General features: G+C 55.6%; 55 protein-coding genes and 1 tRNA gene (2 of these 56 only partly in view). 35 read left to right on the top strand and 21 right to left on the bottom strand.

Annotated features, from left to right (window positions below; genetic code table 11):
• From ACR0KG_RS03415 to ACR0KG_RS03405, 3 genes are all read left to right on the top strand, one after another.
• Positions 1–623 carry the 3' portion of an arylsulfatase gene (locus ACR0KG_RS03415; protein ID WP_475158131.1) on the top strand. The gene continues 952 nt to the left of window position 1, outside the view, so only the last 623 of its 1575 coding nucleotides appear in the window; the start codon falls outside the window, past its left edge; the stop codon is at positions 621–623.
• A gap of 76 nt (positions 624–699) precedes the next feature.
• Positions 700–1677, top strand: a complete 978-nt coding sequence (locus ACR0KG_RS03410) for an HAD family hydrolase (protein WP_480826478.1) — start codon at positions 700–702, stop codon at positions 1675–1677.
• A gap of 10 nt (positions 1678–1687) precedes the next feature.
• Positions 1688–3637, top strand: coding sequence for a multiheme c-type cytochrome (locus tag ACR0KG_RS03405; protein ID WP_480827325.1), 1950 nt, complete (start codon positions 1688–1690; stop codon positions 3635–3637).
• 212 nt (positions 3638–3849) lie between these two features.
• Here ACR0KG_RS03405 and ACR0KG_RS03400 read toward each other — a convergent pair whose 3' ends face one another.
• Together ACR0KG_RS03400 and ACR0KG_RS03395 are read right to left on the bottom strand one after the other, a co-directional pair.
• A complete protein-coding gene (locus ACR0KG_RS03400; protein ID WP_480826477.1) occupies positions 3850–4482 on the bottom strand; it encodes a tyrosine-type recombinase/integrase in 633 nt (210 codons plus the stop codon).
• A 648-nt stretch (positions 4483–5130) separates the two neighbouring features.
• On the bottom strand, positions 5131–5730 hold the full coding sequence (locus ACR0KG_RS03395) for a TetR/AcrR family transcriptional regulator (protein WP_480550235.1): 600 nt from the start codon (positions 5728–5730) through the stop codon (positions 5131–5133).
• 303 nt (positions 5731–6033) lie between these two features.
• Here ACR0KG_RS03395 and ACR0KG_RS03390 point away from each other — a divergent pair, with 303 nt between their 5' ends.
• The 5 genes from ACR0KG_RS03390 (at position 6034) to ACR0KG_RS03370 (ending at position 9512) form a co-directional block, all read left to right on the top strand.
• Positions 6034–6795 carry an alpha/beta fold hydrolase gene (locus ACR0KG_RS03390; RefSeq protein WP_480550233.1) on the top strand — a complete coding sequence of 254 codons (762 nt, stop codon included), beginning with the start codon at positions 6034–6036 and terminating at the stop codon, positions 6793–6795.
• 194 nt (positions 6796–6989) lie between these two features.
• On the top strand, positions 6990–7739 hold the full coding sequence (locus tag ACR0KG_RS03385) for an alpha/beta hydrolase family protein (protein ID WP_480826476.1): 750 nt from the start codon (positions 6990–6992) through the stop codon (positions 7737–7739).
• Positions 7740–7758: 19 nt separating this feature from the next.
• Positions 7759–8388, top strand: coding sequence for a histidine phosphatase family protein (locus ACR0KG_RS03380; RefSeq protein WP_480550229.1), 630 nt, complete (start codon positions 7759–7761; stop codon positions 8386–8388).
• Positions 8385–9116: an alpha/beta fold hydrolase gene (locus ACR0KG_RS03375; RefSeq protein ID WP_480550227.1), complete on the top strand. Its 732-nt coding sequence runs from the start codon at positions 8385–8387 to the stop codon at positions 9114–9116. The genes ACR0KG_RS03380 and ACR0KG_RS03375 overlap by 4 nt, the downstream gene beginning before the upstream one ends.
• Positions 9117–9143: 27 nt before the next feature.
• On the top strand, positions 9144–9512 hold the full coding sequence (locus ACR0KG_RS03370; protein WP_480826475.1) for a VOC family protein: 369 nt from the start codon (positions 9144–9146) through the stop codon (positions 9510–9512).
• Positions 9513–9559: 47 nt separating this feature from the next.
• Here the strand turns inward: ACR0KG_RS03370 and ACR0KG_RS03365 are convergent, their stop codons facing one another.
• The 4 genes from ACR0KG_RS03365 to ACR0KG_RS03350 are packed head-to-tail and all read right to left on the bottom strand — an operon-like array spanning position 9560 to position 13020.
• Entirely contained in the window at positions 9560–10963 is a 1404-nt protein-coding gene (locus ACR0KG_RS03365) for an amidase family protein (protein WP_480550224.1), read from the bottom strand.
• A gap of 42 nt (positions 10964–11005) precedes the next feature.
• A complete protein-coding gene (locus ACR0KG_RS03360) occupies positions 11006–11902 on the bottom strand; it encodes a helix-turn-helix domain-containing protein (RefSeq protein ID WP_480826474.1) in 897 nt (298 codons plus the stop codon).
• Positions 11903–11905: 3 nt separating this feature from the next.
• The gene (locus tag ACR0KG_RS03355) at positions 11906–12568 is read right to left on the bottom strand and encodes a CatB-related O-acetyltransferase (RefSeq protein ID WP_480550220.1); all 663 of its coding nucleotides are present in this window, start codon (positions 12566–12568) and stop codon (positions 11906–11908) included.
• A gap of 50 nt (positions 12569–12618) precedes the next feature.
• Complete coding sequence (locus tag ACR0KG_RS03350) at positions 12619–13020, bottom strand: nuclear transport factor 2 family protein (protein WP_480826473.1); 402 nt, start codon at positions 13018–13020, stop codon at positions 12619–12621.
• An 871-nt stretch (positions 13021–13891) separates the two neighbouring features.
• On the opposite strand from ACR0KG_RS03350, the gene ACR0KG_RS03345 reads away from it, so the two are divergent.
• The gene (locus tag ACR0KG_RS03345) at positions 13892–15781 is read left to right on the top strand and encodes an SLC13 family permease (protein ID WP_480550159.1); all 1890 of its coding nucleotides are present in this window, start codon (positions 13892–13894) and stop codon (positions 15779–15781) included.
• A 244-nt stretch (positions 15782–16025) separates the two neighbouring features.
• On the opposite strand, the gene ACR0KG_RS03340 is transcribed toward ACR0KG_RS03345, so the two are convergent.
• Positions 16026–17054, bottom strand: coding sequence for a LysR family transcriptional regulator (locus ACR0KG_RS03340; RefSeq protein WP_480826472.1), 1029 nt, complete (start codon positions 17052–17054; stop codon positions 16026–16028).
• Between the two features lie 68 nt (positions 17055–17122).
• On the opposite strand from ACR0KG_RS03340, the gene cuyA reads away from it, so the two are divergent.
• The 5 genes from cuyA (at position 17123) to ACR0KG_RS03315 (ending at position 22513) form a co-directional block, all read left to right on the top strand.
• Positions 17123–18136 carry a D-cysteate sulfo-lyase gene (gene cuyA, locus ACR0KG_RS03335; RefSeq protein WP_480827324.1) on the top strand — a complete coding sequence of 338 codons (1014 nt, stop codon included), beginning with the start codon at positions 17123–17125 and terminating at the stop codon, positions 18134–18136.
• A gap of 32 nt (positions 18137–18168) precedes the next feature.
• On the top strand, positions 18169–19128 hold the full coding sequence (locus tag ACR0KG_RS03330; protein WP_480550163.1) for an ABC transporter substrate-binding protein: 960 nt from the start codon (positions 18169–18171) through the stop codon (positions 19126–19128).
• A gap of 69 nt (positions 19129–19197) precedes the next feature.
• The gene (locus tag ACR0KG_RS03325) at positions 19198–20253 is read left to right on the top strand and encodes a quaternary amine ABC transporter ATP-binding protein (protein WP_480550165.1); all 1056 of its coding nucleotides are present in this window, start codon (positions 19198–19200) and stop codon (positions 20251–20253) included.
• Positions 20250–21794: an ABC transporter permease subunit gene (locus tag ACR0KG_RS03320; protein ID WP_480550167.1), complete on the top strand. Its 1545-nt coding sequence runs from the start codon at positions 20250–20252 to the stop codon at positions 21792–21794. The genes ACR0KG_RS03325 and ACR0KG_RS03320 overlap by 4 nt, the downstream gene beginning before the upstream one ends.
• Positions 21791–22513 carry an alpha/beta fold hydrolase gene (locus tag ACR0KG_RS03315; RefSeq protein WP_480550169.1) on the top strand — a complete coding sequence of 241 codons (723 nt, stop codon included), beginning with the start codon at positions 21791–21793 and terminating at the stop codon, positions 22511–22513. The genes ACR0KG_RS03320 and ACR0KG_RS03315 overlap by 4 nt, the downstream gene beginning before the upstream one ends.
• Positions 22514–22731: 218 nt before the next feature.
• On the opposite strand, the gene ACR0KG_RS03310 is transcribed toward ACR0KG_RS03315, so the two are convergent.
• Positions 22732–23325 carry a TetR/AcrR family transcriptional regulator gene (locus ACR0KG_RS03310; RefSeq protein WP_480544835.1) on the bottom strand — a complete coding sequence of 198 codons (594 nt, stop codon included), beginning with the start codon at positions 23323–23325 and terminating at the stop codon, positions 22732–22734.
• Positions 23326–23428: 103 nt separating this feature from the next.
• Between ACR0KG_RS03310 and ACR0KG_RS03305 the strand changes: the two genes are divergently transcribed.
• Positions 23429–23854 carry a VOC family protein gene (locus tag ACR0KG_RS03305; RefSeq protein WP_480826471.1) on the top strand — a complete coding sequence of 142 codons (426 nt, stop codon included), beginning with the start codon at positions 23429–23431 and terminating at the stop codon, positions 23852–23854.
• Between the two features lie 195 nt (positions 23855–24049).
• Here the strand turns inward: ACR0KG_RS03305 and ACR0KG_RS03300 are convergent, their stop codons facing one another.
• Both ACR0KG_RS03300 and ACR0KG_RS03295 read right to left on the bottom strand, forming a co-directional pair.
• On the bottom strand, positions 24050–24484 hold the full coding sequence (locus ACR0KG_RS03300; protein WP_480544837.1) for a DUF4275 family protein: 435 nt from the start codon (positions 24482–24484) through the stop codon (positions 24050–24052).
• A 209-nt stretch (positions 24485–24693) separates the two neighbouring features.
• A complete protein-coding gene (locus tag ACR0KG_RS03295; RefSeq protein ID WP_480544838.1) occupies positions 24694–25551 on the bottom strand; it encodes a LysR substrate-binding domain-containing protein in 858 nt (285 codons plus the stop codon).
• 85 nt (positions 25552–25636) lie between these two features.
• On the opposite strand from ACR0KG_RS03295, the gene ACR0KG_RS03290 reads away from it, so the two are divergent.
• From ACR0KG_RS03290 to ACR0KG_RS03245, 10 genes are all read left to right on the top strand, one after another.
• On the top strand, positions 25637–26659 hold the full coding sequence (locus ACR0KG_RS03290; protein WP_480826469.1) for a permease: 1023 nt from the start codon (positions 25637–25639) through the stop codon (positions 26657–26659).
• Between the two features lie 27 nt (positions 26660–26686).
• On the top strand, positions 26687–26932 hold the full coding sequence (locus tag ACR0KG_RS03285; protein ID WP_480826468.1) for a hypothetical protein: 246 nt from the start codon (positions 26687–26689) through the stop codon (positions 26930–26932).
• Positions 26929–27555, top strand: a complete 627-nt coding sequence (locus tag ACR0KG_RS03280) for a LysE family translocator (protein ID WP_480826467.1) — start codon at positions 26929–26931, stop codon at positions 27553–27555. The genes ACR0KG_RS03285 and ACR0KG_RS03280 overlap by 4 nt, the downstream gene beginning before the upstream one ends.
• 233 nt (positions 27556–27788) lie before the next feature.
• Positions 27789–28661 carry a prephenate dehydrogenase/arogenate dehydrogenase family protein gene (locus ACR0KG_RS03275; RefSeq protein WP_480826466.1) on the top strand — a complete coding sequence of 291 codons (873 nt, stop codon included), beginning with the start codon at positions 27789–27791 and terminating at the stop codon, positions 28659–28661.
• Between the two features lie 248 nt (positions 28662–28909).
• Positions 28910–29539 (top strand): glutathione S-transferase family protein, encoded by a 630-nt coding sequence (locus tag ACR0KG_RS03270; protein WP_480826465.1) that lies wholly within the window; start codon positions 28910–28912, stop codon positions 29537–29539.
• A gap of 277 nt (positions 29540–29816) precedes the next feature.
• On the top strand, positions 29817–30371 hold the full coding sequence (locus ACR0KG_RS03265; RefSeq protein ID WP_480826464.1) for a helix-turn-helix domain-containing protein: 555 nt from the start codon (positions 29817–29819) through the stop codon (positions 30369–30371).
• Between the two features lie 55 nt (positions 30372–30426).
• Complete coding sequence (locus ACR0KG_RS03260; protein ID WP_480826463.1) at positions 30427–31596, top strand: MFS transporter; 1170 nt, start codon at positions 30427–30429, stop codon at positions 31594–31596.
• 480 nt (positions 31597–32076) lie between these two features.
• Positions 32077–33957 carry an adenylate/guanylate cyclase domain-containing protein gene (locus ACR0KG_RS03255; protein ID WP_480826462.1) on the top strand — a complete coding sequence of 627 codons (1881 nt, stop codon included), beginning with the start codon at positions 32077–32079 and terminating at the stop codon, positions 33955–33957.
• 1948 nt (positions 33958–35905) lie between these two features.
• Positions 35906–36595, top strand: a complete 690-nt coding sequence (locus ACR0KG_RS03250; RefSeq protein ID WP_480550237.1) for a hypothetical protein — start codon at positions 35906–35908, stop codon at positions 36593–36595.
• 74 nt (positions 36596–36669) lie between these two features.
• Positions 36670–36918: a ParB N-terminal domain-containing protein gene (locus ACR0KG_RS03245; RefSeq protein ID WP_480550239.1), complete on the top strand. Its 249-nt coding sequence runs from the start codon at positions 36670–36672 to the stop codon at positions 36916–36918.
• Positions 36919–37056: 138 nt separating this feature from the next.
• On the opposite strand, the gene ACR0KG_RS03240 is transcribed toward ACR0KG_RS03245, so the two are convergent.
• The 3 genes from ACR0KG_RS03240 to ACR0KG_RS03230 form a co-directional block, all read right to left on the bottom strand.
• Complete coding sequence (locus ACR0KG_RS03240) at positions 37057–37281, bottom strand: DinB family protein (protein ID WP_480826461.1); 225 nt, start codon at positions 37279–37281, stop codon at positions 37057–37059.
• Positions 37282–37320: 39 nt separating this feature from the next.
• On the bottom strand, positions 37321–37611 hold the full coding sequence (locus ACR0KG_RS03235) for a DinB family protein (RefSeq protein WP_480826460.1): 291 nt from the start codon (positions 37609–37611) through the stop codon (positions 37321–37323).
• A 161-nt stretch (positions 37612–37772) separates the two neighbouring features.
• Complete coding sequence (locus ACR0KG_RS03230; RefSeq protein ID WP_480545325.1) at positions 37773–38672, bottom strand: histone deacetylase family protein; 900 nt, start codon at positions 38670–38672, stop codon at positions 37773–37775.
• Between the two features lie 1296 nt (positions 38673–39968).
• Between ACR0KG_RS03230 and ACR0KG_RS03225 the strand changes: the two genes are divergently transcribed.
• On the top strand, positions 39969–40157 hold the full coding sequence (locus ACR0KG_RS03225) for a hypothetical protein (protein WP_480826459.1): 189 nt from the start codon (positions 39969–39971) through the stop codon (positions 40155–40157).
• Positions 40158–40378: 221 nt separating this feature from the next.
• On the opposite strand, the gene ACR0KG_RS03220 is transcribed toward ACR0KG_RS03225, so the two are convergent.
• Positions 40379–41479, bottom strand: coding sequence for a hypothetical protein (locus ACR0KG_RS03220; protein ID WP_480826458.1), 1101 nt, complete (start codon positions 41477–41479; stop codon positions 40379–40381).
• A 199-nt stretch (positions 41480–41678) separates the two neighbouring features.
• Here ACR0KG_RS03220 and ACR0KG_RS03215 point away from each other — a divergent pair, with 199 nt between their 5' ends.
• The 4 genes from ACR0KG_RS03215 (at position 41679) to ACR0KG_RS03200 (ending at position 46157) form a co-directional block, all read left to right on the top strand.
• Positions 41679–42266, top strand: coding sequence for a PepSY domain-containing protein (locus ACR0KG_RS03215; RefSeq protein WP_480826457.1), 588 nt, complete (start codon positions 41679–41681; stop codon positions 42264–42266).
• A 37-nt stretch (positions 42267–42303) separates the two neighbouring features.
• Complete coding sequence (locus tag ACR0KG_RS03210) at positions 42304–42963, top strand: response regulator transcription factor (protein ID WP_480545333.1); 660 nt, start codon at positions 42304–42306, stop codon at positions 42961–42963.
• 77 nt (positions 42964–43040) lie between these two features.
• The gene (locus ACR0KG_RS03205; protein WP_480551569.1) at positions 43041–44291 is read left to right on the top strand and encodes a sensor histidine kinase; all 1251 of its coding nucleotides are present in this window, start codon (positions 43041–43043) and stop codon (positions 44289–44291) included.
• A gap of 321 nt (positions 44292–44612) precedes the next feature.
• Positions 44613–46157 (top strand): ShlB/FhaC/HecB family hemolysin secretion/activation protein, encoded by a 1545-nt coding sequence (locus ACR0KG_RS03200; RefSeq protein ID WP_480826456.1) that lies wholly within the window; start codon positions 44613–44615, stop codon positions 46155–46157.
• A gap of 1472 nt (positions 46158–47629) precedes the next feature.
• Here ACR0KG_RS03200 and ACR0KG_RS03195 read toward each other — a convergent pair.
• Complete coding sequence (locus ACR0KG_RS03195; protein ID WP_480826455.1) at positions 47630–48265, bottom strand: hypothetical protein; 636 nt, start codon at positions 48263–48265, stop codon at positions 47630–47632.
• A 31-nt stretch (positions 48266–48296) separates the two neighbouring features.
• On the bottom strand, positions 48297–48824 hold the full coding sequence (locus tag ACR0KG_RS03190) for a helix-turn-helix domain-containing protein (RefSeq protein ID WP_480826454.1): 528 nt from the start codon (positions 48822–48824) through the stop codon (positions 48297–48299).
• A 169-nt stretch (positions 48825–48993) separates the two neighbouring features.
• Between ACR0KG_RS03190 and ACR0KG_RS03185 the strand changes: the two genes are divergently transcribed.
• Positions 48994–49557: a hypothetical protein gene (locus ACR0KG_RS03185; protein ID WP_480826453.1), complete on the top strand. Its 564-nt coding sequence runs from the start codon at positions 48994–48996 to the stop codon at positions 49555–49557.
• Positions 49558–50462: 905 nt separating this feature from the next.
• On the opposite strand, the gene ACR0KG_RS03180 is transcribed toward ACR0KG_RS03185, so the two are convergent.
• From ACR0KG_RS03180 to ACR0KG_RS03160, 5 genes are all read right to left on the bottom strand, one after another.
• The gene (locus ACR0KG_RS03180) at positions 50463–51653 is read right to left on the bottom strand and encodes a tyrosine-type recombinase/integrase (protein ID WP_480551579.1); all 1191 of its coding nucleotides are present in this window, start codon (positions 51651–51653) and stop codon (positions 50463–50465) included.
• A gap of 148 nt (positions 51654–51801) precedes the next feature.
• Positions 51802–51878: transfer RNA gene (locus ACR0KG_RS03175), tRNA-Arg, on the bottom strand.
• Positions 51879–51942: 64 nt separating this feature from the next.
• A complete protein-coding gene (locus ACR0KG_RS03170; RefSeq protein ID WP_480551581.1) occupies positions 51943–53325 on the bottom strand; it encodes an ATP-binding protein in 1383 nt (460 codons plus the stop codon).
• 19 nt (positions 53326–53344) lie between these two features.
• Complete coding sequence (locus ACR0KG_RS03165; protein ID WP_480826452.1) at positions 53345–54763, bottom strand: dihydrolipoyl dehydrogenase family protein; 1419 nt, start codon at positions 54761–54763, stop codon at positions 53345–53347.
• Between the two features lie 4 nt (positions 54764–54767).
• On the bottom strand, positions 54768–55499 hold the full coding sequence (locus tag ACR0KG_RS03160; RefSeq protein ID WP_480827323.1) for a TVP38/TMEM64 family protein: 732 nt from the start codon (positions 55497–55499) through the stop codon (positions 54768–54770).
• 295 nt (positions 55500–55794) lie between these two features.
• Between ACR0KG_RS03160 and rpmH the strand changes: the two genes are divergently transcribed.
• The 4 genes in view from rpmH to ttcA are tightly spaced (at most 57 nt apart) and all read left to right on the top strand, a layout consistent with a single transcriptional unit that may run on beyond the window.
• Positions 55795–55929, top strand: coding sequence for a 50S ribosomal protein L34 (gene rpmH / locus ACR0KG_RS03155; RefSeq protein WP_005980833.1), 135 nt, complete (start codon positions 55795–55797; stop codon positions 55927–55929).
• 26 nt (positions 55930–55955) lie between these two features.
• A complete protein-coding gene (rnpA, locus tag ACR0KG_RS03150; protein ID WP_480545353.1) occupies positions 55956–56381 on the top strand; it encodes a ribonuclease P protein component in 426 nt (141 codons plus the stop codon).
• Positions 56378–56623, top strand: coding sequence for a membrane protein insertion efficiency factor YidD (yidD, locus tag ACR0KG_RS03145; RefSeq protein ID WP_480826451.1), 246 nt, complete (start codon positions 56378–56380; stop codon positions 56621–56623). Before rnpA ends, yidD begins: the two co-directional genes overlap by 4 nt.
• 57 nt (positions 56624–56680) lie before the next feature.
• Positions 56681–57294 carry the 5' portion of a tRNA 2-thiocytidine(32) synthetase TtcA gene (ttcA, locus tag ACR0KG_RS03140; protein ID WP_480501777.1) on the top strand. The gene runs 280 nt beyond the window's last position, so only the first 614 of its 894 coding nucleotides appear in the window; it begins with the start codon at positions 56681–56683; its stop codon lies beyond the right edge, outside the window.

Raw genomic sequence — 57294 nt, 5'->3', positions numbered from 1 at the left:
GTGAAAAGAACACCAACTGGGAAGGTGGCTGGCGGGTGCCCTCGATGGTGCGCTGGCCTGGTTTGATTGAGCCTGGCTCAGTCTCGAACGAAATTATGCACCATATGGACTGGCTGCCGACTTATCTGGCCGCTGCGGGTCGTGACAATATCAAGGAGGAGCTGATTCAGGGCGGTGTTCAAGCCATCGGACGTGAATACAAGGTGCATCTGGATGGTTATAACTTCCTGCCCTATTTCAAGGGCGAGGTGGAAGAGGGACCGCGCAAAGAGATTTTCTATTTCTCGGATGACGGTGATCTAACGGCGCTGCGGTACGACGACTGGAAGCTCATTTTCCTTGAGCAGAAAGCATGGGGCACTCTGCGCGCCTGGATGGAACCATGGACCGAGCTGCGCATCCCCCTGATCATCAATCTGCGCCGTGACCCCTATGAGCGCGCCTACCGGACTTCGAACACCTATTATGACTGGTTGCTTAATAGGGCCTATTTCCTTGTCCCAGCACAGCAATATGTGGGCAATTTCCTGGCGACATTCCAGGAATTCCCACCACGCCAGAAAGCCGCCAGCTTCAATCTGGAACAGGTGATGGAAAAGATGACCGCGCCTGTGGGCGATTGATCCTGAATAATGAACCGATCCGGGCCGCCACAATCGTGGCGGCCTGTCTTCTTTGACCCTGCTAAGGTGCCAATTCATGCTCAGGTATTTTCTATTCCTTTCGCTGTTTTCCATCACTTCGGTTGTATTTGCAGACCCTTTGCCATCCTGGAATGAAACAGACAGCAAGGCGCGGATCATCTCGTTTGTTGAAAGCGTCACCGACCCCAAATCCGATGGTTATGTTACGCCGACCGACCGTATTGCGGTCTTTGACAATGACGGCACGCTATGGGGTGAGCAGCCGGTATATTTCCAACTGATCTATGCGGTCGAAGCGTTTCAGAAAATGGCGCAGGATGACCCTGAAGTGGTCAAGTCTGATGCGCTCAAGGCTGCTGCTGCAGGTGATTACAAGGCTCTGGCTGAGGGTGGCGAAAAAGCCGTGATCGAAGTTCTAGAGGCGACCCATAGTGGTCTGAGTGTAGACGATTTTCAGGCAAGTGTGAGCGACTGGGTTGCCACCGCAACTCACCCGGTTACGGGTCTGCGTTATGACCAGATGACTTACCAGCCGATGGTGGAGTTGTTGCGTTATCTGCGTGACGAAGGGTTCAAGACATATATCGTCTCTGGTGGTGGGATTCATTTCATGCGGGTCTTTGCCGAGGCCGCCTATGGCATCCCGACCGAACAGGTCATCGGCACCTATACCGAAACCACCTATGAGGTGATCGACGGTGTTCCTACCATCATCAAACAACCGGCGATCGGTTTTGTTGACGATAAAGAAGGTAAGCCAATCAATATCGACCGGATCATCGGGAAACGACCGATCATTGCTGGTGGAAACTCGGACGGCGACTATGCGATGATTGAATGGACCACCGCGGGCGACGGACTTCGGCTGGGCCTGATCGTGCATCATACGGATGGTGAACGCGAAGTGGCCTATGCTTGCGACAGCCATATTGGTCGGCTGTGCGATGGGCTGGAAAGCGGTCCTGATCTGGGCTGGCTCATCGTCGATATGGCCAGCGATTGGTCGCGCATCTACACCGGTGTGAACCAGTAGCGGGAAGGATATAAAGATAGCCATTCGTTTATCAGCGCCCCTGATCAGATGGGTTGCCATTGCTGGAACAACCGTTCTGGGGCTTCCCACCGGATCATCCGCTCAAGAGCTTGAATATGTAGGCTCTACGCAATGCACCAAGTGCCATACCGAAGCCGCCGCTGCGTGGAGCGGTTCGCATCACGCGCTGGCATGGAGCGCTCCGGAGCCGAATACGGTGATTGCAGATTTCGATGGCACCTCCTTCAGCCATGATGGCATGAACGTCCGTTTCAGTACCGACGGAGTGCAGTATCGCGCCACCGTCACCGAAAAAGACGGTCTCACAACTGAATACCCGGTGCATTCCGTCGTGGGCATCGCTCCGCTTCAGCAATACCTGTTCGAAACTGAGCCAGGCCGGCTGCAAAGCTTCGACGTGGTCTGGGACGTGGAAAACGAACGCTGGTATCACCTCTATCCCAATCAGGACCTGCCGCCGGATGACGGATTGCATTGGACCGGGCCTTACAAAAACTGGAACGCTCGATGCGCCGAATGTCATGCTACCGGGTTTGAGAAGAACTATGATCCGAACACGCGTACTTACGCATCAACCCACGCTGAAATCGGTGTTGGTTGCGAAGCCTGCCATGGTCCCGGCTCAGCTCATCTCGACTGGGCCAAAGGAAGCGAACTTACCAATAGCAACGGGCAATTGAACACGCTCGGACTGACTATGGATTTCAACGCGGGCGCGGAGGCGACGATCCAGCAATGCGCCACGTGCCATTCTCGTCGTGAGGCGTTTGGAGACGGTAATCCGCTGCCTGGATCATCGTATCACGACAACTACAACCTCGCGCTACTGCGACCTGGTCTTTATCATTCGGACGGCCAAATATTGGACGAAGTCTATGTCTACGGTTCTTTTCTGCAGTCTAAAATGTATGCCAGCGGCGTCAGCTGCACCAATTGCCATAACGCACACTCTGCAACGCTCATCGCCGAAGGAAATGATGTATGCACCCAGTGTCATTCGCCAGCAGGGCGGGAAGAGTTTCCTGGCTTAACACGCGCGCTCTATGACGATCCGGGCCACCACTTTCATCCTATGGGTTCGGAAGGTGCAGAGTGCAAAAGCTGCCATATGCCAGAGCAGATTTACATGGGCGTTGACGGGCGCCGGGATCACGGATTTCGCATCCCACGACCAGATCTTACGGTAGAGACAGGGGCTCCGGATACTTGCACCGATTGCCATACGGATCAAACCTCCGAATGGGCCGCAAAGACTGTAGAGGCTTGGTATCCGCAAAGCGTAAATCGTGATGTACATTTCGCGCAGGTGTTCGCTAAGGCGCGCACCAGTTCGGGTGCGGCTAGCAATGATCTTGCCCAGTTAGCACGCGACACCGCCCAGCCTGCGATTGTTCGTGCAACGGCCTTGTGGTTGTTACAGCAGGACATGGCGGAGGATGTGAGAGATTTGGCTCTTGGACAGTTGGATGATTCCGATCCGATGGTTCGCGCCAGTGCGGTGGGCTTGCTAACTGATGCCAACGAAAACGAGATTTCAAGAATTTTGCCTTTGTTGGAGGATCCGTTCCGGAAAGTCAGGATTGCAGCAGCGCGGGCAATGCTGTCAGCGAATGGATTGCAAATGTCTCGCCAGGAACAAGAGCGATTGCATCAGGCCATGACCGAATGGCGAAGCTCGTTGCTCAACCGCGCAGATTTTCCAGAAACTCACTTGGTTCTGGGTGGGATGGCCTTGTCGATGCGCAACTTAGCTGCCGCACAAATGGCTTTTGAAGAAGTAACTCATCTCGATCCACAACGAGTTGATGCGTGGGTGATGCAGGTACGTCTCGCTGCCGCGACAAGCGATTTAAGTGCTGCAAGGCAGGTACTAGACCGCGCGCTTTTGATCAATCCAGATGACCCTTCGCTTTCTGCACTAGCTTCGGGTCTGCGATGAAAAAGAAGGGTGACGTGTATTGATCAGTTGCAGGATAAGCCTGATCCGTTTTGCGAATTATCGGCTCGATTTCAACTTGATACCTTTGGTGAGGTGATATTACCAAAAAAATCGCGCGGTACATCTATGACCGCTTATGAGATGCTATAATGCTAAGTCCAAACTGTAGTTAACGGCTGCTAAGGGCCGCCCTCGAAGACGGCCCGAATTTACTAGATTTCAATGGCCTCGGCGATTGCTAGCGCGTCCTCAAGTTCGACGCCCAGATATCGGACCGTGCTGTTCATTTTTGTGTGACCGAGCAGTAGCTGAACCGCCCGCAAGTTGCCGGTTTTTTTGTAGATCTGGGTCACCTTTGTTCGCCTCATTGAATGCGTGCCATATGCGCTCGCTTCCAGACCGATCGATGTGACCCAATCTCGGACGATCCGTGCATATTGGCGTGTCGAGATATGAAGACGCTCATGGAAGCGACCCGGCCAAAGGTACTCAGAGCCGACCATGAGTTCATCCTCCATCCACTTCTCTACCGAGGTTCTTGTGCCTTCGGACATTTCAAAACGCACCGGTTTGTGCTTTTTGCTTTGCAACACGGAAGCCCGTTCTTTGATCTGGCCAGATGCCATAACGTCGACGACCTTCATCTTCACCAGGTCGCAACCTCTCAGCTTGCTGTCGATCGCCATGTTGAAAAGTGCGAGGTCGCAATGATTTTCTGCCAATTCAAGTCGAACACGGATCGCCCAGACATGCTTTGGCTTCAGCGGCCGTTTCTGGCCAACGATACGTCCTTTGTTCCAGGCTGGACGAAGCGCGCGAATGGCCGGTAAGTTTGGTGTTTCCATGACTGATCCTCCGATCCGCCATGCCCTCCACACCGACAACCCGACGTTGACGAGGTAACATATCACGAGATTGCTGCACCGCCTCCGAGGTTGGCTGTGAGCCCAGAGTACAGAATGCTGCGGTGTGCACCGACGGCTGAGAAGCCGAGCAGAGCTGCCGTTCAAAGCGACAGGTGAGTTTGTCCCGTGATGGATGGAAGCGGTTTGGTTTTAGTTTAAGTGGCTTGCGAGTAGCCGGGTATTGCATATGCTCATGTTTCGATCGCGCGAACTCGCGCATTGTTGGGTGGTCTTCGGTCCTGAACGTCAATCGGCCGGGAAAACGGCCCTTTACGATTGGCGCTCTTGCCGCGACCCATTGCACGCCTGTCTCCAATTCAAGCCGTTTGCAGTGTAAGCTGCTCCACTAAACTGTCCTTGCTTTAACGTTAGCCTATCTTCCGAATGAGGAGACTGACGATGAAGAGCAGCCGTTGTAGCGAAGAAAGGTGCGATCCGGTCAATGCGCGCCCAATACCTGTCGATGGGCCCGCGATCTTCAAGCTGGCTCATTCTGGCAGTTTTGGGGTGCAGCGGCCATTGGCTCACGGTTCGGGGTCTTTGGCTTGCAAAGCCAGCTTGACCAATCCCGAACGACCTCTTCGCGGACTACGATGCGTCCGACCGCTCGCGACGTAGCTCCATGTCGATTTGCTCGGAAACAAGCTCCGTTACAAGCTCTTTGGTCAGAGGCGCGTGGCCAATGGTCATGATCCCCATCAACCCATCGAAAAGGGCCGAGATTCGCCAAGCAGCGTGTTGGGAATTGACACTACCCACTGCCTTAGCTCCGATGGATCGGTCGAGCATTTCCATAATCGCGGCGTGCCATTGAACATGGCCGTCCTGAACAATCGCTGCCAGATCGGGGTCGCGGCGCGCTTCTTCGATGGCGTCCAGCCAAAGTCTCCAGAACCGCAGGTCAGGATCAGAGGTCATCCAGTCGATGAAGCGCTCAAACGCGCGGTCTGTTGGGCAGTCAGACAGGGCCTGGCGCAACGCGGTGATCTCCTGATGGATGAACGTCTTGACGACTTCTGCGCGCAGCTCTCCCCATGTCTTGAAATAATGGTGCAGCAGCCCTGATCCGACGCCCAGATGACGCGTGACATCCCGGGTGGCTGTCCCGGCAAGGCCCTTTTCCAGGATGATGGCGCGCGCGCCTTCGACGATTTGCGACCGCCGTTCCGGCCCTGACAATCGACTCATGTCCGCCCCCCCTTGACATCTATCCGGTTATTGAGCAAGCGCTCAAAACGATGAGAAGCATGATGGCAAATGAAGTCAAGATCGCCGTCGAGTTAGACGGCGCTACCAACTTGGCCGCCGCTGCGGCGGTCCAAGGTCGGGTGGTGCTCCATAGGTTGCCAAAAGCAAACCCAAGATTTGGTGCGCGCGCGCATTGGGCGGGGTCTGTTTTGGCCACAGACGTTGCAGATGACGCACAGAGGGCCAGCCGCAGCGGGCGCCTTGGTGCAAGGCAGGGCGCGCGCGCTGATGCTTGGAGAGACCATGACCAATAGCGAAGATGTTCTTAGGGACGCAAACAGCCTGTGGATACACGGCGCGGGTCTGGCGGGCGAAACCTGGCGTGACCTCACCTCCGATCTTCCGCGCGCGCAAACGCCGGATTTGCCCGGGCATGGCGATGCCGATGCGGTTTCGCCGCCAACGGTCGAACGCTTCGCAGACACGCTATTGCCACGTGTTGAAGACAACATGGTGCTGATCGGGCACTCCCTTGGTGGCATGGTTGCGCTGGAATTGCTCGCGCGGACGGTACTGCGCCCAAGGGCGCTGGTTTTGGTGGAATCGGTGCCGACCGTCACCGACCGCTGGATCGGACGTGCCGGACCTCGTTTGGCGCGCCCCTTTCTGCAACACCTTCCAAGGTCCTGGCTCAATCTGATGAGCGGCGCCGGTCAGTCCCCTCTTGCGGCGAAAGAGGCGCGCCGCTTCCTGTCCCGAATGCCGCGTGATCGTATCCTCGACGCCTTCGATGCGGCCCGGATGTATGACGGGCGCCGCCACCTCGCGCAGGTCAAGGTCCCGACCCTTGTCATCGTCGGCAGCGAGAACAGGGCCACACATCGTGGGGCGCGACTAAGCGCCGACAGGATCGCGGGTGCCGAGTTTGAGATCCTTACCGGCGGACACTTTCTGCATATAGACAACCCTTACGGGCTCCGGCGGTCTATCTCGGCGTTCCTGGCGCGTACTTCGCACAGTGTGGGCCCAACCGACACACCCCCAAATATTCGAGGCCTTCCATGAAACGTAAAGAGCGGTCTGCTCTCGCAATTCTCATTGCTGTGGCCGTCGCCGTCTTCGTCGCGATCACGCAAGGCCATTGACCTTTCGTCGCCCAAACCGTCGCAAAAGCACGAACGGGAAAGCGGCGCTTGCGAAAAGCCCTCATGCGTCGCGCGTGTCGAACACACGAGATTAGAATAAGACAAGGCAACACCATGAATCTCTCTCTTTTCCGTCGCCGAGCGGGCGTCTCGCGGCTGGTTTCCGCTATCGCGCTCTTGCTTGCGGCCCCAAGCGGTCACGCCCTTGCACAAACCGTCTTGCACACCCTGCCCGAACAGATCAGCGCCGATACCCGTTACGTTCTCTATGTCCATGGGCGTATCATCGAAACCGAAGGCCCTGAGGCCGTTTCGGAACGATTCGGGCCTTACGATTTCAGGGGCATCACCGAGGCGCTGGCCGCGCGCGGCCACGTCGTGATCGCGGAGCTGCGCGAACCTGGCGGGTTGGAATATATCGATACAATTGTCGACCATGTGCGCACTTTGCAGGGGTCCGGCGTCCCAAGCGAAAACATCACGGTCGTCGGGTTCAGCAAGGGCGGTTACATGACGCTCAGCGCGGCGCGGGCGTTGCGCGATCCGGAGGTCAACTATGCGATCCTCGCCGGTTGCATCGCCGAGGCGATCGCGGGTGATGACCTGTCCGCCGACGGTCTCGACGGTCGTTTGCTGTCCATGGCCGATAGCGCCGATGACCTCGGCTTCCCCTGCACCCCGATTTTCGATCGCAATACACAGCTTTCCAGTCCGATCTCCATCGTCTTCCACGAAGGCACCGGACACGGGCTCTTCTACGGCGCCGATCCGGTTTGGCTCACGCCGCTCATGGACTGGATCGACGTGGGCACGTCGGTCGGCAGCGCGCCCGACGGGCTGGTGGATGCGGAGCGCACAAACTAAGTGATTGTCGGAACCTGCCATGACGAAATGCGCGAGATATTTGACCCACCCGCAGGTGGTCATTGACCCGAGGGTTCCGATCCCGCGATGGGGTTTGTCGCAGAGCGGCCTTGCCCGTGTGGAACGCCTTGCGCGGGCGCAACCTTGGCCAAACACAACGCGCATCGTCTCAAGCACGGAAAGGAAGGCGATTGAAACCGCAGTGTGTTTGGCCGCGGCTTGGCAGGTTCCGATGGAGGTCAGACCGAAGATGCACGAGAACGACCGCTCAGCGACGGGCCACCTTTCTCCTGCCGCGTTCGAGGCCGCGGCAGACTGCTTCTTTGCCAAACCAGAGGCCAGCGTCTCCGGTTGGGAAACCGCCAAAGCGGCACAGGCGCGGATCCTGAGCGAGGCTTTGGACTACGTTTGGCATCATCTCGACGGGGATGTGCTGTTTGTCGGTCATGGGGCGGTGGGCACGTTGCTCTATTGTGCGTTGGCCGGGCGTCCGATCGACCGGCGATACGACCAGCCCCCAGGCGGCGGAAACTGGTTTTCGTTCGACATCGAGAACCGGCAGGTCAACCACCATTGGCGCGCTATGGAAGACGCCATTGGCACCGAGCATCCGGCGGACCGCACCCTCCAAAAGGCGGTGCACGCATGAGCACGGCGCTTCACTGGACCAAACGCGGAGAGGGTCCGCCGCTTTTGCTTCTGCACGGGTTCACCGGGGTTGGCACCGACTGGGACGCGGTCTTCGGAGACGTGCCCACCGGCTACACCCATCTGATGCCGGATTTGCCGGGCCACGGCGCATCCCCGCCCCTCGACGAGTTCACCTTTCGTGAGGCCGCGCGGATGGTGGCGGACGATCTGCAGGACATGGGAATTGGGACGCTTCCTGCGATGGGCATGAGCGGTGGTGGCCAGGTCTTTCTGCACCTTGCAACAGGGGTGCCGGAACTGATTACTGGCGCCGTCCTCATCAGCACGGCCGCCTACTTTCCTGCAACAGCGCGCGCCCTGATGAAGCAAGCGACAGCTGATGCGCAATCGGATGACGCCTGGGCCGAGATGCGCTCAAAACACCCCGGCGGAGATGCTCAGGTGCGGACCTTGTTCGAAACGGCGCACGGCTTTCACGCAAGCTACGGCGATGTCGCGTTCACGCCTGACCTTCTGGCACGCGTCTCTGGCCCTTGCCTTGTGGTGCACGGGGATGCGGACCCGCTTTATCCCGTGACGAGCGCGATGGAGCTTTACACGGGCTTGACCAATGCCAGCCTGTGGGTCCTGCCCGGAGCCGGGCATTGTCCGGTTTTCGGGGACCAAGCGAAGCCGTTCGCCGAGGTCGCGCTCCAATTTCTGGCGGATGTGGAACACCGCCGATGAGACTCTCCATCCGAAAGGGACTTCACAATGATTGGCTATGTAACACTCGGCACCAACGTCCTTGAAAAGGCTGGTACGTTCTACGACACGCTTTTGGCACTGTTCGGAGCGAAGCGTGCCTACACGCTTGAACGTATGATCGCCTGGAGCAGCGATCCAACCCAACCCATGTTGGTTGTCACGCACCCGAGCGATGGCAATCCAGCACAGCCGGGCAACGGGGTCATGGTCGCGTTGATCTGTCGCGACGCCGATCATGTACGCAGCCTCCACGCGAAGGCGCTGGATCTGGGGGCAGAAAACGCTGGTTCACCGGAGTCTTTTGGCGAACAGTTCTTCGGGGGCTACTTTCGAGACCTTGACGGCAATAAGGTCTGCGTTTTCGTTATGGCCTAGGGCATTGTGGCCTGGCGCATCGCCGGGCCACGCCCCGTTTTCAACGATTACCGTAGTGCGCTTTGGACGCGAGTGGCCAAGTCCAGCAATCTCCGATCTTTGCCGGGTTTGCCGATCAGCTGCGCCCCGATGGGTAGGCCGTTACGATCCCGGCCGACCGGCATTGTGACCACCGGCCAGCCGAGAACGGTGAGTGGCAGGGTAAAATGGGTCAGAGCGTCGAAATAGCCCATCGGCCCGGCTTGCGTGTCGAACACGGTCTCATATGTCCGAACCCCGCCTTGATCTCGGAGCGGCGCGATATGCCTGAACGCGCAGATCGGGGTCACGGGCAAAAGCAATGCGTCGAAGTCCGACCAACGCCGTTCGGCATCAGCGCGCAAGGCGGCAAGCCGATCCAGGTTGTCCCGATACCGCTCTGTGTGGCGGCGGTAGCCCTTGTGGACATGCGAGACAAATCCCGGTGATGCCTCGGCGGCGCGTCGATCCCGCCGCATCAACCAACGGATCAAACCCGGGATCAGCGCCCCGGTCATATGCCCGATCATCTCGCCGCCGAGCTGGTGGACGGACGGGTCCAAGAGGGCCTGCAAGTCGTCGCCGGAGATCTCAATGCCGTCACCGGGCAGGGTTTGGGTCAGGGTCTGCCAGCCATCACGCGTGTCCGCATCGCAGCGGGGTTTTGCCCCGAGCCGCCAAATGGCAATGCGGGCCGCGCCGGTATCGTCGCTTGCGGGGCCAACCTCGGCTTCGAGCTTGTCCCAGACAAAGGCCAGGTCCTGCGCTGACGCCGCGGTCAGGCCAATCCGCGCGAAATGGCTGAGGCGCTGCGCCCCGGGGAGCAGCCCGTCATTTTGCCAGAACCCTTCAGTTGGCACATAGGAGCATACCCCACACCACGCGGCCGGGATGCGGAGCGACCCGGACAGATCCGCGCCAATGTCGAGCGGGCTCATCCCGCTGGCAACCGCTGCCGCGCCGCCGCCTGTGCTGCCGCCGGAGGTGAATTGCAGATCATGCGGGTTGCATGTCGGCCCACGCCGGGCGTTGCCGGTCTGAAAGTCCATGGCATTCGGTGGCAGGGCGGTTTTGCCCGTGACCACCGCGCCAAGATCGGACAGGCGGGCAACCAGCGATGCGGATGTCCCGTCGGGCCGTTTCGAGGGTTTTTCGAGCCCGAAGGATCGCGGCCATCCGGCAACCGCCACCTGGTCCTTCACCGTGACCGGCAATCCATTCAGCGGACCTGTGACGATGGCCGGACAGGTTTCCTTGCGCAGCTCAAAAGCGTTGACCGAAGGCTCGGTACGGTCGCGCCGCTCTTTCAGATCGTCATAGATCCGGCGCCGTTCGACAGGGTCCGCAAGGGCGCGGACGGTGTCTTCAAGCGACGGGCGCGGTGTATTGGCCAGCAAGTCGCTACCAGCGTCGATTTTCTTTTGCGGCGTCATGTGTCTACCCTCAGGATTCGTGGTGTCCCGATGGTATCTGCGTCACGCGGCTTGCGTTTTTCCGATCGTGCCTTTTGCGATGGGCAAATAGATCAGCGCCGACAGTTGGTCTGGCGCGGTCTCCGGGGTGGGGCTCAGATAGGTCTCAAACATCCACCCAGGGCGAAACCTGGCACCCAACTGGTCGAACCCGGCGCACACGCAGCGGTTCCATGTCAGATGCAGCGCGGTGAACGGGCCGTAATGCGGGAACACCGCATAAGACCCGGCCTCCAGCCTGTTCCAGCTCAAGGACCATACCAGATTCGCCCGTTCGGGCAGGATGGCGCCGTAGAAAGCTCTTGCGTTGAGGTCGCGGAAGCCCGTGGGCGCTTTGCGAAACGCAGTCGAGAGCATGGCCTGTCTGCCATCCAGCTCTTCCAGCAAGTCTGCAAACTCCCGGTGGATTTGCGCCGGGTCCTCGAAGAACCGTCCGTCGCGAACGCCTTGTGTCTCCCGAGCGCAGAGCCAACTGCCGGGGATTGTGACCTCGTCCCAATGCACGCGGATGTTGCGGGACGTCAGAGACAGAAGATACGGACGTGCGGGTAGGTCAGAGCGACGCGACAGCTTGCCAGTTGCCCGAAACTGCTGCGGGCTGGTCCCGAAATGACTGCTGAACGCGCGGGTCAGGGCGGCGTGGGTTTGGAACCCGGCGTCAAGCGCAATGTCGATCACCCGTTGCTCGGTGTCTCGCAGAAGTAGGGCCGCGCGTTCCATCCTGCGCGCCCGAATGTAGCCCGCAACGGTCTCTCCGGTTACGGCTGCGAATTGCCGTTGGAAATGGTGCTGCGCCATCCCCGCCATCCGCGCCAGCATCGCAGTGCGCCACGGCGCCGCTAGGTCCGCTTCGATGCGGGTGCACACATCGGAGATGCGCAAAGACGGGGCGCGTGGCATGGGTCAATCCGTTCTCGGAGCGCTTGCAGCAAGCGATGCGACATCACCCGCTTCCAGGGCTGGAAGGGCCGCTTCGATGGCCGCCTTCGGCCAATCCCACCAGCGCAGGTCCAGCAGGGTTTCGATGTCCTTATCGGTGAACCGCATGCGGAAGACCTCGGCGGTGTTGCCCCCGACGACCGCATAATCGGGAACGGTCCCCCGGACAACAGCATTGGCCGCGACAATGACGCCATTGCCCAGTTTGGCTCCAGGCAGCAGAACCGCGCCACGTCCGATCCAGCAATCATGGCCAACACTCGTATCGCGGCCCCGGGGTAGGCTGGAGCGATAGCTGCCAAAGCGGGGCGGATCGAACACTGCGAACGGATAGGTGGAAATCCCGGCCATCGGGTGGTTTGCCGTGGCTGTGATGAACTCCACACCTTCGGCAATCTGGCAGAAGCGCCCGATTTCCAAACGTTCGGGGGCACCGGGAAACAGGTAGGGGGCAAGCGTTTCGGCATAGTTTTCCGGCAACCGTCTGTCGTTGTAATAGGTCCAATCCCCAATCTCGATGTTCGGGTGATCGATGACCTGATTCAGGAACACGGTGGCCGGGTCGTGTGTCCCATCGGGGAGGATGAGCGGGTTGCGCAGCGTTGGATCGGGGAGAGCGAAAGGCATTGTGTGCGTTCCTTTTGGGGTGTTGGCCTCGGTCGGTCAGCCGAGGGGTCTCAAGCGGGTGTTGGCTGGTTCAATAGTGTTGCTGTTTCGACCGCCGGTATGTCCCAAATCTCGGCGATCTTACCGTCGACCACGCGCCAGACCACCACCACGTCGAATTCGATTGCCGACGCCCCGTCGCTAAGCCGATTGCGGCTTTGCACCACGACAAGCTCGTCACCCACGGCCCAGGCGCCTTTGGGGTGGATGGAAAAATGTCCGCCGCCAAAACCGCGCACATTGCTGAAGAACGCCTGGATGCCCGCAATCCCTTCATAGGAGCCCGCCAGGTCCGGCGCTTGGGGGTTGAAGAAGTGCCAGATGACGCCCGGATGAAACGCGTCCGAGTTCAAGACAATGTCTGTCGTGTCGATGCTGGAAATCAGGTCGATGTTGGGGTGTTCGCTTTGCATGTTTGGCCTTTCCCTGCAGCGTCCGCCGAGGAGAAACACATGTATCTTGCCTTCCCCGTTCCTTCGGTCCTGAAAGGTCGTTCTTCCATGTCCCAGTGGCCGGGGTTGGTAGAGAGGCGGACAGTGCCTCGTATCTTGCAGCAACGTGTTGAGCAAGTGCTCAATTGAGCGGGTGTTCAACAATTCTCTTCTGATCGCAGGCCCCCACGGCACCCGTTCTTGAAAGCCGACGGACCCCGACTCTTGAAACGCCCATGCGTCTGGTTTCGTTTTGCCTGGATCTGAGGTTGACTGCACCCCCAGCCGTTGGATGAAGACTGCTTCCTCACTATGCTCGATCCCCTTCTCGCGGCAAATCTACTGGCTCATGATTAGGGGGCCAAGACAGTGTGCAATTCAAAGTGAAGGTCCGGAAAGCGCGCAAAAGCAGCCTCTTACACAGCCGCAGCGAATGAGCCCTTTGTCCCGCGGACTGTGAGTTAGACCACCGCCGAATTGTGCTCTCGCAGCGAAAGTCCGGTTCGGTGAAGCTGCAATGCGGGGATGCGTGACCCGATGAACGGCTGGTAAGGGCCGCTCCTTGTCTTGCTAAGTACCTCAGTCGTTCCTATGTAGCACCGCGTCAGAGGTCCGGTGCGAGCCCGCACATCCCATATGCTGCGCAACACCCGAATGGCTGCTTGCGCTCATCAGACCCTTGCCATTCCGGCAGTGATTGCGCCCAGGGCGACAAGGTGGACAAGCATGAGCGCCTCGTCATTCCATGAACGTGCGGTGAGCATCGGCTTTTTGGGTTTTGGCCATATCTGTCGCGCAGAATTGGTCCTTCGTATTTGTTGGTAGTCAGGTAACGTTAGATTGGGAGTACGATATGGAATTGCCAACACTGACGTACGAAATGATAGCCGTACTGAGTCTATTGTCTTTCACGGTCTTACTTTTTGTGACCGAGATAATACGGATCGATGTCGCAGCAATTCTTGTGATGGTGCTGCTTGGCGCACTGAGTTATCTACCGGGGCTAGGCAATCTTGCCGATGTCTCCAGGCTCTTTGAAGGTTTTTCCTCGAACGCTGTGATGTCCATCATCGCAGTTATGATAATAGGGGCGGGGCTTGATAAGACCGGACTTATGTCAAAGGTTGCGGCCTTGATCCTCAAGAATGGTGGCACGACAGAAGCCCGGATCATCCCAATTATATCAACAACGGTTGGTATCATCAGCTCCTTCATGCAAAACGTCGGAGCTGCAGCGCTTTTTTTGCCTGTTGTTAGCCGCATCTCTGCACGTACAGAAATCCCGATGAGTAGGTTGCTAATGCCCATGGGGTTTTGCGCGATACTGGGTGGTACCATCACATTAGTTGGGTCGTCGCCCCTTATCCTGCTGAATGACCTGATTGTTTCGGCAAACTCATCCCTTCCAGCTGACCAACAAATGGAGACATTTGGGTTGTTTTCAGTCACGCCTATCGGTGTGATGCTGGTGCTGACAGGGGTGCTTTACTTTGTGCTCTTTGGTCGTTGGGTCCTCCCAGCGCAGCGGGAGCGTGGAGAAGACGCAAGCTCAGCTCGGTCCATGCAAACATATGTCGAAAATACCTATCGGCTTCGGGCCGATATGTTCGAGATACGTGTTCCTGAAGGCTCTATAATCATCGGGCAAACGCTTGCGGATCTAATGGTCGCCCATAACATGTACATTCTTGGCACATCCTATCGCGGCCACAAAGTCATCGCACCGATGGCTGATACCAAGATCGAAGCCCCAGCACGGCTTGCAGTGCTTGGCCTGCGCCGTGTGGTTGAGTATCAGTTCGCTGAACCCTACGGTTTAGAGATCCTACCCCAACTAGATGTCTTTGCAGATGATTTCGCCGCGACCCAATCGGGGGTTGCAGAGGTCGTTATTCCGCCCAGTTCTTCGGTGATCGGCCAGACTCCGATTGATTTGCGTCTCCGTCAGACACATGGTTTGTCTCTGTTGGCCATTCAGCGCGGCGAAGAAACACTGAGCCATGTAGAAACCGAAGATCATTCGGCCACGCATATCGGGCAAGTTCCTTTGCAAGCTGGCGATACGTGTGTGGTGCACGTGCAGTGGGACCGTCTGACACTACTGAAGTCAGACAGGGATTTTGTCGTCGTAACTTCGGACTTTCCCCAGGACGAGCTACGGCCACACAAGGTTGGATGGGCCCTCGCCTTCTTCCTGATAGCGTTGAGCTTAATCCTGTTTTCCGATCTGCGCTTGTCATTATGCCTATTGATTGGCGCTATTGGAATGGTGTTGAGCCGGGTGCTCTCGATAGACGAAGCCTACGAGTCGATTAGTTGGAGTACAGTTTTTCTGCTCGCTTCGCTGATCCCGTTGGGCCAGGCAGTTCAGAACACCGGTACTGCGGATTGGATTGCAGCCCACGTGTTGGCGCTCCTAAAGGGTTGGCCGATATGGTCGCTGCAAGCAGGAATAGCCGTTCTGGCAACTGCTTTCACGCTGGTCATGTCCAATGTCGGCGCTACTGTCCTGCTGGTGCCGCTAGCAGTTTCCATCGCCATATCGGCGGGTGGTAACCCGGCTGTGTTTGCTCTCACCGTAGCAATTTCAACGTCCAATTCATTTTTGATCCCGACACACCAGGTGAACGCGTTGATCATGGGCCCAGCAGGCTACCGGGTGGTAGATTTTGTTCGCTCGGGCGGAATCATGACCCTACTTTTCTTGGTTGTCTCAATGATTGGACTTGCGCTTTTCTTCTGAACCTTTTCTCGGTGATCAAAGATGCATCCCTAATAGCCGCTCTCAGGACCCTTGAAGCCGAATGCTCAGCAGGTACGCCATGTCTGCTTTCTGCCCAAAGCGGTCATTGAATATCTAAGATATCCGGACGACTGGGAGATAGGATGCCGCGAGAAACGCTGCAATTTTGTACAGCCTTCGGCAATCAAAACTTGTTGCCGTCAGATGGCTATGGTCTTTGGCGCTGATTGGCACTTTTATCGGCTCAAGACTTTGAAAACAAATTCTTAGTCCAGAAATCAAGCAAAGTTTTCGCTATCTCGGTCTGTTGGTGGACATATACCACCACGTCAAGCTTTTCCTGACCCAATTGGTTGCGTAGGGAGATTAGCTCGCCGCTTTCAATTTCCTTGTGCACCATGCTGAATGGAAGCCAACCAACACCGAGACCGTTCAGGATCATTTCCTTTACCCCACTTGAAAAGGCCGTCTGGCAAACGGGGTTTTTGCTAAAATCGGCGGTTCCGAACGGGAGTTTGCTCTTGTTCAGTGCTTCGCCGAAATAGCTGTTTTCGGGATAGACGATGGCAGGCGTATCCAAAGGCACGTCACCGTTTCCGCGCACTGCGTACCTCAATCCGCCACCGATGACCGGAATGAGGTAGTCGTGCCCCCATGTGCCGCGACAAATGCCCGAGCCGAACGGCATTGGGGCGACGGTTTGCGCCTCATAGCATAGCAGCATGTTGGTATCGCCGCGCAGGAACAGAGTGACACAATCGTTCAGATTGGCCGTTCTGAGACGAAACCGGAGCCCCTTGAACTTGGCATGTGCACGCAGTGCCATATCAGGGAAGGTGGAGACGACCGATGCATGTGTCGCGGCGATCGTTACAATCGAAACGGTTGGGCCATGTTGCGCAATTTTTGTGCGAAGGTCATTTAATCTAGCGATCAAAGAGCGGATTTCGGCCTCGTTAGAGGCCAGTGCTGGACTGATCTCGACCCGGTTCGATTTGCGATCGAGAATTTCAATCCCCAGCCACTCCTCAAAACTGCGAATACGCCTTGAGAACGCGGGTTGCGTGATGTTTCTGCGGGCTGCAGCCCGCGTCATATTCCGCTCCTCCAGAAGGGCCAGAACATCGTCAAACCAAAGCATATTCATGCGCACCTCCATCGCACCCAAAGAAAACGTATGGGCAGCCTGCGAAATATGCACTGTTTTTATTCTTTTTCTTTTGAAAGTGTTTGGCTGTAGGCAAAAGCAGGGAGAGTGTGGTGGCTGAGACAATTCAGATGACCGGCGGTGACGCGATGGTCGCGCCGGAGATGGTTTTGAGTTTGTGCAAGGAGCTATCGCTGACGCTGGCGAAATTTCCCCGGGTATCGTTTGGTCATCTTCCTACGCCTTTAGAACCGATGGATCGCCTGAGCGAGGTTTTGGGTGGTCCGCGTCTGTGGGTCAAACGAGATGATTGCACCGGCCTCTCGTCGGGTGGGAACAAGACCCGTAAGCTGGAATTTCTGATGGCTGACGCAGTCCAGAAAGGCGCAGATACCATCATCACGCAAGGGGCGACGCAATCCAATCACGCGCGTCAAACAGCAGCGGCGGCCGCAAAACTTGGCCTTGCGTGTCACATCCTGCTTGAGGATCGCACGGGTTCCAATGACCCGAACTATATTCTGAATGGAAACGTCCTGTTGGATCGATTGCATGGCGCCAGTGTCTCTAAGCGTCCCGGTGGTGCGGACATGAACGCTGAGATGGAAGCATGCGCTGCGCAGATGAAGACAGAAGGCAAAAACCCTTACATCATCCCGGGCGGTGGGTCGAACCCGATCGGGGCTTTGGGCTACGTAAATTGCGCGCGCGAGCTAAGCGAACAGGCCGCCAATGCCGGGTTGAAAATTGATGCGTTGGTACATGCGACCGGCAGCTCAGGCACGCAAGCCGGATTGGTCGCTGGTCTTGCCGCCCTAGAAAGTGACATTCACCTTCTGGGCATCGGCGTGCGGGCCCCACAAGACAAACAGGAAGGCATGGTCCATGATCTGGCTGTGCGCACTGTCGAATATATGGAGACGGGTACGCCCATTGCGCGAGAAAATGTGCGCGCAAACTGCGACTACGTCGGTGCAGGATATGGTCTTCCGACCAAAGGGATGATTGACGCGCTCAAGCTGTTGGCCCGCACCGAAGGACTTTTGTTCGACCCGGTTTATTCGGGTAAAGGGCTGGATGGCCTCATCGACCAAACCCGCAAAGGCTATTTCGTTGGTATGGACAATGTCGTCTTTCTGCATACCGGCGGAAGCGCAGCCCTGTTTGGCTATCCCGAAACTTTCGAACTTCCTGGCTACGTGGCCTGAAAATAAACAACAAACCAACAAGGAGATATCAAATGAAACTAAAAAAGTACTTGATCAGCGCGGCTTTGCTTTCCGCTCTCGGCGCACCACTCGCCGCTGAAGAGGTTAAGATCGGCGTTCCCACATGGACAGGCGCACAGGCCATTGCCCATGTCTTGGGTGAGATCGTAACCACCCGCATTGGCGGCACGGTGGAGTATGTGCCCGGAAACAATGCCACGATCTTTCAAGCGATGGATCAGGGTAGGGGCGATATCGATGTGCACCCCGATGTATGGCTGCCAAATCAGGAAGCATTCACCAAGCAATATGTTGATGGTGCTGGCACCGTGACGTTGTCATCGAACCCCTATCAGGGCAATCAGGGTTTCTGCGTCTCCAAAGACTTTGCCGCAGAGATGAACATCACCGACATCGCGGATCTTGGACGCCCCGATGTGGCGGCTGCGATGGACAGCGATGGCAATGGTAAGGGTGAGATGTGGATCGGTGCACCCGGCTGGGCCTCGGCTAATGTGAACGAGGTGAAGGTGCGCGACTACGGCCTGTTGGACTTCATTGATCCAATTCGCGCCGAAGAAGCTGTGAAGACCGCGCGCATCAAGGACAGTATCGCCAAAAAGGAAGGATATGCCTTCTACTGCTATGAGCCGCATGCCGTCTGGTACATGTTTGACGTGGTGATGCTGACCGAACCGACTTATGACCCTGAAAAATACGTGATGGTGCAGCCCTCCGACGACCCTGACTGGTACAACAAGTCGATGGTAGCCAGTAAGGACGCTCTGAAGGAAGTTCAGATCGCCTGGTCCAACTCGCTTGGGGATCGCTCGCCGGCGATTGCGGAATTCTTCGCAAACTTCTCCCTGACCGCCGATGACGTGAGTTCGCTGGCCTTCGAGATTAGTGCCAAAGGGCGCGATGCTGAGGAAGTTGCGGCCGAATGGGTTAACGCCAATTCTGAGCGCGTAGACACGATGTTGGGTCTTTGAGCCAGACCAAAAAACAAAGGGCAGCACCTAGCGGTGCCGCCCCACTTGAAGGCACGCACGGGTGGGCGGATGAGCGACGAGACTGTAATCGAAATTTCCAACATCTGGAAAATCTTCGGGGCAAAACCTGAGGCCGCTCTGGAAGCCATTCGTGCGCGGGGGCTGACCAAGGCTGAAGTCCTTGCTGAGTTCAACGCGGTGGTGGGCGTGGCCGATGTCAGCCTCAGCGTCAAACGCGGTGAGATCTTCTGTATCATGGGCCTATCAGGGAGCGGCAAATCCACACTCGTGCGCCACTTCAATCGGTTACTCGAACCAACCGCCGGCAAGATCGAGATCGAGGGCACTGACGTCATGGCACTCGGCACAAAGGAACTACAGGCTTTCCGCAACCGGAAAATCGGCATGGTGTTCCAGAATTTTGCTCTGATGCCCCACCGTTCGGTCCTCGACAACGTGGCAATGCCGCTGGAAATCCGCCAGGTCGCCAAAAACGAGCGTATGCGGCAGGCGGCCGCCATTCTCGACATTGTCGAATTGGGGGCCTGGGGGTCGAAATTCGCGCACGAACTCTCTGGCGGAATGCAGCAACGTGTGGGGCTTGCCCGTGCGCTAGCGGCCAACCCTGATGTTCTGTTGATGGATGAGCCATTCTCCGCGCTTGATCCCCTCATCCGGCGGCAGTTGCAGGATGAGTTCATCCGGCTGTCCAAAATCCTTAAGAAAACCACGATCTTCATCACCCATGACCTTGATGAGGCCGTCCGCATTGGAGACCGGATTGCGATCATGCGTGACGGCAAGATGGTGCAGATTGGCTCGGCTGAGGACATTGTGATGCATCCCGCTGATGACTACGTCGCTGATTTCGTGGCCGGGATCTCGCGCCTGAAGGTGGTGCATGCTCATGCGGCGATGCAGCCCTTGGACAGCTATCTCGCTACGCACGGCCCACTGCCGGCTGACATCGACCGGGTGGACCACAATGAGACGCTTTCCGCATTAATTACGCGTGCCATCGACGACGAACGGCCGGTTCTGGTGTCCGAAGGTGGCGAAGACAAAGGTGTCATCACACGAGCAGATTTGTTGCGCACCGTGATTGAAGGGACGGAAATGTCATGAGCGAAGATCTTGGTGTGAACCCCCTTGAAGACACAGAAAGCGAAGCCGCGCAGGCCTATGCCGAGGAACGCCGCGAGAATATCCGCACTTTTGTGCGCACAAGCCCCGACTATTACATCCGCAACTTCGACAAGATCGGGGCGTCCGCGCGCTTTACGGCAACTTTCAACGCAATGGCCGGGCTCTTCGGTCCGATCTGGTTCGGCGCGCGCGGACTTTGGTCATGGGCGTTGGCCTTTCTTGTCGTCGAAGCAATCGGATTTGTGCAGATCGCGCGGGGCTTATTCGGAGATTTGGGAGCAGACGCGCTGGCCCGTGTGACCTCGATCGAAGGTACCCTCGATTTGCGCTACCAGCAGCTTGCGGCAGCTCAAGAGAGCGGCTCGGATCGAGCCGCAGCCATCCAGCGCCAGATCGAAGGGCTGGAGGCCAATATTGAAGGCTTCCGCGCCGAGGCAGAGTTGCTCGCTGCGCAAGGTCCGTCGATTGCACTCACCGGTGTTGTCATCTTGCTTGTGGCCAAGCTCATACAGGCTGTGGCCGCCAACTGGGCGCTGGAGGCCCGGTTTTCCGACTGGCTATCGGACCGCACCATTCGCTCCGGCATGCCGGTCAGCCAGATTGTTTTCAGCGCGGGTTTCATGATCCTGCTGGTCGCTACTGCAATGGTCCACTACAGCTTCCCTGGCCGTTTTTCATTTCTTAGCGAATTCCCGACAGATAACTCAATTCGCCTGGCCAGTATTGACAGCGTAGAGGCATTTATCGCCTGGTGCGTTGCCAACAGCGTGGCGTTCTTTGATGGGCTCACTGCGGCCATTCGCTGGTTGCTGGATGCCATGGAGGTTGCGTTGGTTCAGACTCCTTGGATCGTGGTGGCGGCGCTGATCGTTCTTTTAACCTGGCTCACGGCTGGCTTGCGTATGGCTATTTGGTCAGGTGCCTTTCTGGCCTATATGGGCCTTCTCGGCTTCTGGGAAAAAGCAATGACCACTTTGGCGCTTCTCGGCACTGCGGCGCTGCTTTCCATCGTGATTGGCATTCCTTTGGGCATGTTCTCTGCGCGTCGACCGCGGTTCTACGCGGTCATCCAACCGATCATGGATTTCATGCAGACAATGCCTGCCTTTGTCTTCATGGTGCCTGTGATTGCCTTTTTTGGGGTCGGCAAGCCAGCGGCAGTCATTGTTACGATGATCTTCGGCGGGACACCCGTGGTACGCCTTACCGTTTTGGGCCTGCGTGGTGTTCCTGAAAGCGTACGTGAAGCCGCGATCAGTTTTGGCGCCAACAAGTGGTACCTTCTCACCAAGGTCGATCTGCCGCTTGCCAGCCCCTCCATTCGCGCCGGTATCAACCAGACAATCATGCTTTCCCTGGCCATGGTCGTCGTGGCCTCGCTTATTGGTGCGAAAGGGCTGGGAGAAGACGTTCTCGAGGCGCTGCAATACGCCAATGTAGGCCAGGGTATCCTCGCAGGCTTTGCCATTCTCTTTTGCGCGATGATCCTTGATCGGATCGTTCAAGGTCAGCGAAAGTGACCCCCCTTGTCCTTGTTCATGGTTTCATGGGGGGCAGCGCACAATGGGATGGGTGTCGCGATACACTGCAGCAGCATGTTGATGTGATTGCAGTCGACCTGCCCGGGTTCGGAGCAAATGCCCATCTGCCGCCAATCGACAGTATTGGCGGTTATGCGGATTGGGTCGTCCGGCACCTCCGCAGCCTTGGGGTGGAGAAATACCATCTGCTTGGTCATTCCATGGGCGGCATGATCACTCAGGAAATTACCTTGCTCGACGAAGAAAGGATTGACCGTTTTGTGCTTTACGCAACTGGCGCCATTGGTGTTTTGCCGGGGCGGTTCGAAACCATTGAACAAAGTAAAAAGCGCGCTGTAGAAGACGGCCCGGTAGCCACCGCGCGTCGGATCGCAGCAACTTGGTTTTTAGATCGCGAAGCTGCAACCGGATATGAACACTGCGCCGCGATTGCCGCTCAAGCCAAGCTGCCGGCCCTGGAGGCCGGCCTTGACGCGATGCAAGCTTGGTCAGGGGAACAGAACCTTAGCCGGATTCGGCAGGAAACACTTGTGCTTTGGGGCGATCGAGATCGGACCTATACGTGGAGCCAAATTCAAGTACTTTGGGAAACAATTCCCAATACATCACTAGCAGTTGTGCCAGGCTGCGCTCATGCTCTACATGCCGAAAGACCCGACTTATTCATACGTTTAGTCTCCGACTTTTTGGACCGCTGAGCAATGCCAACAACTTGGACTTTTGTCGGGCGGCAGCCAAAGTCAGCTTTGTCCCGCAGACTGTGAGTTCGAACCAATCTATTTTTTGGCGTTGCAGCGAACGGCCGGTTTTACGGGCCGCACCGCAGCATCAACAGTAGCGGCTGGAAGGCGGCTTTGGGCCGAGTAGTTCACGGAAGAAGGGGTAGGGACCCATACTGCGGGGCTTCCGAGGTCTGCTAGTTGCCCTTGAGCACTTCACCAATCAAATGGTTCATAACCTCTTTGTAGACGTTCGGATCGCCACCATAGGTGATCTCAAGGGCAGCGCGATCAAACGCGGCCGACAACAGATTGGTCAAAGCATCGACCTGATTTGATGAATGTTCAGGAAGAGCTCGCGAAAGCCCTTCACGAAGTTCTTCTGTTCCATTGGCTCGAGTCAACGCGACAGCAGCGCTATGCCCTAATACCGCTGGTGCCTCTTCCATCAGGAGGCGCACCCGACCTGGAACCAACATCGCTTCAAAAAAGGCATTCGATCCTGTCACCATGGCCTGTTCGGGATCGGCAACATTGCGCGTTTCCTGGTCAATATGGTGTGAGATTGCTTTGGCCTCCTCTTCTGCGACCGTGCGGAAGAGGTCAGCCTTGTCCTTGAAATGATGATACAGCGCGCCGCGAGTTACGCTGGCCTTGCTCACGATGTCTGGAGTTGCAGTATCGGCAAACCCCGAATCCACAAACAGTTCACGGGCAGCCTCTACGAGTTTGGCACGCGTTTTGGCGCGTCGGTCTGCCTGGCTGCGTCGGGCGGGTTTTTCTGGGGGCAAATTTAACGGCTCCGAATATCACCACAAGCATCTTACATACATCTTGCATGTATTTGCAAATCGATGATACATACACAATGCATGTAAGTTAGGGAGATCAAAAATGCGTGTCACTCAATATTACCCAGTCATTCAGTCTGAAACGGTTTCTGAGACGGCAGAGTTCTACAAACGTCACTTTGGCTTCCGCGCAGCGTTCGAGGCGGATTGGTATGTGCATCTACAAAGTGAAGCGGATCCGTCGGTCAATCTAGCGGTCGTCCAGTTCGACCACGAGACGATCCCAGAGGCTTCCCGCGGTGCGTCTAAGGGTATGATCCTCAACTTTGAAGTCGACGATGTCGACAAGGTGGACGAACGACTTAAGTCGGAAGGAGTTCCGGTTGCAAAGTCACTTGTGAGCGAACCGTTTGGCCAACGCCACGCGATTTATCGTGATCCGAACGGGGTACTGATTGATGTTATCACTCAGATCCCACCCTCGGAGGAATTCCTGTCGCAATATGCAGCCGACGCGGTACCGTCGTGATTCAGGGTGTCTCAAGAACCTTCTGATTGATGATTGCGCGGCCGACCTGTGTCGCGCAATCTACGCCAATATTGGTGCATTTGATATTGTTGGCCATACCTTTGATCCTGAATACGCGAAAGGCAGAGCGTGCGGAGATTTAGACTGTTTAACCTGACGCGATACCAATCTCTGTTCAATGCTTGGTAAATTCCATCAATTCACGTTTTCCGACTTAAATGCGAGATAGGGCCCTAAATCCGGCTGTTCATGCGTGAAAACCATTGTCCATTTCATGTTGTGATGGGCCACGTAAATGTCTGCATGGAATGAAGTGAAGTCGGGATACCGATCGGAGGTACATGAGTAAGCCCAGTCATTGTTCTCGTCGAAAACTACGTAAGGGGCTGGCCATTGCTTCTGATACCCAATCAAAGCATCTGAACCTGTGATGGCAGATTGAAGCCCGTAAGTAAAACCGTGCCATCGAAAACCGTTGTGAATCCAGGTGCCCGTGTCTTTCTTTACTCTCAATGCATATGTCGCCAGCCAGTCGGTTTTTACCTGCTCACTCTCGACGGGAGAGAGTGGCACAAAGTCGACTGATTGAGATATGAGGAAATGCTCAATCTGGGTTTTCTTCGGGATCATCCCCATCTAGCCTTGAACCAAGAATTTGTGGAGCGGGCAGATTAGCGAAATTCTAGTCCGCATGAAACTAGTCCGACAATGATCAAGGTCTGCATTGGGTCGTCCCCATCCCTAAGCGGAGGACTTTTCTCGCCTATGCTGCAGTCGTTCCGAGGTGGGTTTAGAGCCCGACCTGCTCATTCGACATAGCGCAGCAAAGGTCGGCTTTTTCATGGCTTGGCCATAAATGCGGCTCGGATCGCGGCCTTCATAGCGTCCTGAGGCCCTTGTACTTTCGGCTTGCTGGATGCCATCACCAGCTTGGAGGCGGGCGTGTTTCCGAGGTCCAATGCATCGTTCACCACCGATAGACCGCCGTGCAGCGAGGAGCGACCGAGCAGACCCACTGCGATCCCGGCTTCTACTGCTGCAATCACACCAGAGACGCTTTGGCTGGAGTAGACAACGCGATATGGCTGTCCACGGGCTTGTAATGAAATGACCGCCGCGTCGCGCCACCAGCACGCATGATCGAACAAGGCCACTGGAAGGCTTTCATCGGCCCGAAAGTGCCGGTGCGCCGACGACACCCAACATGTCGGGTCTTCATAAACAACCTCCTCGTGGCTGGACGGGCTTTCGACCTCATAGACCGCAAGGTCCAGCGACCCCTTATCGAGGGCTTCTGGAAGACTTGTACTCAAGGCGCAGGTGACATCCAGTTCGACTTTCGGATGTTGACGGGCAAAGGTCGCAATGATCGCCGCAAGTCTGGCGCGCCCGTGATCGTCGGGTATGCCCAAACGCAGTTTGCCGCTTACTGTGTTCTGTGAAATCTCTCGTAATGCCGCGTCGAGACGTGCCGTCACCTCCTGCGCGACTGGAAATAGCTTTCGTCCCGTGTCGCTCAGGACCACCCCGCGACCATGCCTGTCAAAGACCGGCTGACCCAGGATCGCTTCGAGGCGCTTGATTTGAAGACTCGTTGCTGACTGCGACCGGTGGATGCGGCCGGCACCGTCTGTGACGCTGCCGGCATCGGCCACGGCGACGAAGGTTCGCAATAGATCGCTATCCAGGTTTTCCATTTGTTTTTTCAATATCGGAAATTGAAACTATGCGTTTCACAGATGCCTTGTGTTGCACTATTTTTCAAGGTCAAAGGAGTATCTGATGTCAAATCAGACAGCTGCCCACCAACCATCTAACCGGAAACCCCTGGTGTGGGGCGTGTCTTTGCTGCTGCTGGCAGGCGTCTGTCTTGCCTGGCCGGAACACGCCGCAAACGCAGTAAAGTTTGTCCTATGGGGCCTGATTGTTGTGGCCCCCATCGTCATTCCGGGCATCGTGCTTGCAGCCTGGATCATCGCAAGCGGCGCGGATGCCCACATCGCTGGTGCCTTCGAGGGCAGGACGCTGAGAGCGGTTTTGGCTGCATCGCTCATCGGAGCCATCACGCCGGTATGCGGTGTGACAGTGCTGCCATTGATGGCCGGGCTGTTGGCGGCGGGTGTGCCACTTGCGCCGATCATGGCATTCTGGCTGTCCTCCCCTATAACGGACCCGGCGATGCTTGCGACAACAGCTGCGACACTGGGTCTGAGCTTTGCTATCGGCAAGACGCTTGCGGCCTTCGGATTGGGCGTGTTCGGGGGCGCGATCACCGGTCTGTTCGCCAAGACGCCCTGGGCCATGAATGCGCTTCGGGACAATGGCCTGGCGCGCCAGCTAAGTGCTGCAAGATGCGGCGAAGATCAGCCCTTTGATCCTTGGGTCTGGCGGTCTGAGGCGCGAATTCAATCTTTCGGCAAACAGGTCTGGGCAACCACTCGGCTTATCCTGATTTGCCTGATCCCGGCATTTGCCGCGGAGTATGCCTTGAATGCGGCCCTTACACCGGGCGTATTGGCAGCATATGTTGGCGAAGACAAATGGTGGGCCATACCCGCCGCTGTCTTCGTCGGTGCCCCGGCCTATATCGACGGTTACGCTGCGCTCCCGCTGACAAGAGGGTTGATCGACAACGGCATGTCCGAAGGCGCAGCGATGGCGTTCCTCGTTTCGGGCGGCGCGGTAAGTATCTGGGGTGCTATGGCCATCGCACCGGTGCTCAAATTGCAACCGTTCATGCTCTATCTGCTGCTTGCAGTTCTGGGGTCGCTTGGCGCGGGGTATGTCTTTGGGTGGATCGTCTGAGATTCAGCGCAGGCAGATGATGGGCATTTGCTGACGGCTGCTATGCCGGCAGCAATTGTCGCATCTTTCCTCTTCGGACTAAGGGCGGTTCGGGCCGTTGTTGCGGAGCAGTTCGCTCAGGCCCAGGCGGATGACGTGCTGCATCTGAAGTTCGCCTTGAGCCCAACTTGCAAATTTGGTCATGGGAAAGCGAACGTCTTGTTCCGAGGCTTGCCATTCTTCGAAGCCTGTGGATTGCTAAAATCTCAAGAGTTTATGGAGAAAACAGAATGATCGACCCCGCCGTACTGCTGACGTATTCTTTGATCGTTCTTGGCTTTGTATTCATTCCAGGACCCGCGACTCTCTTGACGGTTGCGCGAGCCACAACGTCTGGAACGAAAGTCGGTATTGCCACGGGTGCTGGTATCACAGCAGGCGACTTCCTTCACACGATCATGGCAGTAGTAGGTATCTCTGCCGTCATTGCAGCTTCTGCAACACTATTCACCATAGTGAAATACATTGGGGCGGCGTATCTCGTTTACCTTGGATTGAAGGCGATATTTGAGAAGTCTTCGGTTGATCTTGGCCAGGGCCGCGTCCCAATCACGGCACCTCAAGCTTTCAGACAGGCGATCCTCGCCGAAGTACTGAACCCAAAGACCGCGCTGTTTTTCCTTGCTTTTCTGCCTCAGTTCGTCGCGCCAGAGAGAGGTCTTGTGGTCGCGCAACTTACCATTCTTGGGATCGTATTCGCGCTGATCGGCTTCTTGAGTACTATCTTCTATTCCGTTACAGCAGGTGGCCTGGGTAACTTCCTTCGCCGCAATCCGACTGTCCTCAGGTGGCAGGGCAAGGTTGTTGGTAGCATCTACTGCGCATTGGGCGTTCGGCTTGCGCTACAGGAGAGATAAGCGACCTATGCGCTAATGCAGCAGATTCAGTTCGACCACCCTTCGCGCGCCTTCCGGCTGAATTCTTTAAGAGCGCGTGCCTTACGGTTCCTGCACAGTGGTCAATGGGCGCTCGGACGCGCTGTCATTGACTTTGCTCTCTTGGGTGCATTACGTCTTAAAACATGATGAAATCAGTCTTCGCATCGCAGGACTATTATCCTCAGCTTTCATAGCTGCGGGCAATTCATCATTTGTTTTCCGCTGCCCCTGACAGCGGTCAACAGACAATCGACCTCGTGCCGGGCGGCAAATTCAAAGGTCGAGAAATGAACAACAATAAAAGCCAATCTACCTCGCTGGGCATCGTGGGCTTTGGTGCATTCGGACAACTGGCTGCGCTTCATCTCGGTCCGCATTTTGAGATATTGGTTTACGATCCATCCCCGGGCGTCACCAAAGCCGCAAAGCAACTCGGAGTGACGCTCACATCCTTACACGTGGTCTCGCAATCCGACGTGGTCCTTATTGCGGCACCAGTGTCCTCATTCGAACAGGTTATCGGCGAGATCGCTGGAGCATGCAAACCCGGCGCGCTGATTGTCGATGTTGGCTCAGTCAAAGTCGTTCCCTCTGAAATCATGCGGCGACTGCTACCAAACCATGTAGACATCGTCGCTACTCACCCCTTGTTCGGTCCTCAGAGTGCAACGACAGGTATTAAGGGTCTAAAGATTGCGGTCTGCCCCATTCAGGGAATACGATACACAAGGCTGGCTGCGTTTTTACGCAAAGCGCTCGGTCTGACGGTCATCTTGACGACACCGGAAGATCACGACCAGGAAGCTGCCGTTGTCCAAGGCCTCACGCACCTCATCGCCAAAGTGCTACTTGGGATGGGACCGCTGCCGACGCGCATGACAACAAAAAGTTTTGACTTGTTAACCGAGGCTATTTCTATGGTTCAGTACGATGCGCCAGCAGTCTTCGAAGCGATTGAGAAGGCCAATCCTTACGCCGAGACTGTGCGACGACGGTTTTTTGACTTGGCCTCAAGTTTGAGTGACGAACTGGAAACAGCATCGAGGCAACATCCACACAACAAAACCAAACAGTTGATGGAGTAGTATCCATGGGCAGCGACGTCCCATATCAGGGACTTGAACTCTGTTTGCGTTTTGCGCCTGCAGCGAATGGCAGAAATGCGGGCTGCGATGGCAGAAACTCGAAAGTGAGGTGAAGGGCAGGTTTGGGCCGTCCGTGAAACCCAGTCTGGCCGTTCTTCAGGTTCGAGCAACGGGCCGTTTTGGTTATTGCGACCCACTCGTTTGTCCTGCTTTTATGAAGCAGATGGCATCGATGGGGCCAAGCAGTCATGAATGAACGTTTGCAATTCTACTATGCGCAGGACACCTGCTCACTGGCCTCCCACGTCGCTTTGGAAGACGCCGAAGCGTTGTATGACCTGCATCGGCTATCCATCGATCAGGGCGAACATAACTCCGGCGCTTACCTTGAAATCAATCCGAAGGGCCGGGTACCGGCCTTGGTCACGACATCGGGTGTACTGACCGAAACCCCCGCAATCCTCGTCTATGTTTCGCAACTCTTTCCTGATGCACAGCTAGCGCCTGTTGGCGATCCGTATCAGTTTGCGAGACTTCAAGAATTCAACAGTTTCATGGCATCCACATTGCACGTTGCCCATGCCCATCGCATGCGCGGGCATAGGTGGGTCGACGATGAAGCGGCGATCGAAGCGATGCAGCGTAAGGTTCCGGTTACTGTTGCGGCAGCCTACTCACATATCGAGGATCTGTACCTAGACGGACCGTTCGTGCTCGGCCAACGCTACTCTGTGGCCGATCCGTATCTTTTTACCTTTGCTCAGTGGATGGAACCGGACGGTGTCGATCCTCTTCAGTTTCCCAAGGTGGCGGAACATCGAGAAATGATGGCCCAACGTCCAACCGTGCGCCGAGCGTTGGAAGCTGAGTCGGCTTAGGGGGCTGGATTGTCCTGTGTTGCGCGAGTTCGAGACGATCCAGGTCTTGCGGAGGTATCGATCGTCCCTCTTGGTGATCCGGCCGAGCGTCTTCCTTCAGTCGGTAGGTTTGTTGAGCGGGGTCAGGCTCAGCTAAGTCGCGATCACCTAGGTTTTCGTTAGACGAAAGGAACTGACCACCGTCCCTGGCAGACCTTTGCGAGTTTGCCGGTGGTGGTGGGACCTCCCCATCACCTTGGGCTTGGAGAAACACTTCAATGGTAATATCTCTTCCAACATGAGTGACCTTTTGAATCCTCTGTTCCCGGCATTCGCGAAGCGGCTGAAGCGGCAAAGGATCGCGAGCGGGATCAAACAGGAGGCCCTGGCGCATTCGCTTGGGGTCAATCAGACAACCATCTCGCGTTGGGAAAACGGAATGCAAACTCCGGATGCAGATATGCAGCGACAGGCATTTGAATGTCTATCCGCTAAGTGCGTCAACGATTATGCGCTGAGGCGACTGGTCGAAGGGGCATCGTTTTGTGTCCACCTTGTGGATGAGGCTAGCCATGAGTGTCTGGCCTATTCCAAAAGCCGAGCAAAAGACTGGAATTCAACCGATCGCGGTATGGTTGGTGTTTCCTTGTGGCGTTTTGCAACCGAGGAAATCCGTCGAGCCGAGCACGAACTCGAAGCCAAGGGTTGGTGGGACGAGGAGCACCCGCAACCTCAGTTCCTCGTGACGTCAGAAGCGATCTACCCTGAATTGAAGATCAGCACAGGCGGAATGCTTTGGGAACGTATGTACCTCGCTGACGGGCGGCCCGCACGTCTGGTCACCGGGCTTTAGCCCCTCGCATATCTTATGCGTGGCCCGGGCTTTGTCCGTCGGCTAGCACGGGGGCATGAATGCACGGGTTTCAAAGCCTCTTCTGATCCTTCTGCTTTGGTTTGCGGGCCTGGGCGCGGCTGCACAATTCGCGAAGATCGCAGTGCCCTTTGGTCTTTTCCGCCAAGCGTATCCAGACCTCGGTACGGAGCTGGGCTGGCTTTTGTCTCTTGTGAGCTTGGTGGGCGCGATACTCGGTGTTGTCGCCGGCAGCGTCGTAGGGAGATTTGGGGCCAAGCGCATACTTGTATCCGGTCTCGCGATCGGAGCGTTGATGTCATTCTGGCAATCGCTGCTTCCGTCCTTTCCGTCAATGCTGATCAGCAGGGTCATTGAGGGCATATCGCATCTTGCGGTCGTGGTCGCTGCGCCAACCTTAATCGCGCAGATCAGCGCCCGGAGATTTGTTGGCGCGGCCATGACGCTATGGAGCACATTTTTTGGTGTTTCGTTTGCCGTCCTCGCATGGGGAATAATGCCGTTCGTCGGCGTGAACGGCTTGGAATCGCTTCTTGCGGGACATGGCGCGTTTTTGCTGTCGATTGGCATCCTTGCGTCAATGTTCCTGCCGAACACAAAAACCCCACAGCCCGCTCCTGGCGCGCGCGACACCGGTATTTTGGTCGTCCATCGTCGCGCCTATGCATCGCCATTCATAGCCGCACCGGGCGCTGGCTGGCTTGCCTATACACTGACCTTCGTGTCGCTCTTGGCGCTGCTGCCAGAGCGATTGGCACAGGAAAACGCCGCTCAGGTCGCCGGGATGATGCCGATAGCCAGCATCGCAGTTTCCTTGCTGGTCGTTCCGTTATTACTGCGCAGAGCTGGTAGCGTGTCGATCATTGTGGCGGGATTTGCTCTCGCGTGCTCCCTCGTGTTGCTCAACATGTTTTTGGGCTTCGGGGCCGGTTTTGCGATTGCGCTTTTCGCCGTTCTTGGACTCGTTCAGGGGGCGAGCTTTACCGCTGTCCCAGAGTTGAACAGTGACGTTGAGCATCAGGCGCTCGCCTATGGTCTCATGGCTCAATTGGGTAACACTGGCAACCTGCTAGGCACGCCGCTCTTGCTGTTCGCATCAGGAAGGTTTGGCGATCCTGGAATGCAGCTGTGTGTCGCTTTTCTCTTTTTGTTCGGGATCGCTCTCCACGCCATTTTGGCCTTCTGGCGAACCGCAAGGGTGAGTTGATCCCGCAATCACATAGGTGAGCCTTCAATGAGGTGCCCGACTAATCCGATTTGATTTCATATTTGACCGACCTCTTGTCAGTCCTTGATCTACACCGGCGCCAGGTTCAACGGTTGCGATGTACGAACTGCGCGCAGCGAGAAGTTTGACCTGATCTGCTCGACGGCGTCGATGGTCAGAATGTATTAAGAGCAGACGCTGGTGAAGAATGGCGCTATGTCCGAGTCGCGGACTTTGTCGCCCTTCGCCCGCCTGGGATCAAAGACCGCAGGCAGCCCGAAGCGGAAGCGCAACTTGTGGTGCAAATCTGCGATAGCTGACCCTCACCGCGCAGGTCGTGAATTGGAAAACCACGAAATAGCTGCGGTCAGCAGTCGCTCAGTCAACTGGAGTTTCAGGGGAACGTATCAGCGGTTTCAAAGTTGCTGGATTCGTTGCGGCGTTCTGCCTAACCTGTTTTCAAACCTTGGAGGTAGGAACTTGGAACGCCGCCTCGCCGCGATACTTGCCGCCGACGTCGTCGGCTACAGCCGCCTCATCCGTAATGATGAAGCCGGTACACTGGAGATAGTCAAGACGCATCGCGAACGTCTTTTCGAGCCGATTGTATCGGCGCGGAGCGGTCGCATTGTGAAATTGATGGGTGACGGGCTGCTAATAGAATTTGCCAGCGCCGTCGAGGCCGTTCGTTGCGCCGTCGAAATGCAGCACTACGTCGGAACCGAAAATGAGGGCGTACAGCAGGATGCTCAGGTTCAATATCGGATAGGGCTCAATGTCGGCGACATCGTGGTTGATCAGGACGACATACAAGGCGATGGCGTCAACATAGCCGCTCGGCTGGAAAGCCTGGCCGAACCCGCTGGCATCTGCATGTCGGCCAACGTCTTCGATCAGGTTAAGGACAAACTCGACCTCAGCATTGAAGATGTGGGAATGCATCAGGTCAAGAACATCGCGGAGCCGTTGCACGTATTCAGTTTGACGCTCGATGAAAAGGCCACGGCTTTGGTATCGCCCATTGTGCGGAGCGCAACAAAGCCTGCACAACGTCGGTTGGCAGTTGCCATCGGCGTCGTGCTCGCCTTGGTCTTAGGCCTAGCGGCATGGTGGCAGCCCTGGGTCCCTGCTCCGACATCGTCCGTCAATGGCGACCAATATCTCCCTGCGTCTGGCAAGCCGTCCATCGCGGTCATGGCTTTCGACAATTTGAACAACGATCCGAGCCAAGATTACCTGAGCGATGGTCTGAGTGAAAGCATCCTGACGGCGCTGTCCCGGTTCTCCGACTTTTTTGTCATCGCGCGCAATTCATCCTTTTTGTACAAAGATGAGCCCATAGAGGTGCAGCAGATCGCGCAGGAACTCGGCGTGCGATACATCGTTGACGGCAGTGTTCAAATCGCAGGCGAACGTTTGCGCGCAAATGCGCAATTAATCGATGCCACTACCGGCAAGCATCTCTGGGCTGAACAATACGACCGTGATCTGCAAGATATATTTGACGTTCAGGATGAGATTACGCGCACAGTCGCCTCGACGTTGAGCACGAGTATCAATCTCGCCGAGTATGACCGGTTAAAACACCAGCCCACTGAAAGCCTCGGGGCCTATGAACTCTCCACACGTGCTCAGGAACACTCGCTCAAATTCAACAAGGCGGACAATATTCAAGCCCAGCGACTGAGTGAGCAGGCGATTGCGCTCGATCCAAACTTCGCGGGCGCATATGCCGAACTTGCCTGGGCTCATTCCTTTGGTTACCGCTTCGGCTGGAACGAAGACCTTTCACGCGAAGAATCGCTCGATCTTGCCTTTGAAATGGCCAGAAAGGCGATTGATCTGGAACCACTCGATTTTGCCGGCTACGCCGTTCTGGCTTATGTGACAATGTATAGCGGCAATCTCGACCGGGCGGTAACGCTATATGACAAGGCAATCTCGCTAAATCCGAATTCTGCGGGCACGCTCGTCAATTCGACTGACCCTCTGGTCTATAGTGGACGTGCCAAAGAAGCCGTTGAACGGATGCGGTCGGCGATTCGCCTCAACCCGCATCATCCGGATTGGTATCTGTGGAATCTGGGATGGGCACAGTATTTTGCGGAAGATTACGCAGGCGCTCTCGCTTCCATTGAAAAGATGAACGAGATTCCGGATCGTCTGAGACGCACGCTTGCGCCGATACTCTTACAGTTGGGGCGAGAAGAAGAAGCAAAAACGTTGATCGACCAATTTTTGGCAGACAACCCCGATTACAGTATCGAAGAGGCAAGGCATGCGCCGTTCGAGAGCGACGAATACCTCAACCGATGGCTGGATGACTTGCGCAGACTGGGGGTCCCGGAAACCAAGCGTTGAATGGTTGAGCTGATATGGTTGTCCCAAGCAAGACAATGAAGAGCAGGCTTTGGCAGCAATACTGCATCGTGCAATTCTGAGCATCCGGCCTGCCGCTCGCCTCTATCGGCGCAAATGTCCGCAGTGGGAATCCGTCCAAGCTTTGCAAAGGTTACTATCTGTGCAAGTCCTGCCGCTCGTGCCTGGCGCAGCATTCGGTACTCTGGGCTCTCCAGGCCCCTTCGCCGCTCGACGCACGAAGGCGCGATGTCGGAAATCGCTACCATCCGCATTATCGACCGCGAACTGGTAAGACGCGGGACGAAGCCGCCATAGGCTCAATGGTTGCTGCTGTCCGGTCTCTAGCCCGCAGCGGACATTCAAAATTGGACTTTGCAATTCCCGAGAAACGCATCAGACACGCCTTTCACTCGCGCCGCGAGTGCATGCGCAGCATCAGTTCGCAGGAGCGGCACGAATGTCGCTGCGTTGCTGGTGATGACATCAAGACAGTCATTCATAGCCACGAGGAACTTTGATCGCGTACCGCTCTTTCACCGCACTCAGGCCCGACAAGAGCGATGCGGAATAAAACTTCTGTTCGCTGCTGGTCTGGTCCCAAACCCCCACAACGACAGATAATTTCTTTCGGTGGTTCGCCAGGCAAATTGGTCACCGGCAGTTTCAAAACTACTAGCTCTAGCGGTGCTACCATTGCGATCAGGGAAACCTCCTTGACTCTATGCCGGCTAAGAACCACAAAAGTGCATTGGTGAAAATTACTCGTCGCCGCGATGCTGCCGGCTTCGATGATCCAATGGCCTTCAGACTAACTGTAGCATGTGCCCCAGCATAGGAACGGGTTTCGCCGGGGTCTTCGCTGTGAGCTCGTTCCTCACATGCATTCGCAACTGTCACCTGACATGCACCAGTCATCGCGTGACCCATCAAAGAAGGCGCCGTATGAATAGCACATGGCTCATGATTTGCGTGCTTGATGCCCGATAGATCAGCTCTCAGGCTCCGTTTCAATCAGTCATTCATCGTGTTTGTGCGCTGCATTCTTTGTTTGATCCCGTCACTCACGATGTTGCTCACAGGAACCCCGCTTCCTGCCCAAGTTGCAAGCAATGCCGGTGGATCGGTTTGTGACCAAGGTTTCGAAACCCGGAACGGATCCTGCCAAAGATTAGACTTACCGGAAAACGCATATTTGACGGGTAGCTCCTATGGCAGCGGCTGGGAATGCAATCACGGTTTCCAGAATGTCGGAGAACTCTGTGAGGAAATAAGAGTTCCTGAAAATGCCTATCTTGCGTCAACCGGAGATCAGTGGGAGTGCAATCGGCTTTTCCAGCGTGTTGGAGAAGAATGTGAAGAAGTGATTTCGCCTCAAAATGGGTACGTCGAAACCCGGTTTGGCGTGCAGGAAATACACTGCAACTGGGGATTTCGTAAGGAGAACCAGGATTGTGTTGCGATAGAGATCCCAGAAAACGGTCGTCTGAGCGACAAAAGAAGCTCAGATGGTTGGGAATGCCTCAGAGGTTACAGGGCAGCAGGTAGCGGCTGTAAAACTATAGCAATTCCACAGGATGCATATCTTGCACCTGAGACTTTTTCCGGATGGAAATGCGAGCGTGGTTTTCGCGCAAACCGGGACAGGTGCGTTGCGATCCTTGTCCCTTCAAATGCTCACTTAAATCGAAGAGGTGATGGTTGGGAATGCAATCGGCCGTTCTCACGACAGAACGATACGTGCACCGAAAATGTGCCGCGACAATAGGTTGATGGAAACCAATATCGCCCGACATATCCGGAAGGACCAAGCCGTGAACCATAACTCGATTGATGAAAACCTGGGTAAGAGCCTCAAAGCCGAAAAGGCTCGTCGCCGGTCAAATGGGATTAAAATATCTGTGGCGTCGGCGGTGTTTGTTGCGGCGATAATTGTAGTGGTGTTTCTCTGATGCGTAAAAATACCCCTCAGGTAACCCTCCCGGACTCAAAGATGTCAGCTCGTGGCCTGGAACAAAGAGCATTTCAGGACCGCAGTGTTCGTAAGACGCGGAACGCTGACGTATCAGGAGTAATTGAGGAAGAATTTGGAAAGTACTTGATTAAGGCTGGTGTTCTGAGCGGCAATAGTGTTGCACGGGCATTTCCCAAGCCGCCAGCTAAAACGCAGGCAATGATTGCCGATGCAGTTGGAGAAACACCAGCATTGGCCATTGAAGCCTTAAAAGAAATTCTCGAAGAACGAGACAGGAAGCGTAGCGGTCAACGCCGTTTGGAGGGCAACTCCGGCACTCTCGTTCCCAGTGAAAGAGAATATGCCGAGGCATTGCGCCAGATCAGGCTCACCCCTGCGCAGGTCACATTGCTCAAAGCACTTACAATCGCAGGCAAAGACGGATTGACCATTGGTCACCTGTCTCAGGCCGCCGGTTACAAATCGCGCGAGGCTTCCATAAAGGTCTTCAAGAAAATCGGACTATTGATTGCAGAATATCTGGAACTCGAACTTCCCGAAGCCGGATCGGCACAGAATGATGGCGCTGCGCAGGTCCTGGCATTTTCTCACATCGAAAGTGACGATGAGCCAGCAACTTGGATTATGCATCAGGAACTGCGCGGCGCTGTTAGTTTGGTTCTATGACGTACGTTCCAGCCCCCGCTTTTGAAGCGAGCTCTGAACCGGAACAAATGCACGAAAGGTTGCTCACGTAGCTTATGTTGGAGAAAAAACCATACCCGCTCGACCTGATCTATGTACCTGTGAAACGGGCGAAAACGCTTGATCAGCAAAAAGTCCTGACGCTGGCCGAAGATATCCTGAAGAACGGCCAGAAGACCCCGATCCAGATACGCTTGGACAACAAGAGGTTTGTGCTGATTGAAGGCCTTCACCGATTAGAGGCCATTCGCGCCTTGGGCGGTGATACGGTCGAAGCCTATCTGGTGCGCGCCAGATTACACTAAATACTTGTTGGAATTGGCGTTCGATAAAGCCTCGGAAAATGTCAGCAGGCGCTGACTTTTTTCGTCCCAAAGATGCAATCGTGCACAATGAAAGCTCTCATATAGAGTAAAGCGAAGGCCTTCTTCGAGCCCAAACTGTCAGTCCCAGATGTCTTTTTCCGAGGTGCTCATCTGCTCCAAGTCAGGTGCACGCAGTTGTCGATCTGGCTCCCAAGCGAGATAAAACTCATCAAGCTGAGGCGGTGCGACGCTCGTCGCTGATAACATAGAGTGGACTTGTCCACGATGGTGAATTTGATGCTGGATAAGATGTAGAAAAGTTCTGTCAAAGCGCTCGGTCTGAATGTTGCCACCGCGTATCATCTCGACAGGCTTAGCTCCTAGGTCAGTACTTGCATCTGATCAGGTAGACACAAAGCGTTGGTCAATTTTTCGCTGTTCTTCAATGAGATTACCTATGTTGGGGCAAGGTATGCGATTGTCGAAAGCGCTTAGGCCAATGCACCGACCTTCCAACGCGGAAACGTAGAAGCAATCTACAATCAGAATGTGATTGAGGGTGGCGATGATCGAGCCAAAGAAGCTCTCTCTTTCCTTTTCAAGTTCGCTCTTTGATAACAAAGAGCAGGCGACCCCCAGCCTATGGTTCGCCCAAGCATTGTTGTAGGCTTGTACACAAAGTAATTTGTTCATGTATTGTTCTTATCTTTGTCATCAAATCTTGTCTATGCTGTAAATGTCAACTTCGTCCGCTTTCCCTACATCTGCACAAAGCTCGGCATCCGTGAATTTGGGCTCAGTGCGGACCATCGATACACAGTTAGAATGACGAACCACAAAGATCATATCTGTTGTCAAAATCGGTGAAGTTTCTTTGCGACCCGGTAGGTATTGGCATAGGCCGTGACGGAAGCATCGATTGGGTCGGCATAGCCACCGCCGATTGCCATTGAAACTGGGATGCCACGGCCTTTGCAGGCGTGTAGAACGGCCCGATCGCGCTGGATGAGGCCATTATGGGTCAACGCAAGCCGCCCTAGCCGGTCTTCTGCCAGCGGATCAACACCTGCCTGGTATAGAATGAGGTCGGGGCGAAATTCGAATACGGCGGGCAAGTGGTTGGTTAAGGAGCGTAGGTAGTCCTCATCGCCGGTGCCATCTGGAAGGGCAACATCGAGATCCGCCGGAAACTTCCGGAACGGAAAATTCTTTTCGCCGTGCATCGAAAAGACGAAGACCGATGGATTGGCAGCGAAAATCGCGGCGCTGCCGTCACCCTGATGAACATCAAGATCAATGATTGCGACCCTTTCGGCCTTGCGAGTCGCAAGCAGGTGGAGCGCCGCGACGGCCTGATCGTTGTAGACGCAATAGCCAGATCCAAACGTTGGATGGGCATGATGCGTGCCACCAGCGAGCTGCCCCGATATACCGTACTCATGAGCTGTCTCAGCAGCGGCTATTGCGCCACCAGCCGTTGCGCGAACGCGCCTCACTAATTCCAGGCTCCACGGAAAGCCAATCCGTTTCATGGCTTTTTCTTCGAGTTCCCCGATTTCAAACTGCGCGACAAATCCGGCGGCGTGCGCGCGCCTTATTGATTCATCGCTGGCTGGCAAAGACTCTGCCAGCTGCGCCTCCTGAAGAATACTATCTTTCAGCAGTAGCTTATGGAGCATCTCGTACTTGCCCTGCGGAAAGCGATGTCCGGAAGGCAGGCTAAGAGAGGAGTTTTGAGGTGCGTAAAATCTCATGACTTCGGTGTATTGGAGCTCAGGCAACGCGCCAGCGTACAACCGACCTCAGAACAGATCTTCAATAACAGTCCCCGATGGCATTGTGGTTCAAATTGTGCGTCGATTTGCAGGAAGGTGACAGTTGATATCTTATGAGATTGTTCGATGTGCTGGACTTTGCTTTCGTTCCGGCTGCGGCCTCGAAGATTCGCTCACCAGCCATTTGTCGACATCAAGGGCGAATGAGTGACTCGTCCTTTTGGAAGGCCTTGCTGTAAAACTTTGACTTTCTAGCCTCTTTTCAAATTTTCTCGAGCATCCAAAAAAATCGTAAATCAATGATCGGTACGTAGCAACGCTGCTCAGGCAACGTTTAGTGCTTTTCGGAGTAGCGCTGCAGCCATTACAGGATGGCGTCATGATCTGTGACTAGTTCTTGGGCTAGACCGTCGCAGAACCGGAGGAGCGCGGCTGCGTTCAATGCGTTTGACCCCACCAGAACCGGCAGATGACCGGTTTGAGCCCGTTGTCTCTTGTCGTGGTTCGCGTCCGAAAGGCCTGATACCAGGCATATTTGGTCTGAGAAGAAGGCCGTTAGTTAAGTATATCAGCTATGGCGCCTATCAGGTTCAACACCTCGTGCGTCTCTCGGTTCACCTGATAAACATAGTCTCCAGCACGCACATAGTAGCCGTTTCGCCGTAGTCCATATCGGCTGGGATTGTCGATAGGTACGTACCCATCGTAGATGTAGTCCCCAACCCGATATCGTTTTACTTGGCCTGGCGGCACGCATGGAATTGCTTTTTTGGCCAAGCCAGGTGGACAATGTCCCACCTTCGATTTCACGAGAACAGGCTGCACTGCGGAATGTGAACTAATAAGTAGTCCAAGCCCAAGGGTCTGTAAGTCGAAACTCGCACCCGCAACCGGCGCACTTTGAATGGCAGATAGTGTTGCTGCGATTACTAAAGTTGTTTTCATCTTTAGGGCCTCATTTGGCTTCAAATTCTAAGTATGCTTCCGGTCCCTGTTTGCCTAACCCATAGGCGGAGACTGGCTTGCGGCTAGCATCTTTGGATCTGAGGCGATGGTTCGACTGATGCATCATCCTCACCTAGCGACCTTCCAAACCGTTAAGTTAAAAGGTGGCAATCGAACGGTCGCGCGACCAGAATTCATCTGTTTTTGTTCCGTAAACAACATTAACTGAACATGAACAGTATATTATCGGTGGGTTAAACCACGCTGAGTCATAGTCCCGGCACTGGATCGAACGACATGTGTATCGTTTGACGTAACAAGGGGAACAACATGGTCAAGCCTGCCTTTGTGACTAAAGACAGTGACAAACCAGCTGCAATGCAGACCTCCGGCAAAGCTGCCGACGAGCGTCTGCAAACCTTGATCAATTCGAGCAATGGCCGCTTCCCTCCTATCGAAAATGCACTAACCGAAATCACCAAAAACATGCGGCTCTCCGAGGCTCGTCAGGACGCCTGAAGGCAGATCAGTTGACCCCCCCGAACAATTCTCGATATTCACCCTAAACATCAGAATTGTCCCCCGATCCCACCCCATCATTTGGGGTGGGATTTGTTTTGGACGGGTGACATTATCAACAGAAGACGAGTTTCAGCTTCGAAAATCGTCAAAACATCCATGGACGCGCCTGCGGCCGGCACGCCCAAAGTGTAGATCAACAAGGGCCTAAAGGCTTCGGATTACAATCCCAAAAGGGCTTTGACCTGTTCTTCTACGGCGTCAGTTACAGGCTTGTTGGCCGCCGCTTCCAAGGCTTCGCGCTCTGCCAAGTCCTGTTCTTCAACAAGCTCTGTCAATTCTTCCACCTCATCGACCGCGTCATTGTAATCGATGGCAGCCTGTCTTTCGTCGTCCAAGTCTTGCGCTTCATCAATTGAGGCATCCAAAGCGGCCTGAGCCTCTTCAAGCTGCGCTTCGATGTTGGGATCTGTTCCGCCCGCTTCAGCCAAGGCCTGTTCAAGCTCTTGTACTTTGTTCTGGTTTTCTTGAACTTCAGACAGCGCAGTTTCCAAATCATCTTCGATATCTTGCAATGGGCGCTCCGGTGGCTCCAGCCCCGCTAAAACCTCTAGCTGCTCGACCAGATCCTCACGTAAGGGTTCACCGGCCAACACCGTGTCTCGGTAGGTGGCTATTCTGCCAACGCGCGAATTCGGCGCAGCATTGGCCAGTGCAGTGGGGCTGGCGTTGGCAGCATTCAGCGCGCCCAGTTCCGATGGATGGGCACCAAGCAACGCGGCCATACGATTGCCCTTAGCACGAGATACGGGGCGCTTTGACTCGTCCACAATGACAGTCTGCGCTGAGGATTTTGGTGCCTTGGTCTTACGGGTCCCGTGCGTTTTGTTAGCACCCGTCGCGGCGGCTTCTGTTTTACGCGCTTTCTTTTTCCCACCGAACAGATCTTTCAGAGAGAACCCACCGCCTTTTTTCTGACCAACCCCGGCAGAGCGAGACTTTGTTTTTCCTGATCTGGAATTTCCGGCCTTGCTTCCGCTGGCGTCCTTGCCAACCGTGCTGTGATCTCCGCCAGATCCCTTCGCCCCGTTGCCGTTCCCACCGCCATTACCGTTGCCGTTTCCACCACCGTTTCCACCACCGTTGCCATTGCCGTTTCCGCCGCCGTTACCATTGCCGTTCCCACCACCCTTGCCGTTGCCATTGCCTTGCTTTGCATAGGCAAAATCAGGAGCTGCAACAGTGGTCACAATGGCCGTCGAACCCAAAAGGGCAATCGCTATTGTCGAGGCTTTCAACAGTCCGCACTTGGTGATGTTCATCTCAATCTCCTAAAAAACTCACAGCAACAGCTATCGAAAAACTGAACCTAGATGCCGTGTTCTGGCCGTTTGATCCATGTTCGAATCAACAAGGCTGGACTTCATTTAACTTGAGCGTGCTTGAACGCAGGGCTAACTGCTTGTTCATCGCCGGTTCACATCCGGCCCTGTAGTCTCGGCCCAAGAGTATGAGGGTTCTATGCAAACCAAAGCTTTATTGTTGGTTGCAGCGTTGCTGAGCGCCTTGTCCGGAGGACAAGCGGTGGCCGAGGCGCGCGAACTCAAACAGTCTGAACTGCGCATGGCAACTCTGTCGGGAAGCGCAATCCGGTTGAAACGTGTCATCAAAGGTGTCGAAAAAGCCATCGGTGGGACCCCCGTTGATGCACGCGCCTTCCAAACCGACAAGATTTACTATCGCATTCTGGTCAAGAAGCCGGGCGGAAAGATCGTCAGCGTAATTGTGGACGCCCAAACCGGCGCCGTCGTGTCGAATAATTCAAGTGTCGGAAGCGAAATCTCCAAAGCCGCACGCTCCACAGCCTCCAAGTCCAAAAGCAGTATTGGTCAAAGCGCCTCTGCGACTCGCGGGAACAGCACTAGCCGTGGCAACAGCAATGGCGGCGGAAATGGTAACGGCAATGGCGGAGGCAATGGCGGCGGTAACGGCGGAGGCAATGGCGGCGGTAACGGCGGCGGCAATGGCGGCGGCAATGGCGGAGGTAACGGTGGCGGCAACGGCGGTGGTAACGGCGGCGGCAACGGCAATGGCGGCGGTAAGAAATAGCGTGAAGCTGACCGCGTTTTAGATATAGTCTCCGAATATGCGAATTCTCCTTGCTGAAGACGAACCCCAGCTTTGTGAACAAGTCAAAAAGCTGTTGGGCTCCGAGGGCCGCGTGGTCGACGTGGCAACCAATGGTACGGATGCCCTGCATCTGGGGTCGACTGAACCTTATGACATGATCATCCTCGACATCGGCCTGCCCGAACGCGACGGTATCTCGGTCCTGCGGGAATGGCGTAACGCGGGCGTCAAAACCCCGGTCTTGATCTTGACGGCCCGAGATGGCTGGAGCGAACGTGTCGACGGTCTGGATGCGGGCGCAGATGACTATATGACAAAGCCATTTCACATGCCTGAACTGGCCGCACGGGTGCGGGCGATCTTGCGCAGGCAAAGCGGTCAGCTGAACCCTGTAATCGAAATGGGGAACGTGGTGTTAGACACTAGAAACGGTCGGGTCAGCGTCGGAGGAATCCCGGTCGATTTGACTGCGCAGGAGATCGCGGTGCTCACTTATCTTGCGCATAATATCGGTCGGATGGTGTCGCGTACAGAATTGTCCGAACACATCTACGAATATGACGGCGACCGGGACTCCAACACAATCGCTGTATTCGTTACGCGTCTGCGCAAAAAACTGGGCTCTGATTTGATCACAACCGTCAGGGGACGGGGCTATATGATTGATCCTGCCTAATGCTGTCGTTACGCCAACGGGCCTTGCTCGGAGGTATCGCCTCGGGTGCGTTGTCTGTAGGCGTTGGTACGCTGGTGGTGTTTTCCTACATCAATGCGCGCGTCCTGGATCAGTTCGACAGTGCACTGCAAGACCATCATACGCAAGTTGTCGTTGGCCTAAGTGCGACTACGGATGACCCTGAAACCTTGCGGCAGTTTGTATTCGACCCGGCCTATGGTACGCCCTACTCAGGGCGGTATTGGCAAGTAACAGACGGTACTGGCGCCATCTATACCTCTGCCTCGCTTTTTGACGAAACGATTTCCGAGCCTCCGCGCGCAAGTGGCGAAACAATCATTTGGAACACTACAGGTCCGGACAACGAGGCCGTTCGCAGCGTCTATCAAAAAATTACGTTCGAAGACGGAACGGAGTGGGGTGTAACTGTCGCCGAAAGCAGGAGCCAACTGATCGACGAACGCAGTGCCGCACAAAGATACCTGCTCTCGGTTTTCGGATTGATCGGTTTGATCGGAGTGGCCAGTTCACTTTTATTGATGTCCGCCATTATTGGCCCCCTCAGGAAGTTGCGTGCCGATGTCGCTCATCGCTGGGATCGGGGTGATGAATTGGTGCCCGCAGACTACCCGGATGAGGTTTCGCCTCTGGTAGAAGACCTCAATAAACTGCTGCATCGAAACCGAGAGATCGTCTCCGGTTCGCGAAGGCAGGCAGCGGATCTGGCGCACGCTCTGAAAACGCCGACAGCCATCTTACGAAACGAATTGGCGGATCTGTCTGAAGCCGGCGTACACACAGAGCCTGCGGAAGAGGCGTTATCTCGAATTGACGCTCAGCTTGGCCGTTCGCTCGCGCGCATGCGTGCTTCAAACACTGGAGAGCTAACCCATTCTAGGACAGACCTGTCGAACTCGGTCGAACGACTGTCCCGGCTATTCTCGGTTATGGCGGAACGCGAGGGGAAGACCCTGGTGTCAGACAACGAGGCAGGTCTTCTTGTCCGCATGGATCCTCAGGACATTGAAGAAGTGATCGGAAATCTCCTCGACAATGCGCTCAAGTGGAGCCGAACAACATTCCAAATCACTGTGAGGCGAACGGAAAGCGGTATCGAGATTTGCGTTGAGGACGATGGGCCTGGAATCCCAGAACATGCCAGACTTGAAGTCCTTCGTTCCGGCAGTCGGCTGGATACCTCTGTCAAGGGAACAGGTTTGGGTCTGTCTATCTCGGTCGATTTATTGGCTGCATATGGTGGGAAGCTAGAACTTAGAACATCGGAGCGCCTAGGTGGCTTGGCTTGTGAAGTGACGATTGGCCCCTGAGAACAACGTACTGTTTTCGATCTCTGGAAGCCTCGGTGCAGTTCTTTAAAATTTGTAAACCTCCGTCTGAATAAACTACAAACGCTTTCAACAAACACTACAAGCGCGATGCCAATTCGAGCGTAGCGGGCATCAACTAGAGCCAACAGCTTAGGTCCCGCCAGTGAGCAGCTTTCTATTAAACAGCATAAACTCACTCAAAATGTTATGTGTTCAAAAAGCATCAACAACAATTAAACTCAAATGCTTCTAAGTTGGTCCCTTCTAACCTCGTATTAGGATTGGTTGCAAATAAGCTCAGTCATCTTAAGGTTGTCGATAATGCGCCTATTCAACTCGGTTGTTTTTACGGTGTTATGCACTTTCGTGGCCGTGATATCCGTGTCGAAAAACAGTATTGCCCAAACCTGGGACATCGCATCCCAGCACTCTGTCAGCGGTGTAACGGTGTACGATACCGATGAGCTGTTAACGTTTGCCGGTCAGTTGGCCTTTGATCGGTCGGGGCGCATCACGGCGGCGGAGGTCGCATCAACGATCACGCAGATCTACCGAGAAGACGGTTACTTCTTGGCTGAGGCGTGGCCTGGTCCCGATGGGCAGAGCATAGTTGTTGATGAAGGGCGTATTCAAACCATCGAAATTGAAGGTGTAGATACACGCACGTTCCAAACCCTAGAAAAGATCTTTCGCCCCCTCACTACAGCATATCCAATAACTCTTAAACGATTTGAGCGTGCGGTTATGTTGGCCGAGGACATACCCGACTTGGACGTGTCGACCGAACTTGACTACCCGGACCAGGGTGGTGCGCGGCTGAGAGTATTGGGAGACCCTCTACTCAAACAAGCCGGCAGCGCGACACTCGACAACCCTCCGCGTGAGCTTGGAGAAGCGCTCAGTTTCTATATCGTACAAGAATATTATTCGACGCTGACCGTCGGGGATTTGCTGCGATTTGAGGGGTCAGGCAACTACAATTGGGACAAAGACGACGAACACTCTTTGTGGGGCGCTGTTACCTATCGCACGCCGCTGAACAGCAATGGTCTGTACGGTGAGATTTTCTACGGAAACATAAACGCAAAACGTGACCTCTCGGGGGATTTTGCAAGAACAGATGTTGATGGCGAGAACTTCACCGTCGCGTTGGGATACCCCGTGATCCGCGATGTGGCTCGCTATGGGTATCTTCTGCTGGATTATCGCGTTTCCGAAGCGGACTCAGTCAGTGGCGGTGTTCCACTATCCAGTGACGCGAGTGTCGTTGGCCTGACATATCTCTACGGACAAAACTATCCAAAAGGACAGGCTCTGGAAGCGGGGCTAACCCTATCTTTTGGCGATAATGACAACGACACGACGGACGCAAATTTTGACGATGGAGATTCTTCATTCTGGCATCTGCGGGGCGGCATCGGATACGAAAGCCCGCTAACGAGCTTGTCGCCCAACACAGCTTGGCGCACTGAGATTTGGGGGCAGTACACAACCGACCGGCTGCCCTCGGTCGAGGAGTACTTCCTTGGTGATCGTTATGCTTTGCGTGGATATCGGTTTGACGAAGTGGATGGTGATTCAGGGATATCCGCGATTTTCGAAGTGTCTCACTCCTACTTTCCGAGTTCCCAAAGCATTCATCGCTTGACGCCCTTTGTCTTTTTCGACGTGGGTTACATCTCGAACAATGACCCTGCGAGTTTTGAAGTTGATAATGCTACACTGGCCTCGACAGGTCTGGGTTTAGACATTGAGTTTAAGCAAAACCTATTCCTGTCCGGATATGTCGGTGTCCCTTTGAGAGACGGTCCCTTGACCGACTCTGGCGATCCTGGCGCGTATCTTGCTCTGACAACAAGTTGGTGAGGATGTTATGAAACGGAACCGCATTGCAATAATTGCCGCAGCTTGTTTGGTCGCTGAGCTGGTCGCTACGCAGGTAGTTGCCCGCGGCAATCATTATGGGTGGTGCCGTGGTGTAGGGAACCCGCACCAATCGAGCCAAGGATGTGGGCAAGCTGGCGGGCAAGGGGCAGGCAACCAAATTACCGGTCCAACGCAGCCGGTGGCAAATCAGTTGCCACCTAAGGGAACGCAGCAAACACCCACGTCAGTTACTGTGCCGGTCCTTGCGCCTAGCGCGGTCCCGAATGCAATTCCCGGTCGGGTTCCAATCGCGACGCCGATAGCGGTTCCCGGTCAAGTTCCAACACCCGTCGCAGCGCCGACCCTAGTTCCGCCTTTGGTGCCAAATCCGACGCCAAACCGGGTTCCGACAGCCGTTCCCAATCAGGTTCCGCCATTGGCTACCGGGCCTACTGCTGTGCCGCCGCAAGTTCCGACTGCAACCCCAAATCAAGTTCCGATAGCTGTTCCTGGCCAGGTCCCGCCTCAGCCTAGTGTGCCGCCCCTTGTGCCAACGGCGACACCCAACCAAATACCAGTCGCCGTTCCTGGTCAGGTGCCGCCTCAGCCTACCGGTCAAACTGCTGTGCCACCGCTTGTCCCAACCGCGACCCCAAATCCGGTTCCCACAGCGGTTCCCGGCCAGGTTCCACAGTTAACGCCAAGACCTACGGCAACTCATGTAGCCGTCCCCGGACATACGCAGCCACAAGGCGTCGTGACAATCATGCGCCCAAGGCCGAGGCCGACAACAGGTACTGTTCAGCAACCTGGCCCAACACAAGTGACTCACCATTCAACCTATCAAAGCAGTTCAAAGAAACACGATCACGTCGCAGCAACGCCCGGACGGCATGAACCGCACGATCTACCGAGATTCCGCAACACAGCGGCCAAGGAAAACTGGGAATGCGTTGCCAGCGGATTTGGACAGCGCCGGTATGATGCTGGTCGAGGCGTATTGCTGAGCAACGGAGCGTTACGGCACCTTGGAAACGTTGACGCAATGGCACGGGATGTACCTGCACGGCATCCAAAACACTCTGGATGCATCATTTCGGTTAAACGAAAGCAGCGTTAAATCCAGCTTTGTACGGCTGATTTCAAAGTAGTCATCTGGCTGGTTTCGGTTAACGTGAGCTTGGCCTTATCACAATTCTCTACTAACTCAATTGAGTTGCTACTCCAGTTTTCGTCCCCATTGGATCAAGTAGTTAACGGCTTTGCGGGCCTGGTTCGCGCTCTGCGACCGTTCACCGTGCTTCCATGACGGATGGCTTGGCCCAGCAGCATGCCCACCTCTGGCCCCATGCATGCGACAAACACTCCAACCTTGAACGGCGGGTGCCCGGCATCGCTTGCCAGTGGACTTCGCCGTTGCTGTGCATCTGGGCGCATCATTGAGCCGTTTAGTAGGGTCCATGAGGTTGTTGTCATTTTTTGTCATCCGACCGCCCCCCGTTTTGGACGTTGCCGACAATGGCCTGCCCACCTTCTTTGACCTCGACGCGTTCGACGCGGACGGTCTGATCTGCCTTGGAGCGGTACCGTTTCAGGGTTTCAATCTGGCTCGCGAAGGTCCGCGCAAGTTTATTCAGTGCCCTTTCAGCCGAGTCTTGCTGAGGGAGGGTTTCGACGTGATTGAGCCTGCGCGCCATCATCATCGTCGCCTGGTGGATCGCGCCCATTTGAATGGCCAGCATCGCTTCGATTTCATCCTGTGGCCGGACACCTGCAACAACTGACATCACGAAGTTGGATGCGGTTTCGGAGACTGAGCTGCCTTGTTGTCCGAGCACAGCCACCTGGTCCATGACGCCTTCGAAGAACCGGTAATCAACTGTACCCAACTCATGCATGGCCAAGGCACATGCCGCCTTTGGGTCTTTTTCCTTGTGCCCAACCGTGAGCCTGCGTGTATCTTCATCGAAGTCCAGCTTGATGTCTGGGGCCCGAACGCTTGATTTCTTCCGTTCCTTCAAATCCACAATCGCATTGGTCTCCGCTTCGGTAAGCTCGGAATTCTTTGTCTGCAGATCGTTGCCTTTGTCATTCTGTGCCTTGCTCATGTTCGCCTCGCGTAACAGGGAGTGGTTAGTATTAGTGTTCCGTTTCAGAACCGATGGACCGGCGAGAAACCGGCCTGACGGGTTCTGATTTGGAACCATGGGAGGTCTTCGGGTTCTCAAACGGAACCACAGAGGATGCTGACGGGTCCGTCTCAGAACCGCGTTTTGTTTTTTCGGGCTGCCAAAGCCGCCAGTCATTTGTGGCCGCTTTCTTGCCGGACCGGGTCTGCGTCGCCTTGGTCGTCAACCGCCACTCATGTGCTCGGCGGTGATACCAGTTTCCTTCCTGCTCCAACACAAGGAAGCCTTTGTCCTGAAGTTCCTCGAACGCGCGCTGAACGGTGGCCTTACCCAATCCAAGGATTTCTGCCGCCTCGTTCATCGACAGAAACACTTCACCGTTGTTGCCACCATTGAAGCGGGTGTGAAGCTCCAGCCAGAGCTTCACTGCAGGTCCAGACAACGCCCGCCACGCTGGGGACTTGATCATGGCGTAGGGCAGAAGGATGTATTGCCCCTCATCCGACCGTTTCCCCTTGGGAGACCGGCGCCTACTCATCGCGACACCTCCGCAGGAAATGCTCGGGCAATGCGTCCAGTTGAGGCATATCACAGCCGATATGCGTCCGGACGAGCCGGGTTAGGCCGGATTTGGACACACAGTACCCGAGCGTGTCCCAGGCCGCTCCCCCGGCTGGAAATTGGGGTCTCTGGCGCTGAAACAACCATTGGATACCGTCCCGACAGACGGCAACGCGATAAACACCGTAGCGAAAGAGTTCACCGCTGTAGTTCTCAGCAGTTTCCCGATGATCGGTTCGCGAAAGAGGGCCAGTGTGCGGCTCCCTGTCGTGACCGGCATTGATCGACTTGGAAATGAACATTTCAGCCATGCTCAATCCGTCCTTTCCGCACGATCACCCGTTCCACCGAGTGGCTCAGGGGCGACCAGTAGTACCGGCGTTCGTTTTGTCTTGTCGGCACAGGGCATCCTGTGGCATCAACTGGACTTGCTAGGGTGGCAGTTGATGTCACTGGAAAAGCCCCATCTCCACGCTTGGAGTTGGGGTTTTTCATTATGCAGCCTCGTTGTTGGGATCGGTGCGCCGGGCCGTCAGCCAGGCGTTCAGATCGGCGCCGTGATAGGCGATCCGCCGACCTATGCGGATAAAGGCCGGACCACACATGCGGTGGCGCTATTGAGCCAGCTTTTCGCGGTTTCCCAGCAATTGCATTTCAGGGTCTTCTGGGAAATAGACCCGGTCGTCATTGAAGACGTTTGCCATCGTTGAAATCCTCTTGGATCAGTTGCGATGGCACTAAATTGGAACCATTTTCCCCTAACGAGCTAGTCGGGGAAAAATGAAAAGTTTGGCCCCAGTCTTCCCCCTATTTTTTCCCGGGGGGATTCGACGCCGCGTCGCGCCAGTCTCGAAGTGTTTTAGGTGAAGGCCGCTGCCCGGTCTGGTTCTCTAGTCGGTTTTGGACTTGCGTCCAAGACAACGATCCTTTGTCGTTCCCCATCGCGGCGAAGGCGGCTCTTGCTTTTTCCAATGATGGTCTGCCTCGTTTAGAGGTTGGTCTTTTCTCCCGATTGAATGCCACCAAGGACAAGCAATCCTGTGCCGTTTTTGGTATATCATCCTCTACAACGCACAGGCTCCAACCTTCAAACGATCTGACCCTCTCAGCAATTGGCAGAACATAGTCGGGATCAATCAGGTCGTTCTCGATCAAAAATTCTTTGGAAAATCTGTCCCAGCTTTTCGCAGAAATTAGGTACGTTGGGTACTCCAAGAAAATCCACTGAGAGTCGTGGTTGTTTCTAATAAATTCTGGGAACTCCTCTGCCTCATAATTCAAGTCGAGGAGCTCAAGGAACAGATTAGAGCCCACAATTTTTTTTTACCACTCGGCGAACAAAGATAAAATCGGTCCGTTCCAAACAAAAACAACTTGAAAACGTCTTCTATAACGTATTCGAAGGCTGACGCACCAAAGTGCGTCGGCGCCGGAGACACGGAACCATCAGGTTCTCTCCGGTCGCGAAGATAGGGTACCCCGTCTACATCTTCGTATTCGTACCCTAGTTCCCTACAAATCTCATGAAAGACGTTTCTGTTTTCCCAATAGGAGAGTATTTCACCAAACTTCCCTCTTAATTCGAGTAAGCTAACTGTGCCGATCGGGCTGAACATCAGTTCGAAGCCCTTTCTGTGCGCTCACATACGTAATTGCACCAAGTATTCATCATTTCCCGTCGCCTTTCTAACAAATCCGTTCGCGCGTAGGCCCGCTCCACGTCTGACCCAACCTGATGGGCCAAGGCCGCCTCTGCCAGTTCGCGTGGTGCACCTGCAGCTTCCGCCGCCCAATCTCGAAACGAGCTGCGAAAGCCATGCACGGTAACGCCATCCTGTCGCATCCGGCGCAGCAGCATCAGCATGGACATGTTTGACAGGGGCTGATGCCGCTTCTGCCCCTCGAACACATAGTCAGAGGCCAGCGCGCGCAGCGGTTCCAGAATGGCCAGCATTTCGTCGGTGAGAGGCACGCGATGGACCTGACCACCTTTCATGCGCTCCGCTGGTATGGTCCACAGGCGCGCATCGACATCAACCTCGGGCCACTTCATCTCTAGCACCTCTGAGGTTCGGCAGGCGGTCAGAATGGTGAACTGCAGCGCCTTGGCGGCCATGGCTGAACGGGTCTGTAGCTCGGCATAGAATGCGGACACTTCCTGCCACGGCATCGCGTCATGGTGCTGGACCTTGGCTTTGACGGTTGGCAGCACTTTACCTTCGCGGATAGCGGTCACCGGGTTCTCGCCCGAGCGGAAGCCCTTGGACTTTGCCACATCGAGCACCGTCTTGATCCGCTGCGACAGTCGCTTTGCGGTTTCGTGTTTCTCGGTCCAGATGGGGGACAGGCACATCAACACTTCGGGCTGATCAATGCTGTCGACTGGCATGCGCCCGATCTTTGGGAACGCATAGTCGCGCAAGGTGTTGAGCCATTGCTGGCCGTGTTTGGCATTCTTCCATGTTGGCAGGCGGTCAATGTGAACTTGTCGGCTGAGTTCCTCAAAGGTCGGGATTTCACGCTGGGCGTTGAAACGCGGGTTCAGCCCGGACTTTGCCATGCGTCGATATTCGAGGGCTCTTTCTCGAGCCTGGTTTAGTGTGACGACATCAGCGCCACCTAACCCGAAATCCGTGCGCAGCGGAGCGCCCTTGCGGTTCTTCTGTCCTTTGACCGTTACACGCACGATCCAGCGCCGTGCACCCGATGGATCAACAACAAGGTACAAGCCAGAGCCGTCACCATGCCGACCAGGGCCAAGATTCTCAACCAGCTTCTTTGTCAGCTTCCCGCCGAGTGCGGACATGAAAATACCACAAAATATACCACTCAATGAAAGCATACTTGTGCTATCGGATAAAATCCAATGAAACCCACCAGCGTGGCTATGGCCATAAAACACAGAGGTTTATACAACCTAGTGCGTCTCACCAAGATTTTGGAATATCACCAAGTGGCGGACCGAGGAGGATTCGAACCCCCGACCCCTTGATTCGTAGTCAAGTACTCTATCCAGCTGAGCTATCGGTCCGCGTTGGTGAGGCGCTATTTAGACCCGGCACGGTGGACGTGCAAGTCGATTCTGTAAAAAATCCTCAAAAAGTCTCGTCTCCGCGGGGCAGCCTTATTTCAAAGGTCGTTCCATCGGGTCCGGTGTCTTTCAGCACCAGATCCCCGCCATGGCCGCGCACCAGTTCCTGCGAAATTGCAAGACCTAGGCCAGATCCGCCTTTACGCACACCACCCTCAAACGGGGTGAACAGGTTTTCACGCGCTTTGGGCGGCAGGCCGGGTCCTGTATCGCTGACTTCGATGCACCAGGTGCTCTCCAGCTCGCACCCCACGATGACGATCCGACCCGGTTTTCCAGAGGCGACCAGCGCCTGTCGCGCATTGCGGACAAGGTTCATGATGACTCGGTACAATTGCTCAGGGTCGGCACGCGCGACCAAGTCGTCCGGTACTTCGTTCACAATCTCGACACAGGCATCGGCCACCGCCAATTGCTCGCTTGCAGCCACGTCCGCAGCAATTTCGCGAACCTTGACCATGTACAGTGTCGGTGCGGGTTCTTCTGCACGGCCAAAAGCCAGTGTGCTTTCGCACAGGGAAACCGCTCGGGTGATCGAGTTGACCAGCTTCGGCGCCATGCGTTTGACCAACGGATCATCGCTCGCCTCAATCCGGTCTGTAAAAAGCTGCGCCGACGTCAGAATATTCCGCAAATCGTGGCTGACCTTAGCCACGGCACCACCCAATTGTGCCAATCGTTCGCGCTGTTTCAACGCCTGTGTCAGGTCCGTTTGCAACATCTGCAAGGCTTCTTCCGCCTCCCGCAGCTCGGTCACTTTCGAACTTGGCGAGATGATGCCACGCGCATCCTCGGGCGCGCTAGCATAGCGCTGCATATAGCCGACAACACTTTTGATCGGACGAACAAGAACAATACGTACTGCGAGAAACAACAACGACGCCGTTATGATCGAGATCACGAATGACAGGCCAAGGATTCGAAGACCATAGTCCACCATCGCCATCCGCAAGGGCGCGCTTTCCATGGTCACTTCGATCAACAAACCAGCCCGTTTGACAGGTTCGCCGATCACACGGATAACTTCGTTTTCGACGGTGAATATCCGGGTCATCGCGTCACGGATCAGAATCCAGGGGCCTGCATCCCGCAGATCGTAAGTATTGGTGATCTGCTCAGGGATGGGTGAGGACAGCATCAACTGCCGAACCTCATCACGCCTGAGCACGACATTATAAACACCCGCGTTTTCCAGCAGTTCGGCCTCAAGCTCATCGGCAAGCATGTCGTCGGCCAATAGCGCCAGAGATGCGATCTGTGCGCGCTCCAGCCGGTTTAGCAGAAAGTCTTCCCGGAAGCGCGCGATTGACGGGACAAAGATCAGGATTTCGGCCAGCATCACGAAGACCGTCGTCAAGATCAGGAAACGGCCCGACAGAGAGTTCAATTGACGCTCCTTCTTTGTGTCAGGGAATCCAGCGCTGGACGAACCTGACCACACGTTTAACTGTCTGATTCTCAAACAGCCTCGGCGAGAAATAAGCACCCGCGACGCGTTTGTTAAGCTCTCCGATCGTCGGATAAGGCGAAACCATCGCGGCGATCTGACCCATCTTGAGATTATTGGCCAGCGCCAGAGACCACAAGTTGATCAACTCTCCGGCCTGATGTCCCACGATTGTTGCACCAACCGGGCGGCCTTTGACGACCATCACCTTGATGAAACCCTTGGTCTTTCGTTCAGAAATCGCGCGGTCATTATGGTGATAGTCAAACCGGGCAATTTCCATCGCCTCACCATGTTGTTCGCGGGCTTGCACCTCTGTCAAACCGACCTGAGCGAGTTCCGGGTCGGTATAGGTTGCCCAAGGAATATGCGCTGTTTTGGCTTTTGAGGGCAGTCCGAACAAAGCTGACCGAATAATGATGCCAGCATGATACCCTGCAACATGAGTAAATTGCAGCCCACCTGCGACATCGCCAATCGCATAAACCTTGCGGTTGGTCGTGCGTAGAGCGTCGTCAACCTGGATACCGGTGCGTGTTCGGTCGATACCAGCAGCCTCAAGGTTCAGACGATCCACATTCGCCTTGCGCCCGGCAGCCATCAACAGATGGGTGCCTGAAATGATATCGCCGTTCTCAGTCACAACTTCGATCTTACCGTCCTCACCACGTATCTGAGCGACCATGGCTTGCTCGCGGATATCGATGCCTTCTGCCCTCAAGGTGTCCACAACCACGGCCGCAGCCTCAGGGTCATCCTTGCTCAGCGCCTTCATGCCTTCGATCACTGTAACTTTGCAGCCAAACCGGATATGCGCTTGCGCCATTTCCATGCCGATAGGCCCTCCACCGATGATCAGCAGATGGTCCGGTTTGTCGCGCAGATCGAAAACGGTCTCGTTGGTATAATACGGCACATTTTCCAAACCGGGGATCGGAGGGACCAACGGAATTGACCCGGTCGCAATCACAACACGGCGCGCGGTGATCACGGTGTCCCCGGCCTGCACCTCGGTTGGCGACAGGAAGGTGCCAAACTCTCGGATGACTGTCACGCCAAAGCCCTCGAACCGCTCCTGACTGTCCATCGGCTCGATCTGAGAGATTACATCATGAACGTGATCTTTCGCTGCACCATAGTCGACCTGAGGCACAACATTCGCCACTCCAAACGACGTGGCGTGCCCCTGCGCGTGAGCCGCTTTACCACTTGCGATCAGCGCCTTTGACGGGACGCAGCCAAAGTTCAGGCAGTCACCACCCATCTTGTGGCCTTCCAGCAGGATCACGTCGGCCCCCATCTGTGCAGCTCCTGCGGCAACTGACAACCCGCCCGATCCGGCTCCGATCACCAGGATATCCGTCTTCACTTTCTTCATGCGTTCAGGTGTCCTTTTTGCCGCGCAGGGCTTTGATCACAATTGGCAACGCGGCCAGCACACAAAGACCGATGATCGGGCCGATCACAAACGGTTCCCACAAAAGGGATACATCAGGCGTTTCACCCCGATCAAACACACCGCCCAGCCCGACGCCGATCCACGTGTACACGATCCCGCCCGGAATAATCCCCAGCGCTGTGGTGATCAGGAAGTTACGAAACTTTACGCCGACCAATGCGGGCACCAGATTGGCGACAAAGAAAGGCACAACTGGAACCAGCCGCAAGAGGAACAGCACAGAAATCTCGTTCTCGCGCAGCCCGTCTTTCAGCTTTTTGACCGTGCCTTCCGAGGATTCGAACCGCGCGGTCAGTGATTCACCCAAACCCCAACGGGCGGCCAGGAAAATCGCCGATGCGCCAATCGTCGCCGCGAAAACGTTGAAAACCGTTCCCGCGAACAAGCCAAACAGGAAGCCACCGGTCATAGAAGCCACGGCTGCACCGGGCAAGGAGAAGGCCACAATCACGATGTAGATTGCGATAAAGGCACCGGCCATGGCCCAGTAATTTGCATCCCGCCATGCCAGAAGCGCCTCACGATTATCGCGCAAGGTCTCAAAGCTGAGGTAATCGCCAAGCGTGAAGAGCCCCAGCGCTGCGACCGTAAGGATCACCAGCAGTGGAATATGGCGCGCAACGCCGCTGCGCGGGGGCTGGGTCGTTTCACTCATAGGCTCATCCGGCTTGATCTGTTTCATTCTGACCCCAACATGCGTTGCCCGACCGCCAAACGACAGGTCCCTCACGCGGCCTTGAACTATGTGGCAGGGAATGTGAGAGTTTCGGGTGCAAAACCAGGAATCTGAAACCTTTTCGACGGCCCGGTTACAGAATTGTTGCAAAAGGCGTCAAAACCCCTGTCTTGGGGTTTGACTTACCCCCCGCTTAGCAGTAGAGGACGGGCTTCGAACACTAGGGCCAGGCGAATCCGCGCCGCACCCACCGCTATAGATTGGAGACGGAGCGATGAAACGCACCTATCAGCCTTCGAACCTGGTTCGCAAACGCCGCCACGGTTTCCGCGCGCGCATGGCCACCAAGGCCGGCCGTAAAATCCTGAACGCGCGCCGCGCACGTGGCCGCAAGTCGCTGAGCGCGTAAACCGCTCGACCTGTCAGGTACTGAACATGACGCCGCCGGAGGCCCCTGAGGTTGGTAAGAACCACCCCCGGGAAAAGCCCCCGGCGGCTTCTGTTTGCGCGCCAGTATCTTTGACTGCACTTAAGAACCGGCCTGATTTCCTGAAAGCCGCGCGCGCGCGCAGGCAAGGCACATCGTCGATGATGGTACAGGCCCGCAAGCGCGCGCCGGACGAAGCACCCGGTATTCGGGTTGGGTTCACCTGTTCCAAGAAAGTTGGCAACGCTGTCGCCCGAAACCGCGCCAAACGGCGCTTGCGCGAAGCAGCGCGTGCCATTCTGCCCACCCGAGGTCATGACGGGTGGGACTATGTGCTGATCGGACGCGCCGATGTCACCGGGTCCTGCCCCTATGACTCTCTGCTGAACGATCTGAAATACGCGCTGCGCAAAATCCATGGCACGGGCAAATGACCTTTCTGGCTCATATCATCGCCCTGCCCGTCCGGGCGTATCGGTTGATCTTTAGCCCCTGGGTTGGCTTCAACTGCCGCTATCAACCCACTTGTTCTACCTATGCGCTGGAAGCGCTGGAAAAGCACGGGGCGATTAAGGGGGCATGGCTGGCCGCGCGCAGAATCGGGCGGTGCCATCCCTGGGGCGGCGACGGGTACGATCCGGTTCCAGAGTGCCAGGCGTGTAAAGACAAAACCTGATGCTCAAAACCTGGCATTTATCTTGCCGGGGTGCCTCAAACTCTTTAGGGCAGGTCCATGTTTGACGAAGCAGATGATATCCACCCGCTTTTCGCTGGCGCGCCCTCGACCACCGAGTTCAAGAAACTACGCAAGCGTATTGTGCGCCAGACCCGTGAAGCCATTGAACACTACGGGATGGTGAACCCCTCTGCCCATGACAAGGACGGCAAGCCGCCCCGGTGGCTGGTCTGCCTGTCCGGAGGCAAAGACAGCTACACCCTGCTTGCAGTTCTTTATGAGTTGAAATGGCGCGGCCTGCTGCCCGTCGATCTGCTGGCCTGCAATCTGGATCAGGGGCAACCCGGTTTTCCCGCCACCGTCCTGCCTGAATTTTTGGAACGCATGGATGTACCCCACCGGATCGAATATCAGGATACCTATTCGATCGTAGTCGATAAAGTCCCGCAAGGCCGTACATATTGCGCGCTGTGTTCTCGCCTGCGTCGCGGCAACCTGTATCGCATCGCACGCGAAGAAGGGTGTTCAGCCGTTGTGCTGGGCCATCACCGTGACGATATTTTGGAAACCTTCTTCATGAACCTGTTCCATGGCGGTCGTTTGGCCACTATGCCGCCCAAGCTGGTCAATGAAGAGGGTGATTTGTTCGTCTTTCGCCCACTGGCCCATGT

The organism is Ruegeria sp. H4 (assembly GCF_056533065.1).
The sequence above is the reverse complement of the archived record's forward strand: the minus strand, read 5'-3'. Positions and strand labels throughout refer to the sequence as shown.

Excerpts from the sequence above, each read along its gene's own strand:
- ACR0KG_RS03240 (WP_480826461.1), bottom strand. The coding sequence starts at position 37,281 with ATGATACGCGGTGGCAACATTCAGACCGAGCGCTTTGACAGAACTTTT.
- ACR0KG_RS03190 (WP_480826454.1), bottom strand. The coding sequence starts at position 48,824 with ATGAGTAGGCGCCGGTCTCCCAAGGGGAAACGGTCGGATGAGGGGCAA.
- ACR0KG_RS03225 (WP_480826459.1), top strand. The coding sequence starts at position 39,969 with ATGGTCAAGCCTGCCTTTGTGACTAAAGACAGTGACAAACCAGCTGCA.
- ACR0KG_RS03330 (WP_480550163.1), top strand. The coding sequence starts at position 18,169 with ATGAAACTAAAAAAGTACTTGATCAGCGCGGCTTTGCTTTCCGCTCTC.
- ACR0KG_RS03215 (WP_480826457.1), top strand. The coding sequence starts at position 41,679 with ATGCAAACCAAAGCTTTATTGTTGGTTGCAGCGTTGCTGAGCGCCTTG.
- ACR0KG_RS03180 (WP_480551579.1), bottom strand. The coding sequence starts at position 51,653 with ATGTCCGCACTCGGCGGGAAGCTGACAAAGAAGCTGGTTGAGAATCTT.
- ACR0KG_RS03410 (WP_480826478.1), top strand. The coding sequence starts at position 700 with ATGCTCAGGTATTTTCTATTCCTTTCGCTGTTTTCCATCACTTCGGTT.
- ACR0KG_RS03355 (WP_480550220.1), bottom strand. The coding sequence starts at position 12,568 with ATGCCTTTCGCTCTCCCCGATCCAACGCTGCGCAACCCGCTCATCCTC.
- rpmH (WP_005980833.1), top strand. The coding sequence starts at position 55,795 with ATGAAACGCACCTATCAGCCTTCGAACCTGGTTCGCAAACGCCGCCAC.
- ACR0KG_RS03385 (WP_480826476.1), top strand. The coding sequence starts at position 6,990 with ATGAATCTCTCTCTTTTCCGTCGCCGAGCGGGCGTCTCGCGGCTGGTT.
- ACR0KG_RS03280 (WP_480826467.1), top strand. The coding sequence starts at position 26,929 with ATGATCGACCCCGCCGTACTGCTGACGTATTCTTTGATCGTTCTTGGC.
- ACR0KG_RS03235 (WP_480826460.1), bottom strand. The coding sequence starts at position 37,611 with ATGAACAAATTACTTTGTGTACAAGCCTACAACAATGCTTGGGCGAAC.
- ACR0KG_RS03400 (WP_480826477.1), bottom strand. The coding sequence starts at position 4,482 with ATGGAAACACCAAACTTACCGGCCATTCGCGCGCTTCGTCCAGCCTGG.
- ACR0KG_RS03245 (WP_480550239.1), top strand. The coding sequence starts at position 36,670 with ATGTTGGAGAAAAAACCATACCCGCTCGACCTGATCTATGTACCTGTG.
- yidD (WP_480826451.1), top strand. The coding sequence starts at position 56,378 with ATGACCTTTCTGGCTCATATCATCGCCCTGCCCGTCCGGGCGTATCGG.
- ACR0KG_RS03160 (WP_480827323.1), bottom strand. The coding sequence starts at position 55,499 with ATGAGTGAAACGACCCAGCCCCCGCGCAGCGGCGTTGCGCGCCATATT.
- ACR0KG_RS03305 (WP_480826471.1), top strand. The coding sequence starts at position 23,429 with ATGCGTGTCACTCAATATTACCCAGTCATTCAGTCTGAAACGGTTTCT.
- ACR0KG_RS03220 (WP_480826458.1), bottom strand. The coding sequence starts at position 41,479 with ATGAACATCACCAAGTGCGGACTGTTGAAAGCCTCGACAATAGCGATT.
- ACR0KG_RS03325 (WP_480550165.1), top strand. The coding sequence starts at position 19,198 with ATGAGCGACGAGACTGTAATCGAAATTTCCAACATCTGGAAAATCTTC.
- ACR0KG_RS03250 (WP_480550237.1), top strand. The coding sequence starts at position 35,906 with ATGCGTAAAAATACCCCTCAGGTAACCCTCCCGGACTCAAAGATGTCA.
- ACR0KG_RS03390 (WP_480550233.1), top strand. The coding sequence starts at position 6,034 with ATGACCAATAGCGAAGATGTTCTTAGGGACGCAAACAGCCTGTGGATA.
- ACR0KG_RS03380 (WP_480550229.1), top strand. The coding sequence starts at position 7,759 with ATGACGAAATGCGCGAGATATTTGACCCACCCGCAGGTGGTCATTGAC.
- ACR0KG_RS03320 (WP_480550167.1), top strand. The coding sequence starts at position 20,250 with ATGAGCGAAGATCTTGGTGTGAACCCCCTTGAAGACACAGAAAGCGAA.
- ACR0KG_RS03265 (WP_480826464.1), top strand. The coding sequence starts at position 29,817 with ATGAGTGACCTTTTGAATCCTCTGTTCCCGGCATTCGCGAAGCGGCTG.
- ACR0KG_RS03375 (WP_480550227.1), top strand. The coding sequence starts at position 8,385 with ATGAGCACGGCGCTTCACTGGACCAAACGCGGAGAGGGTCCGCCGCTT.
- ACR0KG_RS03395 (WP_480550235.1), bottom strand. The coding sequence starts at position 5,730 with ATGAGTCGATTGTCAGGGCCGGAACGGCGGTCGCAAATCGTCGAAGGC.
- ACR0KG_RS03360 (WP_480826474.1), bottom strand. The coding sequence starts at position 11,902 with ATGCCACGCGCCCCGTCTTTGCGCATCTCCGATGTGTGCACCCGCATC.
- ACR0KG_RS03300 (WP_480544837.1), bottom strand. The coding sequence starts at position 24,484 with ATGATCCCGAAGAAAACCCAGATTGAGCATTTCCTCATATCTCAATCA.
- ACR0KG_RS03200 (WP_480826456.1), top strand. The coding sequence starts at position 44,613 with ATGCGCCTATTCAACTCGGTTGTTTTTACGGTGTTATGCACTTTCGTG.
- ACR0KG_RS03370 (WP_480826475.1), top strand. The coding sequence starts at position 9,144 with ATGATTGGCTATGTAACACTCGGCACCAACGTCCTTGAAAAGGCTGGT.
- ACR0KG_RS03290 (WP_480826469.1), top strand. The coding sequence starts at position 25,637 with ATGTCAAATCAGACAGCTGCCCACCAACCATCTAACCGGAAACCCCTG.
- ACR0KG_RS03195 (WP_480826455.1), bottom strand. The coding sequence starts at position 48,265 with ATGAGCAAGGCACAGAATGACAAAGGCAACGATCTGCAGACAAAGAAT.
- ACR0KG_RS03270 (WP_480826465.1), top strand. The coding sequence starts at position 28,910 with ATGAATGAACGTTTGCAATTCTACTATGCGCAGGACACCTGCTCACTG.
- rnpA (WP_480545353.1), top strand. The coding sequence starts at position 55,956 with ATGACGCCGCCGGAGGCCCCTGAGGTTGGTAAGAACCACCCCCGGGAA.
- ACR0KG_RS03260 (WP_480826463.1), top strand. The coding sequence starts at position 30,427 with ATGAATGCACGGGTTTCAAAGCCTCTTCTGATCCTTCTGCTTTGGTTT.
- ACR0KG_RS03350 (WP_480826473.1), bottom strand. The coding sequence starts at position 13,020 with ATGCAAAGCGAACACCCCAACATCGACCTGATTTCCAGCATCGACACG.
- ACR0KG_RS03345 (WP_480550159.1), top strand. The coding sequence starts at position 13,892 with ATGGAATTGCCAACACTGACGTACGAAATGATAGCCGTACTGAGTCTA.
- ACR0KG_RS03210 (WP_480545333.1), top strand. The coding sequence starts at position 42,304 with ATGCGAATTCTCCTTGCTGAAGACGAACCCCAGCTTTGTGAACAAGTC.
- ACR0KG_RS03165 (WP_480826452.1), bottom strand. The coding sequence starts at position 54,763 with ATGAAGAAAGTGAAGACGGATATCCTGGTGATCGGAGCCGGATCGGGC.
- ACR0KG_RS03230 (WP_480545325.1), bottom strand. The coding sequence starts at position 38,672 with ATGAGATTTTACGCACCTCAAAACTCCTCTCTTAGCCTGCCTTCCGGA.
- ACR0KG_RS03295 (WP_480544838.1), bottom strand. The coding sequence starts at position 25,551 with ATGGAAAACCTGGATAGCGATCTATTGCGAACCTTCGTCGCCGTGGCC.
- ACR0KG_RS03365 (WP_480550224.1), bottom strand. The coding sequence starts at position 10,963 with ATGACGCCGCAAAAGAAAATCGACGCTGGTAGCGACTTGCTGGCCAAT.